At 64.4% G+C, this 57,671-nt stretch carries 53 protein-coding genes (1 of these 53 running past the window's edge); 31 read left to right on the top strand and 22 right to left on the bottom strand.

The features are described from left to right. Positions 1–135, bottom strand: the beginning of a protein-coding gene (locus tag H7A19_14865; protein MCP5476111.1) for a YbhB/YbcL family Raf kinase inhibitor-like protein. Its footprint begins 477 nt before the window's first position; 135 of the gene's 612 nt are visible here — the first part of the coding sequence; the start codon lies at positions 133–135; its stop codon lies beyond the left edge, outside the window. Between the two features lie 192 nt (positions 136–327). Here H7A19_14865 and H7A19_14860 point away from each other — a divergent pair, with 192 nt between their 5' ends. Both H7A19_14860 and H7A19_14855 read left to right on the top strand, forming a co-directional pair. After that, a complete protein-coding gene (locus tag H7A19_14860; GenBank protein MCP5476110.1) occupies positions 328–1,902 on the top strand; it encodes a phospholipase D family protein in 1,575 nt (524 codons plus the stop codon). Between the two features lie 120 nt (positions 1,903–2,022). Continuing rightward, positions 2,023–3,987, top strand: a complete 1,965-nt coding sequence (locus tag H7A19_14855) for a PhoX family phosphatase (protein ID MCP5476109.1) — start codon at positions 2,023–2,025, stop codon at positions 3,985–3,987. Positions 3,988–4,095: 108 nt separating this feature from the next. Here the strand turns inward: H7A19_14855 and H7A19_14850 are convergent, their stop codons facing one another. Beyond that, the gene (locus H7A19_14850) at positions 4,096–5,082 is read right to left on the bottom strand and encodes a fumarylacetoacetate hydrolase family protein (GenBank protein ID MCP5476108.1); all 987 of its coding nucleotides are present in this window, start codon (positions 5,080–5,082) and stop codon (positions 4,096–4,098) included. Between the two features lie 311 nt (positions 5,083–5,393). On the opposite strand from H7A19_14850, the gene H7A19_14845 reads away from it, so the two are divergent. The 7 genes from H7A19_14845 to H7A19_14815 all read left to right on the top strand — a co-directional run bounded on the left by H7A19_14845 (position 5,394) and on the right by H7A19_14815 (position 14,033). Next, positions 5,394–6,059: a TetR/AcrR family transcriptional regulator gene (locus tag H7A19_14845; protein MCP5476107.1), complete on the top strand. Its 666-nt coding sequence runs from the start codon at positions 5,394–5,396 to the stop codon at positions 6,057–6,059. A 119-nt stretch (positions 6,060–6,178) separates the two neighbouring features. After that, a complete protein-coding gene (locus H7A19_14840) occupies positions 6,179–7,600 on the top strand; it encodes a TolC family protein (protein ID MCP5476106.1) in 1,422 nt (473 codons plus the stop codon). Further along, on the top strand, positions 7,593–8,723 hold the full coding sequence (locus H7A19_14835) for an efflux RND transporter periplasmic adaptor subunit (GenBank protein MCP5476105.1): 1,131 nt from the start codon (positions 7,593–7,595) through the stop codon (positions 8,721–8,723). Before H7A19_14840 ends, H7A19_14835 begins: the two co-directional genes overlap by 8 nt. A 305-nt stretch (positions 8,724–9,028) precedes the next feature. Beyond that, positions 9,029–12,112, top strand: coding sequence for an efflux RND transporter permease subunit (locus H7A19_14830; protein ID MCP5476104.1), 3,084 nt, complete (start codon positions 9,029–9,031; stop codon positions 12,110–12,112). A gap of 557 nt (positions 12,113–12,669) precedes the next feature. Further along, a complete protein-coding gene (locus tag H7A19_14825; GenBank protein ID MCP5476103.1) occupies positions 12,670–13,122 on the top strand; it encodes a hypothetical protein in 453 nt (150 codons plus the stop codon). After that, positions 13,119–13,502, top strand: a complete 384-nt coding sequence (locus H7A19_14820) for a cupin domain-containing protein (GenBank protein ID MCP5476102.1) — start codon at positions 13,119–13,121, stop codon at positions 13,500–13,502. The genes H7A19_14825 and H7A19_14820 overlap by 4 nt, the downstream gene beginning before the upstream one ends. Before the next feature lie 84 nt (positions 13,503–13,586). Next, positions 13,587–14,033, top strand: coding sequence for a ribosomal protein L7/L12 (locus H7A19_14815; GenBank protein ID MCP5476101.1), 447 nt, complete (start codon positions 13,587–13,589; stop codon positions 14,031–14,033). 673 nt (positions 14,034–14,706) lie between these two features. Here the strand turns inward: H7A19_14815 and H7A19_14810 are convergent. After that, positions 14,707–15,111 carry a GFA family protein gene (locus H7A19_14810; GenBank protein MCP5476100.1) on the bottom strand — a complete coding sequence of 135 codons (405 nt, stop codon included), beginning with the start codon at positions 15,109–15,111 and terminating at the stop codon, positions 14,707–14,709. Between the two features lie 296 nt (positions 15,112–15,407). On the opposite strand from H7A19_14810, the gene H7A19_14805 reads away from it, so the two are divergent. Continuing rightward, a complete protein-coding gene (locus H7A19_14805) occupies positions 15,408–15,992 on the top strand; it encodes a hypothetical protein (GenBank protein MCP5476099.1) in 585 nt (194 codons plus the stop codon). Positions 15,993–16,245: 253 nt separating this feature from the next. Here the strand turns inward: H7A19_14805 and H7A19_14800 are convergent, their stop codons facing one another. After that, positions 16,246–16,782 carry a sulfoxide reductase heme-binding subunit YedZ gene (locus H7A19_14800; GenBank protein MCP5476098.1) on the bottom strand — a complete coding sequence of 179 codons (537 nt, stop codon included), beginning with the start codon at positions 16,780–16,782 and terminating at the stop codon, positions 16,246–16,248. A 95-nt stretch (positions 16,783–16,877) separates the two neighbouring features. Further along, positions 16,878–17,846, bottom strand: coding sequence for a protein-methionine-sulfoxide reductase catalytic subunit MsrP (msrP, locus tag H7A19_14795; protein MCP5476097.1), 969 nt, complete (start codon positions 17,844–17,846; stop codon positions 16,878–16,880). 120 nt (positions 17,847–17,966) lie between these two features. Here msrP and H7A19_14790 point away from each other — a divergent pair, with 120 nt between their 5' ends. The 4 genes from H7A19_14790 to H7A19_14775 are packed head-to-tail and all read left to right on the top strand — an operon-like array spanning position 17,967 to position 20,107. Then, a complete protein-coding gene (locus H7A19_14790) occupies positions 17,967–18,461 on the top strand; it encodes a GFA family protein (GenBank protein ID MCP5476096.1) in 495 nt (164 codons plus the stop codon). 47 nt (positions 18,462–18,508) lie between these two features. Then, positions 18,509–19,027: a nuclear transport factor 2 family protein gene (locus tag H7A19_14785; protein MCP5476095.1), complete on the top strand. Its 519-nt coding sequence runs from the start codon at positions 18,509–18,511 to the stop codon at positions 19,025–19,027. After that, entirely contained in the window at positions 19,024–19,596 is a 573-nt protein-coding gene (locus tag H7A19_14780) for a hypothetical protein (GenBank protein ID MCP5476094.1), read from the top strand. Before H7A19_14785 ends, H7A19_14780 begins: the two co-directional genes overlap by 4 nt. Before the next feature lie 31 nt (positions 19,597–19,627). Next, positions 19,628–20,107 (top strand): hypothetical protein, encoded by a 480-nt coding sequence (locus H7A19_14775; protein ID MCP5476093.1) that lies wholly within the window; start codon positions 19,628–19,630, stop codon positions 20,105–20,107. A gap of 433 nt (positions 20,108–20,540) precedes the next feature. On the opposite strand, the gene H7A19_14770 is transcribed toward H7A19_14775, so the two are convergent. Further along, positions 20,541–21,377: a hypothetical protein gene (locus H7A19_14770; protein MCP5476092.1), complete on the bottom strand. Its 837-nt coding sequence runs from the start codon at positions 21,375–21,377 to the stop codon at positions 20,541–20,543. Between the two features lie 200 nt (positions 21,378–21,577). On the opposite strand from H7A19_14770, the gene H7A19_14765 reads away from it, so the two are divergent. Further along, a complete protein-coding gene (locus tag H7A19_14765) occupies positions 21,578–22,102 on the top strand; it encodes a choice-of-anchor D domain-containing protein (GenBank protein ID MCP5476091.1) in 525 nt (174 codons plus the stop codon). A gap of 119 nt (positions 22,103–22,221) precedes the next feature. Here H7A19_14765 and H7A19_14760 read toward each other — a convergent pair whose 3' ends face one another. Beyond that, positions 22,222–25,119 carry a TonB-dependent receptor gene (locus H7A19_14760; protein ID MCP5476090.1) on the bottom strand — a complete coding sequence of 966 codons (2,898 nt, stop codon included), beginning with the start codon at positions 25,117–25,119 and terminating at the stop codon, positions 22,222–22,224. Between the two features lie 417 nt (positions 25,120–25,536). Then, the gene (locus tag H7A19_14755) at positions 25,537–27,702 is read right to left on the bottom strand and encodes a PD40 domain-containing protein (GenBank protein ID MCP5476089.1); all 2,166 of its coding nucleotides are present in this window, start codon (positions 27,700–27,702) and stop codon (positions 25,537–25,539) included. Positions 27,703–27,938: 236 nt separating this feature from the next. Between H7A19_14755 and H7A19_14750 the strand changes: the two genes are divergently transcribed. Further along, complete coding sequence (locus H7A19_14750) at positions 27,939–28,214, top strand: hypothetical protein (GenBank protein MCP5476088.1); 276 nt, start codon at positions 27,939–27,941, stop codon at positions 28,212–28,214. Between the two features lie 759 nt (positions 28,215–28,973). On the opposite strand, the gene H7A19_14745 is transcribed toward H7A19_14750, so the two are convergent. Further along, positions 28,974–30,905, bottom strand: a complete 1,932-nt coding sequence (locus tag H7A19_14745) for a lytic transglycosylase domain-containing protein (protein ID MCP5476087.1) — start codon at positions 30,903–30,905, stop codon at positions 28,974–28,976. A 132-nt stretch (positions 30,906–31,037) separates the two neighbouring features. On the opposite strand from H7A19_14745, the gene H7A19_14740 reads away from it, so the two are divergent. Further along, a complete protein-coding gene (locus H7A19_14740; protein ID MCP5476086.1) occupies positions 31,038–31,844 on the top strand; it encodes a sulfite exporter TauE/SafE family protein in 807 nt (268 codons plus the stop codon). Positions 31,845–31,862: 18 nt separating this feature from the next. Here H7A19_14740 and H7A19_14735 read toward each other — a convergent pair whose 3' ends face one another. The 6 genes from H7A19_14735 to rpsU form a co-directional block, all read right to left on the bottom strand. Continuing rightward, positions 31,863–32,030, bottom strand: a complete 168-nt coding sequence (locus tag H7A19_14735) for a hypothetical protein (protein MCP5476085.1) — start codon at positions 32,028–32,030, stop codon at positions 31,863–31,865. Next, a complete protein-coding gene (locus H7A19_14730) occupies positions 31,999–32,142 on the bottom strand; it encodes a hypothetical protein (protein ID MCP5476084.1) in 144 nt (47 codons plus the stop codon). Before H7A19_14730 ends, H7A19_14735 begins: the two co-directional genes overlap by 32 nt. Before the next feature lie 535 nt (positions 32,143–32,677). After that, positions 32,678–34,009, bottom strand: a complete 1,332-nt coding sequence (tilS, locus tag H7A19_14725; protein ID MCP5476083.1) for a tRNA lysidine(34) synthetase TilS — start codon at positions 34,007–34,009, stop codon at positions 32,678–32,680. A 33-nt stretch (positions 34,010–34,042) separates the two neighbouring features. After that, the gene (locus H7A19_14720) at positions 34,043–35,002 is read right to left on the bottom strand and encodes an acetyl-CoA carboxylase carboxyltransferase subunit alpha (GenBank protein ID MCP5476082.1); all 960 of its coding nucleotides are present in this window, start codon (positions 35,000–35,002) and stop codon (positions 34,043–34,045) included. Between the two features lie 456 nt (positions 35,003–35,458). Continuing rightward, positions 35,459–35,917 (bottom strand): GatB/YqeY domain-containing protein, encoded by a 459-nt coding sequence (locus tag H7A19_14715; protein ID MCP5476081.1) that lies wholly within the window; start codon positions 35,915–35,917, stop codon positions 35,459–35,461. 318 nt (positions 35,918–36,235) lie between these two features. Beyond that, on the bottom strand, positions 36,236–36,451 hold the full coding sequence (gene rpsU, locus H7A19_14710) for a 30S ribosomal protein S21 (GenBank protein MCP5476080.1): 216 nt from the start codon (positions 36,449–36,451) through the stop codon (positions 36,236–36,238). An 83-nt stretch (positions 36,452–36,534) separates the two neighbouring features. Here rpsU and tsaD point away from each other — a divergent pair, with 83 nt between their 5' ends. From tsaD to H7A19_14645, 13 genes are all read left to right on the top strand, one after another. Continuing rightward, a complete protein-coding gene (gene tsaD, locus H7A19_14705; protein MCP5476079.1) occupies positions 36,535–37,554 on the top strand; it encodes a tRNA (adenosine(37)-N6)-threonylcarbamoyltransferase complex transferase subunit TsaD in 1,020 nt (339 codons plus the stop codon). Next, on the top strand, positions 37,551–37,952 hold the full coding sequence (folB, locus tag H7A19_14700) for a dihydroneopterin aldolase (GenBank protein MCP5476078.1): 402 nt from the start codon (positions 37,551–37,553) through the stop codon (positions 37,950–37,952). Before tsaD ends, folB begins: the two co-directional genes overlap by 4 nt. Then, on the top strand, positions 37,930–38,355 hold the full coding sequence (locus H7A19_14695; GenBank protein MCP5476077.1) for a 2-amino-4-hydroxy-6-hydroxymethyldihydropteridine diphosphokinase: 426 nt from the start codon (positions 37,930–37,932) through the stop codon (positions 38,353–38,355). The genes folB and H7A19_14695 overlap by 23 nt, the downstream gene beginning before the upstream one ends. Positions 38,356–38,589: 234 nt before the next feature. After that, on the top strand, positions 38,590–39,663 hold the full coding sequence (locus H7A19_14690; GenBank protein ID MCP5476076.1) for a hypothetical protein: 1,074 nt from the start codon (positions 38,590–38,592) through the stop codon (positions 39,661–39,663). 551 nt (positions 39,664–40,214) lie between these two features. Further along, positions 40,215–41,288: a hypothetical protein gene (locus H7A19_14685; protein MCP5476075.1), complete on the top strand. Its 1,074-nt coding sequence runs from the start codon at positions 40,215–40,217 to the stop codon at positions 41,286–41,288. Between the two features lie 424 nt (positions 41,289–41,712). Continuing rightward, positions 41,713–43,377, top strand: a complete 1,665-nt coding sequence (ettA, locus tag H7A19_14680) for an energy-dependent translational throttle protein EttA (GenBank protein ID MCP5476074.1) — start codon at positions 41,713–41,715, stop codon at positions 43,375–43,377. A 226-nt stretch (positions 43,378–43,603) separates the two neighbouring features. Further along, complete coding sequence (locus tag H7A19_14675) at positions 43,604–44,077, top strand: tryptophan-rich sensory protein (protein ID MCP5476073.1); 474 nt, start codon at positions 43,604–43,606, stop codon at positions 44,075–44,077. Positions 44,078–44,950: 873 nt separating this feature from the next. Continuing rightward, complete coding sequence (locus H7A19_14670; GenBank protein MCP5476072.1) at positions 44,951–45,163, top strand: hypothetical protein; 213 nt, start codon at positions 44,951–44,953, stop codon at positions 45,161–45,163. 19 nt (positions 45,164–45,182) lie between these two features. Further along, positions 45,183–45,563, top strand: a complete 381-nt coding sequence (locus tag H7A19_14665) for a YbjQ family protein (protein ID MCP5476071.1) — start codon at positions 45,183–45,185, stop codon at positions 45,561–45,563. A 114-nt stretch (positions 45,564–45,677) separates the two neighbouring features. Beyond that, the gene (locus H7A19_14660) at positions 45,678–46,430 is read left to right on the top strand and encodes a hypothetical protein (GenBank protein ID MCP5476070.1); all 753 of its coding nucleotides are present in this window, start codon (positions 45,678–45,680) and stop codon (positions 46,428–46,430) included. Positions 46,431–46,435: 5 nt separating this feature from the next. Next, positions 46,436–47,155, top strand: coding sequence for a TonB family protein (locus tag H7A19_14655; protein MCP5476069.1), 720 nt, complete (start codon positions 46,436–46,438; stop codon positions 47,153–47,155). Positions 47,156–47,253: 98 nt separating this feature from the next. Continuing rightward, a complete protein-coding gene (locus tag H7A19_14650) occupies positions 47,254–48,345 on the top strand; it encodes a DUF898 domain-containing protein (protein ID MCP5476068.1) in 1,092 nt (363 codons plus the stop codon). Positions 48,346–48,481: 136 nt separating this feature from the next. Continuing rightward, positions 48,482–49,372, top strand: a complete 891-nt coding sequence (locus H7A19_14645) for a M48 family metallopeptidase (GenBank protein MCP5476067.1) — start codon at positions 48,482–48,484, stop codon at positions 49,370–49,372. 374 nt (positions 49,373–49,746) lie between these two features. On the opposite strand, the gene H7A19_14640 is transcribed toward H7A19_14645, so the two are convergent. From H7A19_14640 to H7A19_14610, 7 genes are all read right to left on the bottom strand, one after another. Next, positions 49,747–51,009, bottom strand: a complete 1,263-nt coding sequence (locus H7A19_14640; protein MCP5476066.1) for a HAMP domain-containing histidine kinase — start codon at positions 51,007–51,009, stop codon at positions 49,747–49,749. A gap of 16 nt (positions 51,010–51,025) precedes the next feature. Further along, on the bottom strand, positions 51,026–51,709 hold the full coding sequence (locus H7A19_14635) for a response regulator transcription factor (protein MCP5476065.1): 684 nt from the start codon (positions 51,707–51,709) through the stop codon (positions 51,026–51,028). Positions 51,710–52,413: 704 nt separating this feature from the next. After that, positions 52,414–53,304 (bottom strand): class D beta-lactamase, encoded by an 891-nt coding sequence (locus H7A19_14630; protein MCP5476064.1) that lies wholly within the window; start codon positions 53,302–53,304, stop codon positions 52,414–52,416. Positions 53,305–53,769: 465 nt separating this feature from the next. Next, positions 53,770–54,753 (bottom strand): isoaspartyl peptidase/L-asparaginase, encoded by a 984-nt coding sequence (locus H7A19_14625; protein ID MCP5476063.1) that lies wholly within the window; start codon positions 54,751–54,753, stop codon positions 53,770–53,772. Positions 54,754–54,955: 202 nt separating this feature from the next. After that, positions 54,956–55,666 carry a pseudouridylate synthase gene (locus H7A19_14620; protein ID MCP5476062.1) on the bottom strand — a complete coding sequence of 237 codons (711 nt, stop codon included), beginning with the start codon at positions 55,664–55,666 and terminating at the stop codon, positions 54,956–54,958. Between the two features lie 19 nt (positions 55,667–55,685). Next, positions 55,686–56,573, bottom strand: a complete 888-nt coding sequence (rimK, locus tag H7A19_14615; protein ID MCP5476061.1) for a 30S ribosomal protein S6--L-glutamate ligase — start codon at positions 56,571–56,573, stop codon at positions 55,686–55,688. Beyond that, the gene (locus tag H7A19_14610) at positions 56,570–57,043 is read right to left on the bottom strand and encodes an ATP-dependent zinc protease (protein ID MCP5476060.1); all 474 of its coding nucleotides are present in this window, start codon (positions 57,041–57,043) and stop codon (positions 56,570–56,572) included. The genes rimK and H7A19_14610 overlap by 4 nt, the downstream gene beginning before the upstream one ends. 187 nt (positions 57,044–57,230) lie before the next feature. Between H7A19_14610 and mscL the strand changes: the two genes are divergently transcribed. Then, on the top strand, positions 57,231–57,644 hold the full coding sequence (gene mscL / locus H7A19_14605) for a large-conductance mechanosensitive channel protein MscL (protein MCP5476059.1): 414 nt from the start codon (positions 57,231–57,233) through the stop codon (positions 57,642–57,644). The last annotated feature ends 27 nt before the right edge of the window (positions 57,645–57,671 follow it).

The raw sequence follows: 57,671 nt of genomic DNA, 5'->3' as shown, positions 1-57,671 counted from the left end.
CGGCACCTCGTCCCAGGCCAGCTGTGGATTGCGGTTGGCACCGAAGCCCATGGGCTCGCCCTGGCCCGGGACACCGAATGCGAATTCGCCGGGTATCCGCTGCTGTTCGGAAAAACTCTGACTGCTGAGACGCATGACGGTCGCTCCTGATGACGATAGAGCCCGAGCATACGACGGTGATCGTGGGCTCGATGTGCGGATCGATCGTCCGCCTATTCCTGAGCGCCACTGAACCTTGCAGCCGAACCGCGAGCCGGGACCGGAAACAACTTCGGCGGCAAGGCCTAGAATTCAATCCCAGTCCGCAGCGGAGATCCAGCGCCACGCATGATCAGTCAGCCCATCCAGCCCGTTCCGCCATGCCGGCAGCGCTTGCGGCGGGTGGCGACGGCCCTGCTGCTGGCCTGTCTGTGCGCCTGCGCCCCACTGCTGCCGCGCGAACCACATCAGTCCGAGGCGGCCTTGCCGGCTGCCCGCAGCGGCTCCATCGCTGATGGCGTTGCACAACTGCAGCTGCAAGCCGGGCAGAGCAGCTACCGTCTGGTTCACTCCAATCAGGATGCACTCGCTCTGCAACTGCAGACAGCGCGGCTGAGCTCGACCAGTCTGGATCTGCTCTATTACATGTGGCTCAACGATCGCAGCGGTCGCTTGCTGGCCAGCGAGCTGCTGCGGGCTGCCGATCGCGGCGTGCGCGTACGCATGCTGATCGACGACAACTATGTGCGGCACCTCGATCACGACCTGGCGGCGCTCGACCAGCACGCCAATATCGAATTGCGGGTCTACAACCCCTACCGCACACGTCGATCAAGCCTGGGCAATGTCTTCGAGTTCGTGTTCAGCGGCTTCAGACTCAATCACCGCATGCACAACAAGGCCTGGATTGCCGATGGCCAGGTCGCGATCGTTGGTGGCCGCAATGTCGGTGATGAGTACTACGGCGTCGGTACTGCCTTCGCCTTCCGCGATCTCGGGGTCTTGCTGATCGGAGCGGCGGCGCATCAGGCCAGTGTCGGATTCGACGACTACTGGAACTCGACCATCGTCATTCCCCTGGAGCAGCTTCCGGACCAGCGCCCTGTTCCGAATCTGGATTCGGCACGGCAGGCGCTGGAGGCCGATCGAGCTGTCACGCTCGATCAGGACGCGTTCCAGTCAGCGTTGAATGCAGACACACTGCGTGCTGACGCCGTGTCGGGCGCAAGGCGCTTCATTGGCGAGCGTGTTTCGGTGCTGATCGACCCTCCCGACAAATGGAAGCAGCGCGATGACCATCTGATCGGCGTGGCTGCCGACCTGCGCAGCATGATCGATCAGGCCCGGCAGGAGGTGATCCTGATCTCGCCCTATTTCGTTCCCGGCGGCAAGGGGCTGCGCTGGCTCAAGGCCCTGCGCGCCCGGGGCGTGCGCATCCGGGTATTGACCAACTCGCTGAACGCCACCGATGTGGCCGCCGTGCATGGCGGCTATGCGCGCTATCGCCGGGCGCTGTTGCGCGCAGGTGTGGAAATCCACGAACTGAAACGCTTCACCGTGGGCCGACTGGAATCGCCCTTTCGCGGCTCTTCGCGCGCCAGCCTGCACACCAAGGCTGTCGTCGTCGATGGCCGCAGCGCCTTCGTCGGTTCCTTCAATCTGACGCCACGCTCGACCTGGATCAATACCGAGATGGGCGTGCGTATCGACGATGCAGACTTCGCCGCCGGCGTGCGCAGCCATTTCGAGCAGAATCTGCTGCCGCAATACAGCTATCGACTGTCGCTGGAACGGAATCGCCTGGTCTGGACCGATGTCCAGAACGGCAAGCCCCGACGCCAGTTCCGCGAACCGACGTCGAGCTGGAGTCGCCGCATCATCGCCTTCCTGGCGCGGGTGTTGCCGGTGGAGCGGCACTTGTAAAGCCCTGTTAACACGTCTGCAATCCGGCACGCATCGCGCTGTCATCGGCGCTGCCTAGCGTCGCCTCTCCCGGATCCGTGCTGCCACGGATCGCAAACGATGCAGACGAGGCCCGCGCCGATGACCACTTTCCATGACGATGGCATTTCCAATTTTTCCGGCAATTTGCAGTTTGATGAGGTACTGGCCGCCAGCCAGCGCCGCCGCGAGTTCCTGAAAGGCACACTGGCAGCCGCCACCGCCACAGTGGTCGGACTGCCGCTGCTGTCGGCACGCTCCTACGCGCAGACGCCCGCCTACAGCGTGACGCCCCGCGTCGGATTCGAGCCGATCCCGGCATCCGAGGCGGACAGCCTGATCGTGCCCGAGGGCTATCGCGCCGAAGTGCTGATGGCCTGGGGCGATCCGCTCTCTGATGTCAGCCGCTATTTCCGCTATGACGCCAGCAACAGTGCCGAGGATCAGGAACAGCAGTGGGGCATGCACAACGACGGCATGCACTTCTTTCCCTTCGAGGAATCCGCGCGCTTCAACATCGGCGGACGGGCCACGCCCTCGTCCAGGCGCGGCCTGCTGGTCTGCAACCATGAATACACCGACGACGGGTTGTTGCACCCTGATGGCCAGCGCACCTGGACGGCGGAGAAAGTGCGCAAGTCGCAGGCGGCCCATGGCGTATCGGTGATCGAACTGCTCTACGACGGTTCCAACTGGCGGGTGCAGCGACCCTCGCGCTATGCCCGGCGGATCACGGCCTACACACCGATGGCGGTGTCGGGCCCGGCCGCCGGCCATCCCTTGCTGCGCACCGAAGCGGATCCCGCTGGCCGGCGCATCCTCGGCACCTTCAACAACTGCGCCAACGGCTATACACCCTGGGGCACCTATCTGACCTGCGAAGAAAACTTCAACGGCTACTTCGTCAACAGCGGCAGCATTCCTGCCGAACAGCGTCGCTATGGCATCAGCGCCGGTGGCGCCGGCTACCGCTGGGATGAGCATGACCCGCGCTTTGATGCAGGCCTGCACCCGAATGAGCCGAATCGCTTCGGCTGGGTGGTCGAGATCGATCCCTTCGATCCGGCCGCGGCGCCGATCAAGCGCACCGCGCTTGGTCGCATCAAGCATGAAGGCGCCTGGGTGACGCTGGGCAGCGACCGGCGCGTGGTGGTCTACATGGGCGATGACGAACGCTTCGAGTACATCTACAAGTACGTCTCGCGCCGGCCTTACGTCGAGGGCGATGTCGCCAACAATCGCGAACTGCTGGACGACGGCACGCTGTACGTGGCCCGCTTCAATGATGACCAGAGCGGCGAATGGCTGCCGCTGGTGTGGGGCAACAACGGTCTGACGCCTGAGAACGGCTTTGCCGATCAGGGCGAGGTGCTGATCAAGACCCGCCAGGCGGCCGATCGCCTGGGTGCCACCAAGATGGATCGGCCCGAGTGGATCGCAGTCAATCCACGCACCCGTGATGTCTATTGCACGTTGACCAATAACAGCCGCCGCGGCGCCAACGGCCAGCCGGGCACCGATGCTGCCAATCCGCGCGCGAACAACATCTTTGGACACATCATCCGCTGGGCCGAGCAGGATCAGAACAACAGCGCGCGCCGATTCACCTGGGAGATCTTCGTCCAGTGCGGTGATCCCATGGCCAATGATCAGGCCCTGCGCGGCAACATCGAGGGCGATGCCTTTGGCAGTCCGGACGGTTTGTGGTTCGACGACCGCGGCATTCTCTGGGTGCAGACCGATGTCTCGACCTCGATCGTGTCGCTGCCGGCGGCGCAGCGTGGCGACTATCGCAACCTCGGCAACAACCAGATGCTGGCCTACGATCCTATCAGCGGCGAGTTCAAACGCTTCCTGGCTGGCCCGCGCGGCTGCGAGATCACTGGCGTGACCTCGACCCCGGACATGCGCACCTTGTTCATCAACGTCCAGCACCCGGGCGAGCCGTCCAGTGAACGCAGCGACCCGGACAATCCGACCGCGATCTCGGCCTGGCCTTTCGGCCAGCGGCCACGCTCGTCCACGGTGGTGATCCGCAAGATCGACGGCGGGATCATCGGGACCTGAGGGCCTTCGACCCGCAACCGGGGGCGCATTCTGTGCGCGAATGCTGCGGCCCGGGATCAGAACCTGATCGCGGGCAGAGCCCGCTCCCACAGGTCAGGATCGCAGATCTCAGCGCTGGTAAGCCACGATCTCCTGCTCGATGGCACCAAACAGGCTGTTTCCTTCTTCGTCGAACATCTCGATGCGCACGCGCTGACCGTAGCGCAGGAAAGGCGTGCTTGGCTTGCCGTCGCGGATGATTTCGAGCATGCGTTTTTCCGCCAGACACGAGGCGCCGACCGCTTCGTCCTGGTTGGCGACGGTGCCGGAACCGACCACGGTGCCGGCGCCGAGATTGCGGGTCTTGGCCGCATGTGCCACCAGCTGGGCGAAGTTGAACTGCATGTCGGTACCGGCGTCAGGTTGACCAAAGAGCTGCTCGTCGATGTGTGTGATCAGCTTGCGATGCAACACCGAGTCCTTCCAGTAACCCTCCAGTTCGTCGGGCGTGACCAGCACCGGTGACAGCGCCGAGCGCGGCTTGCTCTGCAGGAAGCCGAAACCCTTGGCCAGTTCGGCCGGAATCAGATTGCGCAAGGACACATCGTTGACCAGACCAATCAGCTGGATATGCTCGGCGGCCTGTTCGGGCGTCACCGCCATGGGCACATCGTCGGTGACCACGATGACCTCGGCCTCCAGATCGATGCCGTAGTCCTCGCTGACCACCTGCACCGGATCATGCGGCCCCAGGAACTGGGCGCTGGTGGCCTGATACATCAACGGATCCACGTAGAAGGATTCCGGCACCTCGGCATTGCGCGCCCGGCGCACGCGCTCGACGTGCGGCAGGTAGGCACTGCCATCGACGAACTCATAGGCGCGCGGCAGCGGCGCCGCCAGATCGGCCAGATCCAGTTCGAACACCCCGTGAGCCTTGCCCGCCTCCAGCGCCTCGGCCACCGCATTCAGGCGCGGCGCGATATCCGACCAGCCATCCAGCGCCTGCTGCAAGGTGCGCGCAATCGGCGCCACTTCCACCGCGCGCTTGAGATCACGCGAGACCACAACCAGCGTGCCATCACGGCCGCCGCGTTTGAGCGATGCGAGTTTCATGGGGAGACTCCGTGAAAAAGGGTGTGTGCAGTCTTGGGGGCAAGCGCGCCCGGCGCAAGGGTTGGAGGCGGTTGTTGGTTGTTGGTTGAGGGAGTGGGTGGGGGCGTTCAGCCACGGACCTCTGAGGACAAGGCTCCTGTGGGAGCGGCTTCAGCCGCGATCCAGCCACCCCAAAATCAACCACCACAGCGATCGCGGACAGAGTCCGCTCCCACAGGGTTCAATGGCGCGCCCCAAGCCACCCTTTCACCTCCACCTGTCACACCGACACCCATTGACACAGTGTCAGCCATTAGCCCATTATCCACACCATGAACTACATCGCCGAACGTCGTCTGGAAGAAAAGGAAGCCCGCCGCAAGCAGATCGTGGATGCGGCGGAAGAGGTCTATGCCGATACCGGCTGGGATGAACTGACCATCGATCAGGTGGCGCGCAAGGCGCGGCTGTCGCGGGCGCTGGTCTACGTCTACTTCAAGGACAAGTTCGATCTGCATTGCGCCATCTGCGAGCGCGCGCTGTTGCTGCTGGGGGATCGTTTCGAGCAGGCGGCGACCCGGCACTCGCGCGGTCGCGATCAGGTCGAGGCGCTGGGGCGGGCCTATGTGGCGTTTTCCCAGGAAGTTCCGCATTACTTTCAGGCACTGGCGCGCTTCGAGGCGCATTCGCCGACGCACGTGGACGAAGAGAGCAATGAGGCCGCATGCATGGTGGCCGGCGACCGGGTGCATTCGATCATGGTGGCTTGCATCGAGAAAGGCATGAAGGATGGCTCGGTCCGGCCTGATCTGGGCAACCCCTACCTGACCTCGGTCACGCTCTGGGGCTTCATGCACGGAATCATCCAGATCGCCGCCACCAAGGCGCAGATGCTGGCCAAGGACGGCATCAGCACGCAGCAGATGATTGATCATGCGCTGCAGATGGTGGGATTTGGCTTGGCGGCAAAGGATGAAGCGGTAAAACGTGAAACGTAAAACGTCAACTCGAAGCCCGGGGCTCCGCGCTTCTGAGTTGACGTTTCACGTTTGACGTTTCACCGCTTTTTTTGACCCGAATTTGACACGTGTCTAACCACTGAACGAGTTACGAACCCATGACCGCGCGACAATGGATGCTGGTGATGCTGCTGGGGGCACTGATGCCGCCGGCTTTGGCTCAGAACGAATACAGCGCTCAGGTCGCGCAGCTGATCGAGGCTGGTCGCAGCTCGAATCTGGCGCTGCAGGCGGCTGGCTCCGATGTGCGCCGGGCCCAGGCGCAGCTGGACGAGGCGCGGGCCCGCTATCGGCCCACCGTGGCCCTGTCGGCGCGCTACAGCCGCGCCGACGGCGGGCGCACGCAGTCGCTGCCGGTCGGTGATCTGGTCAATCCGGCCTATCAGACCCTCAACGAGCTGCTGCAGGCGCAAGGCCAGCCACCGCGATTCGGCGCCATTGCCAATCAGGAGATTCGCTTCCTGCGTGAGCGCGAGCAGGACACGCGACTCAGTCTGACCCAGCCGCTGTACGCGCCGGCCATCGCCGCGGGCATCGACGCCGCCGCGGCCACGGTGGCTGCCAGTGATGCCGCGCGCGCCGCCTACGAACGTTCCCTGGAGCGTGATATTGAAGTCGCCTATCTGGACTTCCTGCGCGCCGGGGAGGCCGTCAAGATTGTGGAATCCAGCCGCGATCTGCTGGTCGAGAATCTGCGGGTCAATCGGGTGCTCTTCGACAACGGCAAGATCACCCGTGATCAGGTGCTGCGCGCCGAGGCTGAGAAGCTGGCGGTGGAGCAGCAACTGCTGGACGCCGGCAACCGCCAGACTTTGGCCCGCAACTATCTGAATTTTCTGTTGAACCGGCCATTGGATGCGGACGTGGCCAGCACCGCCGCACCGGAGCCGCTGGCTCATGTGCGCCAGCAACTGGCAACACTCGGCGCCGAGGCCGTGGATGATGATGGACGCCTGGAAGCGCAGGCCCGGGGGGCGCGCTTCGAATTGCAGCAGCTGCAGGCGCAGTCGCGTGCGGCCGAGGCGGCCGTCGAGGCCGAGCGGGCCAGTTATCTGCCGACTGTCGCCTTTGCGCTGGACGCCGGCATCCAGGGTGAGGACTACGGCTTCGGCAGCGGCCGCAACTTCGCGATGGCCTCGCTGGTGCTGGACTGGCGCATCGCCGATTTCGGCCAGCGCCGCAGTCGCGTATCGGCAGCGCGAGCCAGCCGCGAACGGGTCGAGATTGCGCAAGCCGAAGTCGCCCAGCAGATCAGCCTGGAAGTGCGGCAGGCAGCCGATCGCTTGCGTACCGCGCAAGCTTCGCTCGACACGGCCCAGGCGCGCCAGAACGCCGCCACCGAGGCCTTCCGCATCGCCGCCCGCAAGCGCGATGCCGGCTCGATCGCCCAGGTCGAGTTCATCGATGCCCGCAGCGCCCAGACCAGTGCAGAACTCAATCTCAACCTGACCCGTTTCGACGTGCTGGTCAGCCTCGCCCAATTACGCGCCGCTCTGGCGCTGGAGAACCGCCGTGGATAAACCGCTCTGCGCCGAGGCCAGCGAGTCCGGCCAATTCCGCACCGACCCAAACACCGCCCCTTCCACCGGAGGCCGCATGATTCGCCCCTTCCTTGTCGTCGCGCTGAGCCTCAGCATCGCTGCCTGTGCCGACGGCGACAGCGCCGTGAACACCCAGAGCGAGCGCGTCATTCCCGTGGCCGTGGCCGCCGCCAGGGTCGGCCCGGCGGCCCCGGTGATCCGTTCCAGTGCAGTGCTGGCACACAAGGACGAGATGCGGCTGGCCTTCAAGATAGGCGGGGTCATCGCCGACATCGCCGTTGACGAAGGCACCACGGTCAAGGCCGGGCAGGTGCTGGCGCAGCTGGAGCTGGCCGAGATCGGCAGCCAGGTCGAACAGACCCGGCAACTGCTCGGCAAGGCCGAGCGTGACCTGGCCCGCGGCGAGCGTCTGTATCAGGAGCAGGTGATCCCGCTGGAGTCGCTGCAGGATCTGCGCACCCAGCGCGATATTGCCGCGCAGACGCTGAAAGCGACGCGCTTCAATCGCGAGTACGCGGTCATAACCGCGCCTTCCGACGGGATCGTGCTGCGCAAGCTGGCGCAGGCCCGCGAAACCGTCGCCCCCGGCACCCCGGTACTGGTGCTGGGCAGTGCCACCAAGGGCTATGTGCTGAAGGCCAGTCTGGCCGATCGCGACGTGGTCCAGCTGGCGCTGGGCGATCGCGCCAGCGTTCAGTTCGACGCCCTGCCCGGCGAAACGCTGCAGGCCGACGTCACGCAACTGCCCGCCGCGGCAGATCCGCGCAGCGGCATGTTCGACATCGAGCTCGCACTCAGCGCGACCGACCCGCGCCTGCGCAGTGGACTGGTAGCCCGCGTGACGCTGACCCCGGCCAGCGCCGGCAGTGCCGAACTGGTGCATATCCCGATGGCTGCCATTCTCGAAGGCCAGAACGACAAGGCCACGGTCTTTGTGTACGACGCCGCCACCCAGACCGTCGCCCGACGTGCGGTCACGGTGGCCTTCATCGATGGCGCCGATGTGGCCCTGAGCAGCGGCATCAGCGCCGGCGCCCAGGTGGTCACCGATGGCGCGGCCTACGTGGTCGACGGCAGGCGCGTGCGCTTGACGGAGGGGTGAGAAGAGGGGCACGGGGCAGGGGAAGAGCTGGCGCTGTTGTGGGTCCAGACTTGTCTGGACGCTCTTGGCTTGAGTCGAACAGCGTCCAGACAAGTCTGGACCCACAACAAGAACGCCGCTCTGCCCGTGCCCCGAAAATAACGCCGACTTGCCCCGTTACCTGGCCCGCTGCGCGGCCAACATGACTTGCGCCTGCGCTCAGATTGACGTTTCACGTTTCACGTTTTACCCGGCCCCGCCATCACCGGGCCCGCCAGCCAGCCGCACCAGTTTGAACACCGCATCGACTTTCCGAGCCCACCGCCATGACCTTCCTCGAATTCCCCATCAAGCGTTACCCGTTCACGCTGGTCGCCTTTCTCGGCTTGATCGCGCTCGGCGTGTACGCCTTCAACAGCATTGCGCGCTCGGAGGATCCGTACTTTCCGATTCCGGCCTTCGTGATCTCGGCGGTGCTTCCCGGCGGCGATCCGGTGGAGATGGAGCGGCTGATCAGCAAGCCGATCGAGGATCGCCTGGCCGAACTCGACGACATCAAGCGCATCGATTCGACCAGTTCCGACGGGCTGGCGGTGATCGTCCCCGAGTTCATTGCCGGCGTCGATGTCGAGCGCAAGTACGAGGAAATCGTGCGCGAGATCAATGCCCTGCGCCCGGATCTGCCGGCCGAGATCGTCAAGCTGGAGATCCGCAAGGTCAATCCCGGGCTGGTCAACATCGTGCAGATGGCGCTGGTCAGCGAGGATGCCCCCTATGCTGAACTGGAAGACCTGGCGCGCACGCTGAAGGACTCGCTGAAGACCCTGCCGGGCATCCGCACCGCCGAATCCTGGGCCTATCCCGATCGCGAGCTGCGCGTGGCGGTGGATCTGAAGCGGCTGGCGGAGCTGGGCCTGACGCCGGGTCAGGTGGTGCAGGCGGTGCAGAGCGACAACGCGAACATTCCGGCCGGCAGCATCGATGTCGGCGCCCGCAGCTTCTCGCTGAAGACGTCCGGGGCCTACACCTCACTCGATCAGGTGCGCGCCACCGTGATCAGCGCCAGCGACGCGCGCACCGTGCGCGTGCGCGATGTCGCCGAGGTCAGCTGGGATACCGCCGAGCAACGCTACCTCGGACGCTACTCCGGCAAGCGCGCGGTATTCGTCACGGCCAATCAGAAGGACGGGGTCAACATCTTCGACATGCAAGCGCGCATCGATGCGGCGCTGGATCGTTTCGAGGAAGGCCTGCCAGCGCGGGTGACTCTGGAACGCGGCTTCAAGCAGAGCACCAATGTCGGCCATCGGCTTGATCGTCTCGGCATCGACTTCGCCATCGCCATTGGCCTGGTGACCATCACCCTGCTGCCGCTGGGCCTGCGCGCCGCCAGCCTGGTGATGATCTCGATCCCGCTGTCGCTGGCCATGGGCCTGGCCGGGCTGTACGCAATCGGCTATTCGCTGAATCAGCTGTCGATTGCCGGCTTCGTGGTCGCGCTCGGTCTGCTGGTGGACGATTCCATCGTGGTGGTCGAGAACATCGCCCGCTTCCTGCGCGAGGGCCACAGCCGCGAGGAAGCCGCGGTGAAGGCCACGCAGCAGATCTTCGTGGCCATCCTCGGTTGCACCGGCACCCTGCTGTTTGCCTTCCTGCCACTGCTGGCGCTGCCCGGCACCGCCGGCCAGTTCATCCGCGTGTTGCCGATGGCCGTGGTGTTCACCGTGATCGCCTCGCTGATCGTGGCCATCACCATCATTCCCTTCCTCGCCAGTCGCATCCTGCCGCGCCACGAACCGGCTGAAGGCAACCGCATCCTGCAGGCGGTCATGTCCGGCATTCATCGTTTCTACCGGCCGCTGCTGCACGTGGCGCTGGCGCGCCCGAAAACCACGGTTCTCGCCTCGCTGGGATTGTTCGTCGCCTCGCTGGCGCTGGTGCCGGTGGTCGGCTTCAGCCTGTTTCCCAAGGCCGACACGCCGCAGTTCCTGATCACCATCACCGCCCCGCATGGCGCCAGCATCAGCGAGACCGATCGCGCCCTGCGCTTTGTCGAGGAGCGGCTTGCCAGCCACGACGAGATCGAGTTCTGGTTCAGCAACCTCGGCAAGGGCAATCCCAAGATCTACTACAACATCATCCCGGCCGAGCAGTCCTCGAACCTGGCTGAAGTCTATGTGCAGGTGAAGAAATACGATCCGGACCTGACCCCGGCCTTCATCGACCGTCTGCGCGGCGAGCTGCGCGAGTACGCCAATGCGCACATCGTCATCAAGGAGTTCGAGAATGGGCCGCCGATCGACGCGCCCATCGCCATCCGCGTGCTCGGCAGTGAACTGGGCCCGCTCAAGGCATTGGCGGCCGAGGTCGAAGGCATCATTTCGTCCGTACCGGGCACTCGTGACGTCGACAATCCACTGCGGCTGGATCGCACCGATCTCAAGCTCAACCTGGACTCGGAAAAGGCGGCGCTGCTGGGCGTGCCGAGCGTGGAATTCGATCGCGCCGTGCGCCTCGCGGTCAGCGGCGTCGATGCCGGCGACTATCGCGATGAGTCCGGCGAGAGCTATGACATCGTTGTGCGCAGCGCCATCGACGGTCGACCGACGCTGGAGCAGCTCGACCAGGTGCGCGTGCCCTCCCTGAGCGGCGCGCTGCTGCCGGCCTCGCAACTGGCCCGGCTGGAATTCGAGCGCTCGCCGCCGCAGATTCAGCGCTACAACCGCGAGCGCACGGTCATCATCAGCGCTTTCACCGAAACCGGCTACAACACCGGCAAGGTCACGGCCGAGGTCATCGAGCGACTGGAAGCCATGAACTGGCCGCGCGGCTACCGCTTCGAAGCCGCCGGCGAAGTCGAGAGCAGGGCCGAGAGCTTTGCCGGCCTCGGCGCTGCCATGCTGGTGGCGCTGTTCGGCATCCTCGCCGTGCTGGTGCTGGAGTTCGGCAGCTTCCGTTCAACCCTGATCGTGGCCACGGTCATACCGCTCGGCGTGCTGGGCGGTCTGGTGGCGCTGTTCCTGACCGGCTACAGCCTGTCCTTCACCGCCATGATCGGCTTCATCGCCCTGGTCGGCATCGAGATCAAGAACTCCATCCTGCTGGTCGATTTCACCAACCAGCTGCGCGAAGACGGATTGAGCATCGACGAAGCGGTCGAGCGTGCCGGCGAAGTGCGTTTCCTGCCGATTCTGTTGACCAGTGCCACCGCCATCGGCGGCCTGCTGCCGCTGGCCGTACAGCAGGTCGGCATGTACTCGCCGATGGCCTGGGTGATCATCGGTGGCCTGATCTCCTCGACCTTGTTGGCCCGATTGGTGACCCCGGTGATGTACAAGCTGCTGCCGCCGACCCTGGACGCCAGCTGCGCCCGTGCACCAGAGGCGCCGATGAAGCCGGCGCTGGCCTGAAGCGGGGCACGGGGCACGGGGCACGGGGCACGGGGCACGGGAAAGGCTAGCCCGCATTTCTCACACCTGTTGCGGAAGATCGCGCAGGGCTTTGCGACTAGCGCAAGGCGCGACGACGAGGAATGGTGATTCCATTGCGAGGAGGAGCAACGCAGCGATAGTCGCAAAGAACCAGCGAGGGCCGCAAAGCGGGCAGATGCAGCCAAACTCTCTGTGACTGGTGCGTGCCTCGGAATCGCCTTGTGCCACTAGAAGATTGGGGGCATCTGCTCGCGCAGGTGTGAGAAATGCGGGCTAGACGGCTCCTACCCCGGACCTGAGGGATCTGTAGATCCAGACTTGTCTGTATCTACGAGAGCCTGGCACCGGCAACCAGTAGCAGCCGGGCTCGGGCTCTGACTGTGGGAGCGGGCTCTGCCCGCGATGGTTGGGTCCGAGCCACATCGATCGCGGGCAGAGCCCGCTCCCACAGTCAGGACCTCCTGCAGCTTGCCGGTGCTGTGATACATACCCATGCCGGCTAAGATGGGCCGGTCAACGTTGCCACAGGGATTTCCATGGTTCTGTTTCCACGATTCCGCGCGCTCGCCGGGCTGCTCTGCCTGCTGACGCTGCTGAGCACGCCAGCTCTCGCCGCAGGGGACGCCTGTGGCTATGTCAGCGCCCCGGCCAAGCCGCCGCAGTCAGAGGATCTCTACCCCGCCGACATCCGCCGTATCGATGGCGAGGATCTGCCCAGGCGCGTACAGAACCGCTACCGCCTGCCGGTGGGCAAGCACGCCATCGCCATCCAGGAGCGGGTCGCCGATACCCCGCGCGGCTATACCAAGCTGCGCAAACTCGGCAACAAGGCGGTGCCGCTGGTCTACAAGATCATCGAAATCGAAGTGCAGGCCAACACCAACCATCAGATCAGCGCCCGCCTGTATCCGGACAGGATCAGCGCCAGGGCGCCCAATGACTTCTGGGAGCCAGTGATCTGGCGCAGCGTGGAGGAGAGCTGCTCATGAACCGTGACCCCAGCCAGGTGCTGGCTCCAAAGCTGATCGCGGCGGCACTGGACGAGCTGTGGTCGCCGCGGGTGGTGGCCGAACTTGACGACAATTACGTCAAGGTGGCGAAGGTGCAAGGTACGCTGGGTTGGCACGCGCACGCCGATGAAGATGAACTCTTCTACGTGCTTGCGGGCCAGTTCCGGATCGAGATGGAAGCACACACCGTCGACCTCGGCCCGGGGCAGATGTACGTGGTGCCCAAGGGCGTGCGCCACAATCCGATAGCGCACGAGGAGTGCCTGATCATGCTGATCGAGCGCAAGTCGACGCGACACACCGGTGAAGAGCAGACCGAGTTCACGCGAACGCTGGAGCAGCAGTTGCGTCCGCTTTGAAGGGCAGTTGCCGGCGGATGCACTTCACGGGATCGCGAGCGCGGTGCAGGATTGCGCGTCTGCATTGCACAAGGACGGTTGGCCATGTCGATCACACCCGAGAATCTGCCCGCGGATGTGCGTGAAGCCCTGGCGCGCGGCGAGACCATCGAGGCCATCAAGCGGTTGCGCGAGCATGGCCAGTTCAGTCTGAAGGAGGCCAAGGATCTCATCGATCAGCACCGGCTCTTAGCGCTTGCCCCGCGTCAGACCGGTTCCCCCGACAGCGGCTTGCCGGACGACGTGCGCGCGGCGCTGGCCCGCGGGGAAAAGATCGAGGCGATCAAACTGCTGCGCGGGCACACGGGCCTCGGTCTCAAGGAGGCGAAAGATTGGGTCGAGGCGCTCGATCCGCCGGCGACGAGCAGTTCGACCACAGCACCCACTGTCGCCCGCGCCAGTTCCAGCTGGTGGTGGTTGATCGCCGTCATCCTGGCCGCGGTCGCCGCCTTTGCGCTGCTGCGTGGTCCGGGTGCAGAAGCGCCGCTGTGAGTGGCGCCGGCGGGGCGTCTGGAAACGCACGGCATGCCAGTTGGCCTGCGCCATGGGCCGCGGACCATGAGCGACTTTGCTGGTTGCAGTCGCTTTGAGGAGGGCCGCGCGCCTGCGCGGCCGCTCTTGATTTCCCGTCAACGAAAAGCGGCGCCGCAGCGCGGCGCCTTCCAAAGGCGAACGCAGTGGCAATACGACCCGGCGCTCTTGAAAGCGTGCGTCTGGATTGCTTCGCTACGCTCTCCATGAACCCAGATCGTAGGTTGTTGATTTGCTGTTGTAGGTCACGTTGCTCGCGTAGCGAGCTACGTGACGCAACTCGATGTCACGTAGTCCGCTGACGCGGACAACATGACCTACGACGGCGGGTTCATGGCCGGTGGGCAGCATCGGGCCGATACAGGTGGCTCTCCATGAACCCATATCGTAAGCCGTTGATTTGCTTTGTTCACCTGTAGGAGCGCCCTTGCGGCACGACCGCTGCTTCGGACGTGCGGCTTGCCGGTCGCGACGCGAGGTCGCTCCTACAGGCAGCTTGTGGTTCATGGCCCGTGGACAGTTTCACGCCGGAACAGGTGGCTCGCAATGACACCGAGGGTTCATGACCAGTGGCCACGATCGGACCGAAACCCTTGCCTCTGGACGAACCCATGTCTCACGCGGTCGATCCTGGCTAGCCCTTCCGAAAGGCCTCCGGATGCTGCTTCCCGGCATCGCCGATCTGGTCCCAGACCGCTCTGGAATCAACCCAGATGTGGTGCGCCACGCGCAGTTTCTCACCGCCTTCGGTGATGGATCCCGCCGGCACAAACACGGTGCCGGGGTTGTTGTCGCCGGGCACTGGCGAGCCGCAGATCCGACAGAACCAGGTCTGCCAGTCGGCACCCGGTTTGATCCAGCTGCTGATCAGATCCTGGCCTCGAATCCAGCGCAGACGCTCGGTGGGAACCACCACCACGGCAATGCCATTGCTGCCGGTGGAACGCCGGCAGATCGAGCAGTGGCAGACATAGACCTCGCTCAGATCCTGGTCGATCTCGAATTCGATCCCGCCACAGTTGCACTGGCCTTTGGCCATGGCAATGCCTCCGTCGTTTCCGTACGCACGATTATCACGCTGCAGGCGATGCGTGGCGCGGCCCCGGCGCGCGCGGATCTACCGTCGAGCGAAGCGCAGATTCACGCTGACGGCCGCGACGGGCCCTGCCGGGCGCCGCGCGCTCGGTGACCCTCCGGCTCAGACGGACCCTGCCGGAGCGCGGACCCGGCCTACAAGGGAAGATCTGGGCCACGTAGACCGCTTTACGACCAACGTGACCTGCATTCATGGCGGCCTACAATGGTGGACCGTGATTGACGAAGGAGAATCAGGTCATGAGCAAGAAGCTGCTGCTGGTGGACTACGAGAACGTCCAGCAGGTGGACCTGAGCCGATTGGACGACAGCTACGAGGTCATCATCTTCGTCGGCGCCACCCAGAAGAGCGTGCCGATCGAGCTGGTGACGCAGGCACAGAAGCTGGGACAGCGGGTGGACTGGCATCGGGTCGACGCGGTCGGCAGCAATGCGCTGGACTTCCACATCGCCTGCCACCTGGGCCGGGTCATCGAGCGCTCGCCACAGCAGCAATGCCTGGTGCTGAGCAAGGACAAGGGCTTCGATCCGCTGTTGCGCCATCTGAACAAGGAAGGCCTGAAGTGCCGGCGGCTCAACAGTCTGCTGGAGCTGGATCCGAAGACCGCGCCGCCGACCGAAGACGCCAACACCAAGCGCGTGATCGAACTGCTCGGCAAGACCGACAAGAAGGGCCGCCCGCGCAAATTGAAGACCCTGACGCAGACCGTAGCCGCCTTCTTCCAGAAGAAGATTCCGCCCGAGGAAGTCAGCCGCATCATCGACACGCTGTTTGCCAACAAGCTGATCTCCGAGACCAACGGCAACGTCAGCTACGATTTTTGAGCGGGGCACGAGGCACGAGGCACGGGGCACGGGGCACGGGGCACGGGGCACGGGGCACGGGGCACGGGGCACGGGGCACGGGGCACGGGGCACGGGGCACGGGAAAAGGCTACGGGCTTCGGGCTCTGGTAGGTCCAGACTTGTCTGGACGCTCTTGGCAACGTGCTGGGGAAGCGCAACAGCCACTTCGACGCGGGCTCTTGATTCTACGTGCCCTCTTGCCCTCGTGCCCTCAGCCCTGACACCGAACCGCTCACCCCGTCCCACGTCTCCGGGCCGCGGGCCACCAGCGCAACACCATCAACACGGCAAAGACCGCGGCAAAAATGATCGGCCAGGTCAGGTCAGCCTTGACCAACCAGGCGTAATGCAGCAGCACCAGCACACCGATCAGGTAGACCGCGCGATGCAGCTGGCCCCAGCGGCGACCGAGGCGGCGCATCATGCCGCGGGTGGACGTGATTGCCAGCGGCAGCAGCAGCAGCCAGGCGGAAAATCCGACGGTGATGTAGGGGCGTTTGACGATGTCGGCCCACAGATGCGAGAGGTCAAAACCCAGATCCAGCGCCGCATAAACGCCAAGGTGCAGACTGGCATAGAAGAAGGCAAACAGTCCCAGCAGCCGGCGCAGGCGTATCCACGGCGCCCAGCCGCTGAGCCGCCGCAGCGGCGTCATGGCCAGGGAGGCGCCCAGACAATACGCAGCCCAGTCACCGGTCTGATGGGTGAGATAGGCGATGGGATCGGCGCCGAGCGCATTCGGCTCACGACCGCTCTGCACCAGGAACATCAGCCAGACCAAGCGCAGCGCCGGGGCCAGCAGCAGCGGCCACAGCGCGCATTTGATCCAGACCACCCGATCGATAGCCTTGAAGGGCGTCGCGTTCAATACAGCGTCTTCGGATCCATGCCCTGATACAGGTGCGCCACCTGCTCGGCATAGCCATTGAAGGGCAAGGTCGGAATCCGCGCATTGAACAGCGAGCGGCCTTCAGCCAGACGACGCTCGCTGGCCTGACTCCAGCGCGGATGGTCGACCTCGGGATTGACGTTGGCATAGAAGCCGTACTCGTCGGGCGCCAGCGATTTCCAGGTGGTCAACGGCTCGCTCTCGAGGAAGCGGATGGCAACAATGGCCTTGATGCCCTTGAAGCCGTACTTCCACGGCACCACCAGCCGCAGCGGCGCACCGTTGGCATTCGGCAGCTCGCGTCCATACATCCCGGTGACCAGCAGCGGCAAGGGATTGAGCGCCTCGTCCAGACGCAAGCCTTCCCGATAGGGCCAGTTGAGCACCGCCTGCCGTTGCCCGGGCATGCGTGCCGGGTCGTACAGGGTCTCGAAAGCCACGTAGCGTGCGGCGCTGGTGGGCTTGAGCGCCTCGATGACCTTGGCCAGAGGCACGCCCAGCCAGGGAATCACCATCGACCAGGCTTCCACGCAGCGCATGCGGTAGACGCGCTCCTCCCGAAAAGCCGGCTTGACCAGATCATCCAGATCGAATGTGCCGGTGCGCTCGGCCAGACCCGAAACCTCGACCGTCCACGGACGTGGCTTGAAGTTCTTCGCGTTCTTCGCCGGATCGGACTTGTCGGTGCCGAACTCGTAGTAGTTGTTGTAGGTGGAAGCCTGCTCGAAGCTGGTCTGCGCTTCGTTGGTATCGAAGGGGCCCAGCGGCGCCTTGGGCGTCGCATCCGCGGCGGCCGTCGTTGCGCCGGAATCCGCCGAACCACAGCCGGCCAACAGCCCAAGGCTGCCCATGCCGAGGAGTCCCAGCAATTCGCGACGCCGGCGGTATACGCCTTCAGGCGTGATTTCCGAAGCGGCCATGGGTGGTGGTCTGCGGATGAGCATGGGGTGACCTTGTGCGGCAGTGATCGTCTGGACTGGACCGGACCGGACGCAGGCTTGCGATCTTACGCGCGCCACGGGAACATGCGCTGTGCGGCTGGCTGCTGCCATCGGAGACCTGACATGACTGCAAGCCCCCATGTCCCACTGAGCGGCGGCTGTGGCTGCCGCTTTCTGCGGTATCAGCTCGAATCCCCACCCTTGATCGTGCACTGCTGTCATTGCCGCTGGTGCCAGCGCGAGAGCGGTAGCGCCTTTGCCTTGAATGCCGTCATCGAGACCACCCGGATCACCCTGCTCCGCGCCGCACCCGAATGGGTCGATACGCCGTCGGCCAGCGGCAGGGGCCAGCGCATCGCCCGCTGCCCGCAGTGCCGCATCGCGGTCTGGAGTCATTATGCAGGTGCCGGCGACGCACTCAGTTTCGTGCGCGTTGGCACCCTGGACGATCCTGATCAGGCGCCTCCGGATGTGCACATCTACACCGAGTCAAAACAGCCCTGGGTGCTGCTGGCGGAGGGTGTACCGACCTTCGCCCAATACTATCAAGCCCGCGAAGTCTGGCCAGAACAGAGTCTGCGGCGTCGGGAAGATGCCGTGGCCCCGGCCTCCAAGTGAAGGCGCGGGCTTGCCAAGAACACCATCCACCATCAGGAGTTCGGGTCATGCATGGCAATACGCGGTCGGCGGCGCTCTGGTTGGGAATCGTGTCACTTGTCTGCAGCGCTGCGGCGGGAGCGCAAGCCGCAGACCACTGTGCCTTCGAATGCACGCTCAAACGCCATCTGGATGCCATCCAGGCGCGTGATTTCCAGGCCTTCGAGGCTACGCTGACACGCGGCCCGCGACTGAGCTTCATTCTGCCCAACGGCAAGTATTTCGACGATGCGGGCGCCTATCGCGAGATGCTCAAGGCCTGGTTCGACGAGACCGGCTGGACATTCAATTACCGCACCGTGGCCATCGAGCAGACCGCAGACATGGGCCATGCCCTGTTGCTGGTCAGCTACGACGAGGCCGATCGCGGCGGCCAGCCCTACCATGCCGATCACTACCTGTCCCTGCTGTTCAGGCGTGAAGGCGACGGCTGGTTTCTGGTCCATGATCAGAACACCGGCACGGAGCTCGAATCAGGCAAGGCTGCGCCAGCCGAAACAACCAGCGCCAAGGAGCAAGCGCCATGAACCGACTGCTGATCCTGCTCGTCGCGCTGTTGCTGCCGCTGTGCCTGACTGCCGAAGAACCGAAACTGGATCCTGCTGCGCTGCAGCATTCGGTGGCACAACTGCGCAATGCCATCGGCCGCTGGGAGGTGCAGACCGAATTCCTCAATGAAGACGGCAGCGTGGCCAAGGCTGTTGATGGCAGCTACGAATTCGAATGGGTGGTGCCCGACCGTGTGGTTCGCGGCCGCAACGAAATTCCCGAGATGAAGCAGGCCTCGGGTATCCTTTTCTACATCAACGAGGCTGCCGCCATCATCGAGATGGCGGCGGTGGGACGTGACGGCAAGCTCTGGGTGATGACCGGGCCGCTGGGCAGCGAAGAGCGACTGTCGCAGGTGTACGCCACTGCCGACGGTGGCATGGGCCAGCTGCGCTTCACCCGCTTCAACATCGAGGATGACCGCTTCGAATCGCGCATGGAATACACCGACGATGGCGGCAAGAGCTGGAAGCCCGGCAACCACCAGGTGTTCAAGCGGGCTGCTAATGTAGCGTCATCGAAACCACGAGATCCGGACCTTGATTGATCCAGCCGCAGAGCAGGCCAACGAGTCGGCCATCGACGACACACCGCCCCGCATCCAGGAAGACCGACTCTGGGCCGACAAGGGTTGGACCGCCAAGGTCCTCAAGAACGAGGATGACGAAGGCTGGGCCGTCGCCATGACCCCCGACGGCGAGTCCGAGCCGGCTCTGGTGGGCCCCTGGACCATGGGTCGCGACAAGAAGAATCCCAAACCGCTGGATGCCAACGCCTTCGCCACGCTGGTCAAGACCGCCTCGGAAGTGATCATGCGCCACGAGCAACAGGCGCACGCGGCGCTGCACAAGAGCACCAAGGTCGCCGTCAAGAACGGGCGCGTCAAGGTGCTGCTGGATATCGTGCCCGACGAGGACGAACCCTACGCCGAACTGAGCGCCGTCGATGATGACGGCGAGGAACTGGCGCGACAGCGCGTCGCCGCCAGTTTCCGCTTCAACCACGACGTCGCCAGCGCCTGGGTGGCGGCTGGATACCCGAAGCTGGAGCAGTCGTAGGCGCGCCCCTTAGGTTACCTGTCGGTGCGCCCATCTGAGCTCAGCTGGGCTTCACGGCACACCTGAGGGAGGCCCGGTCGCCCCAGTCGGTGCGCTTATTCGCGCATCAAACTGACGGCGATCCCGGGGGTCCATTTTTTGTCCGCAAAGGACGCAAAGGACGCGAAGATTTCAAAGCTTGGCCGGCTAGGCGCGATCTCTGGCGACACCGCCAGCCGACATCTTGGAACCGCTCTACTTTGCGTCCTTTGCGTCCTTTGCGGAAAATGTTTTGATTCAGCTACTTGCGGAATTTTTGGTGAGAGAGCCGATTCATCCGCGATCCTTGGCCGGATTGGCGGAGCTTATCGCGGGCAAAGCCCGCTCCCACAGGTGAGGCCCGCGACTGGTACGCGGATCGGCGGTCGCGACGCAAGGTCGCTCCACAGCTCGTTCACCGAAACCCGGCCGCCTTGCCTACGTCGTTGACGTGATCGATCAACTCATAGCAGAGCACGATGGCGCGCTCATCAGAGCTCCAGAAGGCGTTGGCCTTGCCGCAGTCCTGAGCCACGAGACGCACCACCGGCTTGCCTTGAGGGTATTTGAACTGGCGCAGCAGGCCCTGCAACTGCTCCAGCAACTTCAGCTCGCGAGCGCGGGCCGCGGCGCTGATGGTGCGCACCGACTCGGGCTGCAGATAGTTCACTGGCGCCAGAAAGCCATCGAATTGCTGCGCCTGGGTCACCGCCTGCGCGCGCAGATAGGCCGACCAGGACGCAGCGTTGCTGTCCGCCTCGGCTATGCACTTCTCGCGCCGTTCCGGCGGCAAGCCGACGCGCGCCGCCAGCGGTTCCATGATCTGCGGATCGGCGCCGTACAGCAGGCACGCAATCTGGAAGCCACGCTGCTCATCCATGCCGTGCTCATCCCACCACGGCAGCTGTTCGCGCTTGAGACCACTCTGCTGGCCTGAGGCCATCCACCATTCGACGGCGGCGACGGCGTCGGTCCCGTTCTCGGCGCCATCGGGCGACATCCACCAGGTCGCAAATCGGTCAGCGGCATCCTCTTCGCGGCCCAGCACCGGAATCTGGTACAGATCGACCAGCCCGTGCCCCAGTTCATGCAGCATGACAAAGCGCAGCGTGCCACTGACAAACTGATTCAGTGTGGTGCTCTGTTTGAACATCGCTTGCGGCGGCGCCAGGCGTATCGACTCGGCTGCCGAATGCAGCGGAAGGGTCGCCAGCAGCCCGAACAGGTACAGGCGCAGTCGAGTGGACATCATTGCTGGAGGCTCCGTGCTCGCCATCGGAATGAGGGCCGTTCGCGGAAGTCTGCGGTATTCAGTGACTCAGGAGAACCCGCAGCCGCGCCCCGCCGTCCCGGCACCTGCCATGTTCATGGCATTCGCCTGCCCACCCAGATGTCTAGGCTGATCTGACCCGGCCACCTGGGTCGTACCCGCCCTGACGAGATCTGGAAGACATGCACCCCACTCGAACATACATTGCGCACCTCCTGGCGCTGGCTCTGACCGGGCTGGCATCGACCGCGGCATTCGCCGACACCGATGGCGTGCCCTCACTCCAGCTCACACCGACAACCCTCAACTTTGGCGATGTCACGGTGGGCAACAGCAGTGCCGCGGCCACCCTGACCGTCCAGGGCAATCCGGGCAACCGCGGCTTTGATCAACTGGCCAATGTCAGCATCACCCTGCCCTCGGGCTGGCTGCGCAGCGGTGGCACCTGCCCCAGCGCCGGCGCGGCGCCCAATCCGTGCACCATCGGCGTGGTGTTCTCACCGCAGCTTGTGGGGGTGCAGAACGGCAATGCTCAGGTCAGTGCCTCGGTTTACGGCAGCAATCCAATCACGAGTACCGCTGCGCTGACGGGTACCGGCCTGCCCTCGGCCGCCGTGCCGGCGCCGAGTCTGGACCGCCTTGGATTGCTCACCCTGATTGGCTTGACGCTGGCCATCGGCATGGCCGTGGTACGGCGCCCGCATTGATTGACCCTTTGACGCAGCAGCCCGGCCCGCGCCTTGCGGGTCGGTTTTTTTTGCCCAATCAGACACAAGAAAAGGGCCCGACCCGCCTTGCGCGGATCGGGCCCTTCTTCATCACAGCATCAGAACTTGACGGCAGCCTTGGCGTACCAGAAGCGACCCGGCAGGTCGTAGTTGGAAGCGTCGTAGCCGTTCAACGAGCAGGTCAGACAGGTCGGCGCGTCCTTGTCGAAGACGTTGTTGACACCGGCCGTCAGGGTGGCCGCCAGGAAGTCCTCCGGCAGACGCCAGCTCAGCTGCAGATCGTTGTAGGTGGTGCCGCCGAGGCGATTGATCGACAGGCTGTCGTCGTTCGCATTCGGGTCTGAACACAATCCCAGGCTGGTGAAGCTGTTGGGCGTACCATCGAGGAAGTCGCTGCAGCTTTCTTCCAGCTTGGACGTGTAGCGCATGGTCCAGGCTGCACTGACCGAACCCAGCGTCCAGCCCAGCTGCAGATTGCTGCTCCAGCGCGGAATGCCGCTGTCGTTGAGTTCACGCCCCACTTCGCGCGGCTCGACCAGTCCACCTGCGCCCACGGCCTCGTAGTCGTTGACGATGGTGTTGCGCCAGGCCACGGTGAAATCACCCATGTCCGATTCCGGCAGCGTCCAGTAGAAGTTGACATCGACGCCATCGGTGTCGATGCGACCGAGGTTGGTCAGACGGTTCTGGAAACCGGCGATGTTGCCGGTCTGGTTGCGGACGATGCCGTTGCAATAGGTGTCGTCCAGCGTGCCCACGCACAGATCCAGCTGGGTCTGCGCATCCAGGGCCTGGATCGCGCCCTTGAGCTTGTGCTTGTACCAGGTCAGTTCCACATCAAAGCGCCGTGACCAGCCGGTGTTCTCGGCCCAGGCTGGGCTGTAGACGAAGCCCAGCGTGGTGCTGTCGGCGGTTTCCGGCTCCAGCTCATCATTGCCACCGGTGACCACCGAGATCTGCGGGTTGGGCTGCTGATAGTTGGCCGGAACACCCAATGCCTGACAGTTGGCGACGATGTTGGCCGGAACGCCGCTGTTGCTGCCATAACCCGAGCAGGGATCGTTCAGCACTGCATCGAAACGCGAGGCCGAGCCGAACAACTCGCCGATGGACGGCGCCCGGAAACCTTCGGCAAAGCTGCCACGGATGGTGAAGTCGTCATTGACCTGCCAGCGCATGCCGAGCTTGCCGGTGCTCTCGCCGCCAAAGGTGGAGTAGTCGGAGTAGCGGCCTGCCAGGCTGAAATCCAGGGCCTTGGCGAAGGCCGTGTCGGACAGTACCGGGATCGCCAATTCGGCGTAGTACTCGTTGACATCGTACTTGCCGCTGGTCGGCAGCGAGGGCACGCCATTGCTTTCGCCCGACACGGTCACGGCATCGGGCTGGAAGAAGCCGTCCTGCTCGCGGTGTTCGTAGCCTGCCGCAAAAGCCAGCGCGCCGGCTGGCAGATCGAACAGATCGCCGGAGATATTGGCCGAGATCATCTCCAGGTTGTTGGCGCTGCGATCCACGCCCACGTACTGGATGTAGCTCAGCATTTCCGGGGTGATGGTGCCGGGACCGCCGAAGAAGTCCAGCGGCACGCAGGGCGCGGTGCACTGCGATACCGGCCCCAGCGCACGGGCGATTCGGGCGATGTTGTAGCTGCCGTAGAAGACCTGTTCGGCTTTGTTCTCGCTGTTGACGTAGTTCAGGTCCCAGAACAGACCATTGCCCACATCCAGACTGCCTTCCAGACCGGTCGAGATGTACCAGGTATCGACATCCTGCTGGTAGATGCGCGGACCGCCTTCGATCGGGCGGCGACCGATGAAGATGAAGTTGCTGTTGGCGTCGAGGGTGAAGCCGAAAGGATTGAAGGGATTGGTGCGATCGATCGAAATGGTGTCGGCCAGCCCACCAGTACCGGCACCCGGGCCGACGAAGATCGGTTCCGGTGCAGCCTGGTTGGTCGACTCACGTGTGTTGTACAGGGTCTTCAGATACCAGGTGGTGTTGTCGGTGAGTTCCACCCGCACCTGACCGAACAGACCGGTGCGCTTGCTCGGCGTCAGCAGCAGGTTGAACTGCGAGAAGTTGAAGCGATCGGCACCCGTGAAATCCTGGAAGCCGCCAGAGGCCGGGTTGGCCGGATTGTAGACCGGACGACCGCTGAGCCCGTTGGTCAGGGTCAGATCGAGCTCGTTGTTGGTGTTCGGATCAACAAAGATGAAGCGGCCGCGCGGCGTGGCCGAGCTGCCGCGGGTGACGCCGGTACCCGGCACCGGAAAGCTCGATTGCTCGCGGTCACGCGACAGGATCTCTTTCTGGTCGTAGCGGCTCGCGGAGATGAAGAAACTGGCGCGGTCGGTGCTGCCGCCGTAGGAGACATCGCCGCTGGCAGTTTCGCCATCACCTTCGTCCCACTGGCCGTAGTAGAGGTTGACCAGTCCACCTTCCAGGTCGCGGCGGGTGATCACGTTGACCACACCGGCAATGGCGTCCGAGCCATAGATCGACGAGGCGCCGTCTTCCAGCACTTCGATACGCTCGACGATGCTGAGCGGAATGGTGTTCAGATCGACCGCCGGACTGACGCCCGAGGCCGAAGACTCGTTGACCCAGCGGATGCCATCGACCAGTACCAGCACGCGCTTGGCGCCGAGGTGACGCAGATCGACCGTGGTCGAACCCGCACCCACGCCGCTGCCATCGGGCGGATAGCCGAAATTGCCGCTGGAATTGAATTTGGTGTTGAGCGAGGAGCCACTGCCGGACAGCTGCTGCAGCACGTCGCCGATGCTCTGCAAGCCACTGGTTTCGAGCTGTTCGCGGGTAATCACATTCACCGGCGTCGCTTCGGCCACCTCGGCCTTCTTGATGCGTGAACCGGTCACATCGATGCGCTGCATGGTCTGCTCATCCTGAGCCACGGCGGCGGCGCCGAAGCCCATGAGTGCCAATGCCAATGCGCGTACGACGAGCCGCGTGCGCGGCTGGCGAGTCTTGAACGACATATCGCGATCCCTCTTGTTCGAGTTCTGGTGGTGTGGTGTCGCCAGTTCCCCCGACTGGCGCGCGCTGAATCTAACGACAATTTGACACAATTGACACCATTACTTCATGCACGCACGAAGGTCTTGAAGGGCGGGAATTCGGAGCGGCAGGGGAGTGTCGCAGTCGGCGCTGGCAAAGCGCTGATTCGCCCACCAAACAGGGGGCGATCTCGGGGTTTCATTTTCTTGTCCGCAAAGGACGCAAAGGTCGCGAAGAATTCAAATCATGGTGGGCTGCGCGGCAATCTCTGGCTACACCACCGGCTGACAACTTGGAATCGCTCTACTTTGCGTCCTTTGCGTCCTTTGCGGAAGATGTTGTTATTGAGGCACTTGCGGCACATTTGGTCGGGGCCAGCAAGCCCCCGGCCTTGACCGCTACTCCAGACCGTCGGCGAACATCAGCCCGCCCTTGAGCTCGCTCCAGTGCTGCAGCAGCGCAGTCAATGCCTGGGGCGTCGCTGTGGATGCCGGCTGTCCGGCCTGGCCATTGCGATTGATGCCATGGCAGCCGTCACAGGTGCGGATTTCGCCCGGCTGCAGCGTCAGCCAGAAGCGCTCGCGCACCACCGGCGTGCCGTCGGGCGCGGTGGTCTGCCAGCTCAGCGCACGCTGCGTGGGCACGAAGATCGCCGTGGAGCCGTCGGCGAAGATCGGGGAGGAGCCCTCCGGACCCGTGGCATTGGGCAGGTTGTGACTCAAGGCCGCGGCTTCGTGCAAGAAGCGCGGAACCACGCGGCGACCCGGGTTGGGGGTGCTGGTGCCGCCGATGCCGCGCACCTGATCGCCCTGCACCAGCTGGAAGTGGGCGATGTCGTAGAGGGTGCCGGCAGCGCCCACGGTCTGCACGCCACCTGGCACCCTCAGGTTGTAGGGCTGCTGCTGGTCGGCGTCGTCCCGGAAGGTGTTGTTGCGGACCACGATCAGCCCGAGGTTCTGCGCTCGCAGAAACTGTCTGAAGGTCGATTCCGCCACCGCCGCATTGGCAAAAGCCTGCTGCTCGGGGTTGGCCAGTGGTGCCGCCAGAACCGGGCTCGGCGCTGTCTGGGCGCGCACTTCCACCGGGCTCAGTTCCCACAGCTCGCCGCTGTAGCTGACCATCTGATCCGGATTCCACCAGTTGACGTTCTTGTTGATGCCCGAGGTGAGACTGGCTCCCGCGGTCTGGAAACCACCGCTGCCGGTCGTCATCAACTTCAGGCGGAAACGATAGTTCGGGATCGGCGCCGTGGCGGTACCGAGGTTGGCCAGTTCGTTCTGCTCGGTGGTGTGGGCGACCACGATGCTGCCGTCGCTGAGCACGATCGGATTGCGATAGTGCCCGGAGTGATCCGGCGCCGGCGTGGTGCCGAAAGTGCTGCGCGGCGTCAGGTATTCGATGACCACATCGTCCGGATTGACCGATGGCCCGGCCACCAGACGTACCAGCTGGCCCGAAGCATGCGTGGCAAACTCTGGAGCATCGATACCCACGTAACGGCCGGGCTGGGTGGGGTCCTCGGCGATCTGGAACAGGTTCTCGATATCGTTGGGATTGGTGCGTCCTGACACTGCGGAGATGAACTCCGTGAGGTTGGGATCGGTGGCGAAACTGCGATCAAAGTACTCATGCAGCTCATGCCGGCCGAGATGGTTCAGCAGCTCGGCCTGGGTGCCGTCCTGCGCCAGCTGCCAGGGGAAGAAATTGTTGAAACGATGGCCATTGACCGGCGCACCGGGCGGCGCCACCCGCGGCTCGGGAAAGTCCTCGGTGATGCCGACCGCCAGCGGCGCGTTGGCCGCTTCGCTCAGCCAGTCGAAGTTGCCAAAGGGATTGCCGGCCTGATCGGCCTGCTGATCGCGCTGCAGATGATCCCAGCGGGTGAACAGCAAGCGGCCGAAACTGTCGACGATCGGATCGAAGTCGCCCGAGGGCGAATGATCCAGCAGCTTGAGATCGCCGGTCGCCGGATTCAATCGCCACAGGCCGGTCACGGTGGCGGTCGATTCGTACTCGTCATGCTGCGGATACAGGTGCGCAGCGCCGTTGCGCGGCCTGTCCGAGGCGAACACCAGGGTGCCGTCGGACAGATAGGCCGGCATCACGTTGTTGTACTGGCTCGGCTGATTGGGGACCAGCGTGATCGACACCGTCTGGCCCTGGCCGAAACCGGTGATCTCGTACAGCTGCCAGCGATAACTCTGCACCACGAACTGCTGCGGCGGCGAACCGACGACCATCGAGAACACCGCCTTGGTGCCGTTCCAGTGCACGGCCGGATCGCGCACGGCAATGGCATTGGCACCCTGAAAGCCGCTCATGCCGAAACCGGCCACGGCGGTCAGATTGCGCAGGCTGCCGTCACCGTAGCGGATCCACAGATCGCCACCCCGGTAGACCGATGCCGGGCTGGCCAGATGATTGGCAAAGGTCGACCCGACGGTGGCAAAGTCGACGGGCACCGGGACCTGGGTGACAAACAGGATCGGATTCGGGGTGGACTGGGCGCAGGCAGCGTGGGCGGTCCAGATCAGGGTCAGCGGCAACAGCAGCGAAGCGCGCATGGCGGGCACCAGATATCGGCCGGGAAGGCATGCTAGTCCACGCAATCTGGCACGAAACCGGGTCGCGTCCGCGGTTCGGCGAGTTCACAAACTGCACACTTTCCGACAAACGGTAGGTCCGTTGCGCTGTTGTTCTCCGTTCTTGCTGTCCATGAGCGCCCCTGAACCGCTCAGCCGGCGCAGATCAGCCCAAAGGCGGCACGCCGGCCCCTACAACTGCCGATCGGAATTTGTCGATGACCCGCTTGACCCCATTCGCCCTACTGCTGATGAGCCTGACCATGACCGCAAACGCCCAGGATCCCGCCAGCGCCGATAGCTTCGAGCGCGAAGCCTTGAAGGCCCTCAAGGCCGCCCATGCCGCCAAGAAGAGCGTGTATCTGCACGTCGGTGGCCAGACCATCGGCGGCGCCGTGACCGCCATCGGTCCGGACGTGGTGATCCTGCGCAACCGCGAGCACGAAACCATCATCGTCCGCCGCGAGCGCATTGATGCGGTTGAGGCGGATTGATTTCTGATTGAGGGCGAAAACCGGGAAGTGGCGCGGTTCGTAGCGAGAAGCCGGTCGCAAAGGACGCAAAGGAAAAGCAGAGAGAACGCGAAGAAGAGCGATCAGAACGTCGGGCCGCGCTGACAGGTCAGCCGTCGGAGCGAAACCAATATTGGCCGGACACTGCCCGCAAGCAAGAAGTCGGCATCATTGCGAGCCACCTGTATCGCCCCGACACTGCCCACGGGCCATGAACCCTGGCAGGTACGACGCGGCTTTGAGGAGGGACGCGCGCCTGCGCGGCCGCTCTTGATCTCCGCTCAGCGCAAAGCGGCGCCGCAGCGCGGCGCCCTCCACAAGAGCGACCCGATATCCCCGGCGCCCGGCGCTGGAATGCGGTTCATGGAGAGCGCAGCGAAGCAATCCAGGAGTGTGCGGCGCTACCCTGGATTGCTTCGTCGCTGCGCTCCTCGCAATGACGCATCAACAACTTACGATATAGGTTCATGGAGAGCCACCTGTAGGAGAGCCGTTGCGGCGCGACCGTTGCTTCGGCGTGCCGCTTGGCGGTCGCGACGCGAGGTCGCTCCTACAGGCAGCTTGTGGTTCCTGGCCCATGGGCAGTGTCGGGCCGAAACAGGTGGCTCGCAATAACGCCGTGTTGTCGTCGGACCGGCCCGGACGCTATCGCCTCGATGTCCGCAAAGCGTCCAGGCAAGTCTGGACCTGCAACAGCACCGAAGCCCCCAGCCTTTCCCGTGCCCCCTGCCCCGTGCCCCGTCAAGGACACTGGATCGGCGCCGGCTCGGCCTTGCCGCCGAGGCCCGGAATCATCGCCGACAGCCGTTGCGGGCTGCCGTCGATGCGCCAGTCGTAGAGCACGCTGAAGGCCAGCACGCGGGCGATGTATTCGCGGGTTTCCTTGTAGGGCACGGTTTCCACCCACAGGTCCCAGGGCGGCAGTGGCTCGCCGATCCAGCGCTTCACGGCGCCGATGCCGGCGTTGTAGGCGCCGGTGGCCAGCACCGCGTTGCCGTCGAGATTACCCATGCGCAGACTGAGATAGGTGGTGCCCAGGCGAATGTTGTGGGCTGGATCGGTCAACGGGGCCGAACGGATGCCCAGTGATTTGGTCACGGCCGCGGCGGTCTGCGGCATCAGCTGCATCAGGCCGCGCGCGCCCACCGGTGATCGGGCATTCGCATTCCACGCGCTTTCGGCACGGATCAGACCGTAGACCCAGGCCGGCGGCAAGCCGGTGCGCCTCGATTCCTGGACCACCGTATCGGTGTACAGCAGCGGAAAGCGGGCCTCGTACTGGCGCATCAGCGTGTCGGTATTCAGCGTGAAGATCGCCCATTCGTTCTGACCTTCGCGGCTGGCGATCAGACCGGCTTCCCGGCGCTGCTGCGGATCCAGCTGCGGCAGCTGCCAGAACCATTCCGAGCGGGCCCTATCGATCTCGCCGAGTGCCGCCCACTCCAGCGCGCGACGCACACCGCCCAGGGCCAGCACCTCCAGCGCCCGGTCGCCGTCGAGCAGACCATCGGCTGGGCAGATGGCGTACGGTGCGCCGATGCGATCGGCTGCCAGGAAAGCGTGGAAATTGGCCTCGGTGGCGGCGGCCTGGAAGTCGGCTTTGGCCTCTTCGGCCCGATCCAGCAACTCGAGTACACGACCCCGGGTGTAGCGCCAGTTCGACTTGGCTGCCAGTGTGGCCGACATGCCGTCCAGGGCCGCCAGCGCCTCGGTCCATTCCAGCCGCCGCAGGTGATAACGCACCTGCCATTCGCGCAGATTGTCATCGAACCCTGCGGCCGGCACCCGTGCCAGCAGGGCCTTGGCCTCCGGCAGGCGCTCGACCGCCGCATAGCGGGCGATCTCGGCCTCGATGCGCAGCTTCTGCGCGGCATCGAAAGGCAGGCTCTTCGCCAGGATCTGGTAACGGGATTGGGCTCCGAGCGCGCTCTTGCGTGCCGACTGTGTCAGCGCCAGCGTGGCGGCCTCGGCGCTGTCGGCATTGGCTGGCCATTTGCCGGCCTGGTTCAGCGCCACCGAGGCTTCGGCCCGGGCCAGGATCCTGCGTTGCGCGCCGGGCTGTTCAGTCTTGGGCAAATCGTTGCTGAGCACCCTTGCCAGACCGGTCTGACCTGCAGCGATGGCCTGCTCTACACGCGCCCGCACGCGCTCGGGCGTCAGCAGCTTCCGGGCGCGCATCCAGGTCAGCATCGGCCGACAGTCAGCCCGATCCTTGTCCAGGGTCGCATACAGGCCAAGCGCTTCGGCCTCGGCATCGCCGGCAGCCTTGGTGGCACGCCTGGCGCTGAAGGCATGGCAGCGCAGATCGACCGAGGCCAGGTCCTCGCGGTAAATCGCCAGAAACTCCTGGTGCCGATTGTTGCGACCATAGTGCTCCAGCATCTGGGCGCGCAGCCGGTGTCCGGGCAAGGTGTCGCCGTAGTCCTTCAGATACTGTTCGATCTCGGCAAAGGTGGCCTTTCCCGGAATCCTGCGCAGACGTTCGTAGGGCAAATAGGGATAAAGCGGATAGTCTTCCAGCCCCGGCACGCGAGCGCTGGCGTCCGAGCCGGTCTGGGCGATGCGCCAGGCCACCTGAAACTGCGCGCGCTGCTCGGCCAGATCTGCCGCAAGCACCCCCTTGGACAACAGCAGCAACAGCAGCAACAGCACGATCGAACAGATACAACGCAAGAGACCACTCCAGAGGGCATGAAGCCGATGGCATGCAGGCCATGCGGCGAGATCGCATCGTAGACCGCTACCAGTCTACAAGCACTTGCAAGCCATTCCTGAGACTTGAGCTGAACAAAGGCGCGCATCACGATGATCGAAACCCTGATCTTGATGGCGATTGGCGCAGTGGCCGGCGTGATGGCCGGTCTGCTCGGCATCGGCGGCGGCCTGATCGTGGTGCCGGCATTGGCCTTCTGGCTGCCAGCGACCGGGATTCCGGCCGACGTGGCTCTGCATGCGGCCATCGCCACCTCGCTGGCCAGCATCAGTGTTACCGCCGCTGCCAGCGCCTGGGCGCACCATCGGCGCGGCGGCGTCGACGCCCGGGCACTGGCCTGGCTGACACCGGGGCTGATCCTCGGCAGCGGCGGCGGCGCGCTGGTGGTTGCCGGCATCTCGCGCAGCTCACTGACGGTGTTTGTCGCCAGTTTCTGTCTGCTGGCCGCCTGGCAGATCGCGCGGCCGCGAGCCGAACAGCTGGCAACCCTGCCCGAGCGGCCGATGCCCAGCGCCTGGCTTGCGCCGGGCGGGCTGGTGATCGGCGCAGTATCGGCCGCAGTGGGCATCGGCGGCGGCTCGCTGACGGTGCCGCTGCTCTACCGCCTGGGAGCGCCGCTGCGCAAGGCCATCGGCACTTCGGCAGCCGCCGGTTTTCCGATCGCGCTGGCCGGCACCGTCGGCTACTGCTTTGCCGACACCCCGGCGGCGCTGTCACGCTGGGCCATCGGTCTGGTCGACCTGAAGCTGGCGCTGGCGATCGCTTCGCTCAGCATCCTGACCGCCCCGCTCGGCGCCGCGCTGGCCCACCGGCTGCCGGTGGCACGCCTCAAGCAGATCTTCGCACTCTGGCTGCTGGTGGTCGCCGGCCTGCTCGTCTATCGATTGAGTCGGGGCTGAGATCCCGGGGCTGGCCGATCAGAACTGCGCCAGCGCCGCCTTGCACAAGGCCCCGTCGCGATTGTCCTTGCAGGCCGCCCGCATGGCCTCACAGCCTGCCGTGCCCATGGCCTTGCCGACGCCCTTGACGGCATCAGCCATGGCCTTTTCCAGATCACTGCTGCCGCCAGAGGCCGATTTGTCCATCTCGGCGCTGACCTGCCGCAGACACTTCTGGATAGGCCACCTCCACCGGGTCGCGGGTGAACCACCACACGGCAACCGCGACGGCGATGATGACGACGATCCACTTGCCCATTGCGAAGATCTCCAAGGTTCGATGGTCGCAATTGCTTGTGAAGATCTCCGCTGCTCTCGCTGGGCTTGCGTTCTGGGGATGCAGTCCCGCAAGCTCGGTAACAGCCTCGTACACCGCAGCTCTCGTAGAGCGGAGCTTGCTCCGCTGCTTCTGCTTTGCTTGTGCTTCTTGCCCTTGATCCAAAGAGCCGCAACCCCTGCCGAGCAAGCTCGGCACTACAACAGCCTCGTACACCGCAGCTCTGGTAGACCGGAGCTTGCTCCGCTGCTTCTGCTTTGCTTGTGCCTTCTGCTCTTGATCCAGAGACCCGCACACCCTGCCGAGCAAGCTCGGCACTACAACAGCCTCGTACACCGCAGCTCTGGTAGAGCGGAGCTTGCTCCGCTGCTTCTGCTTTGCTTGTGCTTCTTGCCCTTGATCCAAAGAGCCGCACACCCTGCCGGGCAGGCTCGGCACTACAACGGCCGCGGACGCGGCAGGTTGCCGAGAAAGCGTCCAGACAAGTCCGGACCTACAAAGACCGCACGCGGCCGCGTCACTGCTCCCAGCGTACCCGCAGTCCGGGCCACAACGCGGCCAGTCTGGCGCTTTCGACCAGTCCGACGGCCGCCAGCAGCTCCTTGCCTTCGAACAGCAAGGGCACGCGCTCGCGCTGCCAGGGCGGTACCCCGAGTTCCTGGAACAGCAGTCGCAGATCGCGGCGGTGTGGCTTGCCAGCCGGGCGCAGGCGCTCGCCGCCGCGACGCCAGCGCACCTGTGCGGCGGTCGGTGCCGCTGCCTCGCGATCCTGCGGATCCAGCAGCAACAGCCTGCCGAGGTCGGCGGGCAAATCCAGACGGCTGGCACCGACGGACCATTCCAGTTCGACGGCAGGCGCGGCGAGCGTGTCCGATTGCCGCAGCAAGTAGAGGTCATCGCGGAAGCGGCGGAACTCATGGCCCTGCCAGCGCAGGATCGGGCTCGCGTCGATCTGAGCCAGCAGCACCTCCTGGCGCAGGCGCTGCAACTCGTGGAATCCGGGCGGCGCCACCTGCAGCTGCCGGGCGAAACGGCGCAGCGTGGCCCCGAACAGTGCCTCGCCCAGATCCAGCAGCGGGCTGATGCGCAGCCGTCGTTCGCTCCATTCGGCGTGCGATTCAAGCACCGCCTCAGCGCTGGCCTCAAGCTCGTCGCTGGCCGAGGCCGCATGCCGAGCCAATCGAGTCAGCCGCTCGGCCAGCGCCGGAAAGCGGCCGTCCAGCAGCGGCCAGACACTCTGCCGCAGGAAGGATCGGTCGTGGCGCAGATCGTGGTTGGCCGGATCTTCGATCCAGCGCAGACCCAACGCTTCGGCGGCAAGCTGCAACTGCTGACGGGCGTGGGTCAGCCACGGTCGCGCCAGCCAGCCATGACCGCAGGCCCGCAGCGCACGCATGGCCCCCAGGCCATCGACGGAGGTGCCGCGCAGCATGCGCAGCAGCAGGGTTTCAGCCTGATCCTCGCGGTGGTGCGCCAGCAGCAAGACAGCATCGGCGCTCAACACCTGTGCAAAGACCGCATGACGCGCTTCCCGGGCCGCGGCCTCCAGACCCTGTCCGCGCGGATCGACTTGCACACGGTGGACCTCGCAGGGCACTTCCAAGGCGAGCGCCTGCTCCTGTACCTGATCAGCCCAAAGATCGGCGTCGGGATGCAGACCGTGATGGACGTGCACGGCGCTCAAGCCGCGCGCCCGCGCCAGTGCGCTTCGCGCAGCGCAGGCCAGCAGCGTCGAGGAATCCATGCCGCCACTCAGGGCAATCCAGACCGGCGCCTTCGGCAAGGGCAGCAGTGACTGCTCGATGGCATGGATCAATGCCGCAACGGTATCCGTGCCAGTGGCGGTCAAGGCACGGCGCCTGGACGGCGAGAACGACGGAGACTATTCGGCGCGCTGCGAGCCATAGCCGCGCAAACGCCGGTAGCGGGCTTCCACCAGGCTGCCGGCCTCGATGCGCTCCAGGCCGTCGAGTTGGCGCAACAGATGATCCTTCAATGTTGCTGCCATCGCCGCCGTGTCGCGGTGGGCGCCGCCCAGCGGCTCGTCGATCACCTGATCGACCAGTCCCAGTTGCAGCAGACGCGTGGAAGTGATGCCCAGGGCGTCAGCCGCTTCGCGGGCGCGATCGGAACTCTTCCACAGGATCGAGGCGCAACCTTCGGGCGAGATCACCGAGTAGATGGCGTACTCCAGCATCAGCGTGCGATCGCCCACGCCAATGGCCAGCGCGCCGCCGGAACCGCCTTCGCCGATGACCGTGCAGATGATCGGCACCCGCAGATCCGACATGATCTCCAGGCTCTTGGCGATGGCCTCGGACTGGCCACGTTCCTCGGCGCCGACGCCGGGATAGGCGCCCATGGTGTCGATGAAGGTCAGCACCGGCAGGCCGAAGCGCTCGGCCATCTGCAGCAGGCGCTGGGCCTTGCGATAGCCTTCAGGCCGAGGCATACCGAAGTTGCGGCGCACCTTTTCCTTGGTGTCGCGGCCCTTTTCCTGGCCGATGAACATCACCGGCCGGCCACCGATACGGGCCAGACCACCAATGATGGCCGGGTCATCGGCGTAGTGCCGGTCACCCTTGAGCTCGTGGAACTCGTCGAAGACCAGCGGCAGATAGTCGAGCGTGTGCGGACGCAGCGGATGACGCGCCAGCTGCGCGATCTGCCAGGGCGAGAGATTGGCAAAGATGGCCTGGGTCTTGGCCCGGCACTTGTCCTTGAGCTTGCCGATCTCCTCCTCGATGTTCATTGCGTTGCCCTGACTGGCGTAACGCAATTCCTGGATCTTGGCTTCCAGTTCGGCGATCGGCTGTTCGAAGTCGAGGAAGGCTGGATTCATCGGCAGGAGGGCTTCAGTGAGCTGGACAGGATAACACCGAGGCACGCCGGGGCGTCTGGACGGGGGCGTACGGTGGGTTCGGGACTCGGGACTCGGGACTCGGGACTCGGGACTCGGGACTCGGGAAAGGCTAAGGGCTTCGAGCTCTTGTAGGTCCAGACTTGTCTGGACCTACAAGAGCCAGGAGCGGGTATCGCTGCGAGCAAGCGGTATCGGCCAAATACAGCCCCCAGGCCCATGAACCTGTCTGACTCCGACATAGGCCGAGGGTGCCGCGCAGCGGACCCCCGGCGCTCTTGGGAAATGCGGGTGCCGGCAAGCCGTCGCGGACAGAGTCCGCTCCCACAGTTGGCACGCAGCCTTGCAGCACGTCGGAGCTACGGCTCTTTCCGACACCAACACCAAGCACCGACACCAGCTTTCTGACGACCAGCAACCAGCAACCAGCAACGATTGTCAGCCCAGCAAGGCCTTGACCCGCGCGCTGACCAGCTGCATGTCGGCGCGGCCGGCGGCCTTGGCCTTCATCGCCGCCATGACCTTGCCCATGTCGCGGGCCGTGGTGGCGCCGGTTTCGGTCATCGCTTCGCGGATCAGGGCGTCGAGATCGGCGTCGGACAGCCGCGCCGGCATGTATTCGTCGATGACGACGACCTCCGCCTTCTCCTTGTCGGCCAGATCCTGGCGCCCGGCGGCCTCGAACTGCTGGATCGAATCGCGGCGCTGCTTCAGCATCTTCTCGAGCACGGCCAGCACCTCGGCATCACCCAGTTCCAGACGCTCGCCTTCGGCACGGCTGTCGATCTCGACCTGCTTGATCGCCGAAGTGATCAGTCGCAGCGTCGCCAGACGCTCCTTGTCGCCGCCCTTCATCGCGGCCTTGACGTCATCCATCAATCGGGCTTTGAGGCTCATGTCGGTTCTCTCTCCTAGCAGTCAGTCATTTATGTGTCGCCGATTGAATATCCTTGATGCGTCGTTGCGAGCCACCTGTTTCGGCCCGACACTGCCCACGGGCCGTGAACCACAAGTTGCCCGTAGGAGCGACCTCGCGTCGCGACCGGCAAGGCGCAGGTCCGCAGCGGTGGTCGCGCCGCAAGGGCGCTCCTACAGGTGGACGAAGCCGGCGCTTCTCGACCCACCACAAACGCAAAAAGCCACCGACGGGCATCCCGTCGGCGGCATTCGGAGTATCCTGATTCGCGGCAGGCGATGGGCGCCTGCCAGCAGACATCAATACATCCGCTGACGCTTCGTCACATCGCGCGAGACGCGACGCAGGTTACGCTTGACCGCGGCGGCGAGCTTGCGCTTGCGCTCCTGGGTCGGCTTTTCGTAGAACTCGCGGCGGCGGACTTCACTCAACACACCGGCCTTCTCGCACGAGCGCTTGAAGCGGCGCAGGGCAAACTCAAAGGGTTCGTTTTCGCGGACTTTAACGTTGGGCATGGACACTCCGTAGTGGTACTGGCTGGCGCTCGGCGCCTAGCGAGCCCACAATCATAACCCGAACTTGGCTGAACGATCAAAGCATGCGTGTATTGGGGATAGAAACCAGCTGTGACGAGACCGGCATTGCGGTCTACGACACCAACCATGGCTTGCTGGCGCACGCACTGCACACGCAGGCCGCGCTGCATCAGGACTACGGCGGCGTGGTTCCCGAACTGGCATCCCGTGATCACATCCTGCGACTGCTGCCGCTGATCGACCAGGTGCTGACGGAAGCGAAACTGACACGGCGCGATCTCGACGGCATCGCCTACACCGAAGGCCCCGGCCTGATCGGCGCGCTACTCACCGGCGCCACCCTGGCCAAGACGCTGGCCTGGACACTCGATATCCCGGCGCTGGGCGTGCATCACCTGGAAGGGCATCTGCTGGCGCCGCTGCTGGAGGAGCCGGCACCGGCCTTTCCCTTCGTCGCGCTGATCGTCTCGGGCGGGCACAGCCTGCTGATGGATGTCGCCGGCGTCGGCCAGTATCGACAGTTGGGCGATACCCTGGACGACGCTGCCGGCGAGGCCTTCGACAAGACCGCCAAGCTGCTGGGCCTCGGATATCCGGGCGGCCCGGCGTTGGCCAGGCTGGCCGAGGACGGCGATCCCAAAGCTTTCAGGTTCGCACGACCCTTGACCGATCGACCGACACTGGATTTCAGCTTCAGCGGCCTGAAGACCCAGGTCATGTTGGCCGCCAAGCGCAGCGAGCCAGAGCAATACGCCGATATCGCCCGAGGCTTTGAAGAGGCCGTGGTCGATACCCTGATCTGGAAATGCCTGCGGGCGCTGGATGAGACCGGGCGTGATCGACTGGTGGTCGCCGGTGGCGTTGGCGCCAATCAGCGACTGCGCCAGCGACTTCAGGCCGAGCTCGGCGAGCGCGGCGCCAGCGTGCATTTTCCGCGGCCGCTGTTCTGCACCGACAACGGCGCCATGATCGCGCTCGCCGGTGCACTGCGCCTGGTCGCGGGCGAACGCGAGGACGCCTGCATCCGCGCCACACCCAGGCGCGACCTCTCCACCCTGTCACCGCCTGTAGCTAACTCATGAGCCTGACCACGATATTGATCAAGAATCTGCGCGTGGACACCGTGATCGGCGTCTATGAGCACGAAAAACAGGCGCCGCAGGCGCTGAAGCTGGATCTGGAACTGCGGCTGGACGGGCGTCGGGCGGCACGCAGCGATGCCCTGGTCGATACCGTCGACTACGACGAGGTCTGCGCCCAGGTACGCGATTTTGGCCGTCGTCATCAGCACGAACTGCTGGAGCGCTTCACCCACGAACTCGGCGGGCATCTGATGCGGCGATTTCCGCTGCGCAGCGTCAGCCTGACCGCCTGGAAATCGATTGCCGGGCTGCTGCCCGCGGAGATCGCGGTGCGCGTCGACATGGATCGCGACGCCCTGGAGCAGGCCCAGGCAGATGAAGACCGATACAACGACTAGCCTGAGCGAGATGTCGCCACGGGTCCTGCTGATGCTGGGCAGCAATGTTGACGCCGAACAGCAGCTGGATGCAGCGATGCGCCTGCTCGATGGCCAGTTTGGCGTCATCCAGCGCTCAGGCCGCCACTGGACGCCCGCTGCCGGCAGCACCGATGCGCCCGCCTATCTGAATCAGGCGGTGGTGATTCGCAGCAAACTGGATCGGGTGCGCCTGCGCGAACGGCTGCGGGCGGTCGAATCCCAGCTGGGACGCCGCCGCCCGAGCCCCGAGCCTGGACTGTGCCCCATCGACATCGATGCCGTGGGTCGCTGGCTACCGGAGTTTGAAGTCTGGGACACGAAAAGTTACACAGCTCAATATGCCCAGCTGCCGCTGCGCGATATTGCGCCAGAGGGCATTTGAGGGGCGCACCGCGCCGCTTGCTTTTTTGCCGATGGCGTTCTGATGCGGAGCGCCGAGAAATGGTCACCGTGGCAACCAATTTTAGCGCTCGGAAAATCGATTCTGCAGTAACCATTGGCGCTCGTTGACTTCGCCAAGCCTTGGCTGAAAATGCCCATCGCCACGGCGCATGGGGATGCCCGCGGCGCGGATCGTCCGTCCGGACGACCGCCAACTTTTTCCGGGGATCTATCGATGAATAGCAGTCTGCGGGTAATCGTGGGTGCGTTGCTCTTGTGCGGCCTGGGCAGTGTTTCGGCCGCAGGTATACCGCTGAGTGTCGAATTGAAGGCGCAGACTTCCAAGTCGTCGCCGGGAGAATCCATTACCTGGCAGATTACCAATCAATCGTCCGAATCCGTGTATGTGCTGCGCTGGGAAACGCCGCTGGATGGCCTCTCGCGCTCGCTCTTCGACGTGAGCTACAAGGGCCAGCCGGTGCGCTACATGGACAAGCTGGTGCATTGGGGTCATCCGGAATCCAAGGACTTCGTGAAGATCGCCCCGGGCCAGACCCTGAGCGCCGAGGTCAACCTGGCCGCCTCCTACGAGATGATCAACGCCGGCGATTACACCATCAGCTTTGACGGCCAGCTGAGCTACATGGTTGCTGCCGACGAGAAGTCCGGCCATGTGGAAGACCTCGGTGCCACCCGGGTGGATGCCGATGCCGTGCAGCTCTATTCGATGGGCCGCTCGCCCGGCTACTACCAGGCACTTGGCGCCCCCAGCGGCCCGTTGGAATTCACCAAGGCAGCCGCCTACGCCAGCTGCTCGAGTTCCCGTCAGACCATACTGGCCAGCGCACACAGCCAGGCCAAGACCTACTCGGCCAATTCAGTCTCCTATCTGAATGCCGGCTCGACTGGGGCTCGCTACACCACCTGGTTCGGCAGCTACACCTCCAGCCGCTACTCGACGGTCAAGAGCCACTTCAGCAAGATCAACACGGCGCTGATCGGCTCGACCATCACCTACGACTGTTATTGCACGCCGTCATCGGCCAGCGCCTACGCCTACGTGTACCCGAGCCAGCCGTACCGGATCCATCTGTGCAATGCCTTCTGGTCGGCGCCAACCGCCGGCACTGATTCACGCGGCGGCACGATCATTCACGAGATGAGCCACTTCACCGTCAATGGCGGCACTGGTGACTACGCCTATGGCCAAAGCTCGGCCAAGAGCCTGGCGAAGAGCAACCCGAGTACCGCGGTGCAGAACGCCGACAACCACGAGTACTTTGCCGAGAACACGCCCTACCAGAACTGAGGCCATCCGCTGAAAACGGGGAGGCAGGCGACGCCTGTCTCCCTCTCGGAAAGGCATGGAGTTCGAGTGGCGGCTGTGGTGGATGGTCCGGATGAGACAGCAGGCACAACCGGCTTGCGGCCGATGCAGCGCCTGGCCCAGGCGAAACGCCATCAAGCAATCCGCCCACCATCCTCCGCGCGGCGGAGTCGAGAACAAGCTTCGCCGAGCGGAATCGCTCCGGGAAGGCCAGATTCCCGCCCACGAGACACAACGTTACAGAGCAGTCGACGCGTCGAAAGACACTTTCCCGCAGCTTGCGAGGGCCTGCGCGGGCAAGCCGGCACATGAGCAATTTCTGATATTCCCGAATCCAATGGCCGTTCACGCTATTTGTACGGACATGATTCCGTCGCGCACCGCCGCAAGATTCGATTCACCAGAAACCAATTCCCTTCATTGACTTCCCTGAACCTTCGCTGAAAATGCAGCCTCGCCAAAGCGCATGGGGATGCGCCGGCGACAGAATCCGTTCCATCGAACGGGGGCCAACTTTTCTTGGGGAATTGACGATGAAGAGCAGTCTGCGGGTGATCGTGGGAGCGTTGTTGCTGTGCGGTCTGGGCAGCGCCTCAGCGGCGGGGATTCCGCTGAGCGTCGAGCTGAAGGCACAAACGAGCAAGTCCTCGCCGGGCGAGTCGGTGCTCTGGCAGATCACCAACCAGTCCAGCGAAGCGGTCTACGTGTTGCGTTGGGAAACGCCGCTGGACGGCATGTCGCGCGAGATGTTCACGGTCAGCTACCAGGGCCAGCCGGTGCGCTACATGGACAAGATCGTGCATTGGGGGCATCCGCAGGCCAGTGACTTCGTCAAGATCGCGCCGGGGCAGACGCTGAGCGCCGAGGTCAATCTCGCCGCCAGCTACGAGATGGTCAACGCCGGCAGCTACAGCGTCAGCTTCGACGGCCAACTGAGCTACATGATGGCCACCGACGAGAAGTCCGGCCATGTGGAAGATCTTGGTGCCGCGACCGTGGATGCGGACTCCATCGAGCTGTATTCGATGGGCCGCTCGCCGAGCTATTACGAGGGCATCGGCGGCGTCCGGCAGAACCTCGCCTTCACCAAGGCCGCCACCTACGCCAATTGCTCCAGTTCACAGCAGTCCGCCCTGCCCAGCGCCCACACCCAGGCCAAGACCTACTCGGCCAACTCCGCTGCATACATGAATGCCGGCACCCGCGGCAGCCGCTACACCACCTGGTTCGGCAGCTACACCTCCAGCCGCTACAACACGGTCAAGAGCCACTTCAACCTGATCAACAATGCCCTGATCAGTGCGACCATCACCTACGACTGCTACTGCACGCCGTCGGCCGCCAGCGCCTTTGCCTACGTGTACCCGAGCCAGCCGTACATCATCCACCTGTGCAATGCCTTCTGGTCGGCCCCGACCGCAGGCACCGACTCGCGCGGCGGCACCATCATCCACGAGATGAGCCACTTCACGGTCAATGGCGGCACCAAGGACAACGCCTACGGCCAGACCGCCGCCAAGAACCTGGCCAAGCGCACGCCGAGCAAGGCCGTGGCCAATGCCGACAACCATGAGTACTTTGCCGAGAACAATCCGGCGTTGAATTGAGGGTTGGCGGTTTGACTGCAAACAAGCCGGGGAGAGATCCCCGGCTTGTTTGCGTTTGAGGCATCCGGCGTGTTGCGGCAAACAGTCAAACGTAAAACGTAAGACGTCAATTGGGAGTTCGCAGCTTGGAGACTGTGGGAGCGGACTCTGTCCGCGATCAGGGCTGCGGCGGGCGACAGTCTGCGATCGCGGGCGCAGCCCGCTCCCACAGGACCCCACACGCGAGGGCCAATTGACGTTTTACGTTTGACGTTTGACTTCTCCACGCGCAGTTGTGTCGCGCCAGCCCGGAAAAGCCCGACCGCCGGGAGCGCTGGCCCCCAGAACCATTTGCCCCCTCCACGCGCGACTGGCAGCATACGCGGCTACCTGATCAGGTCCATTGGCGGGCGCTTGTTGCGCCTCGCCCGCAAGGAGCGCATCCGTGAACTACATCTACACCATGAGCGGCGTCAGCAAGGTGGTGCCGCCGCGCCGTGAAATCATCAAGGACATCTCGCTGTCCTTCTTTCCCGGCGCCAAGATCGGCCTGCTGGGCCTGAATGGTTCGGGCAAATCCACCGTGCTGCGCATCATGGCGGGCGTGGACAAGGACTTCGTCGGCGAGGCGCGACCCCAGCCTGGCATCAAGGTCGGCTACCTTGAGCAGGAGCCGCGCCTGGATCCGGAGAAGACCGTACGCGAGAGCGTCGAGGAGGGCCTGGGCGAAATCTTCACCGCGCAGGCCGAGCTGGACAAGGTCTATGAGGCCTATGCCGATCCGGACGCTGATTTCGAAGCCTTGGCCGAGAAGCAGGCACGCCTGGAAGCCATCCTCGCTGCTGGCGACGCCCACACCATGGAACAGCAGCTGGAGCAGGCGGCTGACGCCCTGCGCCTGCCGCCCTGGGAGGCCAAGACGGCCACCCTGTCGGGCGGTGAGAAGCGCCGCGTTGCGCTGTGCCGGCTGCTGCTGCAGCGCCCGGACATGCTGCTGCTCGACGAGCCCACCAACCATCTGGACGCCGAGTCGGTGGAATGGCTGGAGCTGTTCCTGGCGCGCTTCCCGGGCACCGTGGTGGCTGTCACCCATGACCGCTATTTTCTGGACAATGCCGCCGAGTGGATTCTCGAGCTGGACCGCGGTCGCGGCATACCCTGGAAGGGCAACTATTCTTCCTGGCTGAGCCAGAAAGAGGAGCGTCTGCGCCAGGAGGCCCAGAGCGAAAAGGCCCGCCAGAAGGCACTGGCGCGCGAGCTTGAGTGGGTGCGGCAGAACGCCAAGGGTCGGCAGGCCAAGAGCAAGTCGCGTCTGGCCAAGTTCGAGGAACTGAACTCGGTCGAATACCAGCAGCGCAATGAGACCAACGAAATCTACATCCCACCCGGCGAGCGCCTGGGTGATCTGGTCGTTGAATTCCGGAACGTATCCAAGGCCTTTGGCGACCGTCTGCTGATCGACAATCTGTCCTTCCGCATGCCGCCGGGCTCCATCGTCGGCATCATCGGCCCCAACGGCGCCGGCAAGTCGACGCTTTTCAAGATGATCACCGGCGAGCAGAAGCCGGATTCCGGCGAGGTCGTGATCGGCCCCACCGTCAAGCTGGCCTATGTCGACCAGTCGCGCGATTCGCTGGATGCCGACAAGAACGTCTGGCAGGCCATCTCCGGGGGCAGCGACATCCTCACCATCGGCAAGATCGAAATCCAGTCGCGCGCCTACATCGGCCGATTCAACTTCCGCGGCCAGGATCAGCAGAAGCTGGTCGGCTCGCTGTCCGGCGGTGAACGTGGGCGCCTGCATCTGGCGGCCACTCTGCTGCAGGGCGGCAATCTGCTGCTGCTCGACGAACCGTCCAACGATCTGGACATCGAGACCCTGCGTGCGCTGGAAGACGCCATCCTCGAGTTCCCGGGCTGCGTCATGGTCATTTCCCATGATCGCTGGTTCCTCGACCGCATCGCCACCCACATCCTGTCCTTCGAGGGCAACTCGCACGTCGAGTTCTTCCCCGGCAACTACACCGAGTACGAAGCCGACAAGAAACGCCGACTCGGCGAGGAAGGCGCCAAGCCGCATCGGTTGAAGTACAAGCCGCTGACGCGCTGAGCGGCTGGAAAAAGGAAAGGAAAAAGGAAAAGGGGAGAGCGGGCCCGCGGGTGGCCGGTCCTCTCCGCTCTTGTAGGTCACGTTGGCCCGCAGGGCCTACGTGACGGCCAAGACGGTACGGCAAGACCTTCGCTGCGAGCGAAGACGCCCAAGCCGGCCTGGCTAACGACTGGCGCTACACACCGCTGCGAGTAGCGTCCGCGCCACTGTCACTGCCGGTTTACCCATGTCTGCCCTGCACCGCTCCCGTTGGTTCCTGCTGCCTTGGGCCCTGCTGCCCTTTCTTGCCGCGCTGGGTGGTGCCGCCTTTCCACCGGATGCCTGGTTCGCGGCCTTGATCAAGCCGGTCTGGCAACCGCCCAACTGGCTGTTCGGGCCGGTGTGGACGGCGCTCTATCTGATGATGGGTATCGCCGCCGGGCTGGTCTGGCTGCGCGGGCCATCCCCACTGGTGCGAGCAGCGCTGGTCGCATTCGGCGTGCAACTGCTGCTCAATGCGCTGTGGACACCCGCCTTCTTCGGCGCCCATGCGCTCGGCGGCGCGCTGATCGTGATTCTGGCGCTGTGGCTGGCCATCTTCACCACCATCGTCCGCTTCGCCCGCGTCAGCCGCTGGGCGGCGGCGCTGCTGCTGCCGTACCTGGCTTGGGTGAGCTTTGCGACCGCGCTGAATGCCGAGTTGCTGCGGCTCAATAGCTGAGTTCTAGGGGCAAGCGGGGCACGGGGCACGGGGCACGGGGCACGGGGCACGGGGCACGGGGCACGGGAAAGGCTACGGGCTCTTGAGCCTTTGTGGGTCCAGGCTTGTCTGGACGCTTCTCCAGCAACAAGCAAAGAGCGTCCAGACAAGTCTGGACCCACGGGCGGCGGCATCCGCGTCGTAGCGATCCACCGGTTTCAGCCCGACACTGCACACCGACCATGAACCCGCGTGGTGCGCGTAGCGGGAAATACGCCTGGCGGCTTTGGAGGGCGCAGCGCCGCTTTGCGTTTGCCCAGAGATCAAGAGCAGCCGCGCAGGCGCGCGTCCCTCCTCAACGCCGCATCGATGGACGGCCGGGAATCCCGCGCAACCCGGTCAGTGCGCTTGCACATCTGTACGCGCTCGAAAGCGCGAGCGGTGGAATACCAGGAAATACGACGGCCTCTGTTCGGATTCAGCAGCCAAATCAGGAACTAAGCCCCACACAGATGGAAGAAGCCCGGCGCAGATCACAGGCCATCTTCAACCAGTGCTGCAATTGGGACAAGCAATCCAGAAGCTAGCGACCCTGCCTGTGAATTGCTTCGCCAAGCTCTGCACGAACCCCTATCGCAAGTTGTTGATGCGTCATTGCGAGGAACGAAGCGACGAAGCAATCCAGTGCTTCTAAGGCCGTGCATCTGGATTGCTGCCCGCGGATCAAGTCCGGGGACGCAATGACGCCAGACCCAGGCTGTTGCAGTTCCAGACAAGTCTGGACCTACAGCAGCGCTACACCGGCTTTCGCGTACCCCGTGCCCCGTGCCCCGTGCTCCGTGCCCCGTCCACAATCGCCTACAATCTGCGCCACTGTGGCAAGGAGAGACGGCAATGGATGGCTTCGAGAAGGTCGGCTACGCCTGTCTGGGCCTGTTGGCGCTGCTGTACCTCGGCGCCTTGGTGGTCGGGGTCTTTGCAGCTTTCCCCTTCGGCCTGCTGGGACTGATCGGTCTCGTCGGCATCGGCGCGCTGTTCATCAAGGTGCTGGGCGAGCGCTTGCGCAACAAGGAAGACGATTACTATTCGGACAACGTCGACCAATGACTGCTGCAGGAGCTGGCGCATGAAGATCACCACCCAGGACGAGTTTGCCGAGCACCAGATCGTCGCCACGCTCGGCATGGTCACCGGCAACACCATCCGCTCGCGTCATATCGGCAAGGACATCCTGGCCGGGCTGCGCACCCTGGTCGGTGGCGAGATCACCGAATACACCAAGATGATGGCCGAGGCCCGCGAGCAGGCACTGGATCGCATGAAGATGCATGCCAAACGGCTGCAGGCCGACGGCATCGTCTGCGTGCGCTTCACCACCTCGCCGATCATGGCCGGCGCCGCGGAATTGCTGGCCTACGGCACGGCAGTCAAGCTGGCGCCGCGTGGCAGCCAGCCGCCACCGATGAAGCCGGCGGAGCCAGGTCAAGGTGCCCGCTGCTTCCGGTGAGTCCGGGAATTTCATGCTGGAACGGGGCTGACCAGGTAACCAAACGCAACATTGTGCGTAAGCGTAACTTTGGCTAGTCTAGTCAAGGTCATCCCAAACTGGATTCGCAAGCCAATGCGCGCACGTTTCGCCTTCACCCTGTTGCTGTCGATGCTGTGGGCGCCACTGACTGCCGCAACGCTGCCGGAGAATCTGCGCAGCTATGTGTCGGCGCGGGTCAAGGTGGATAGGGAGGGTCGGGTACAGGAACTTGGGCCGATATCGCCGGCGCTTGATCCAGCGCTGGAGGCTGTGCTTCGCGAACGGATGTTGTCGACGGCCTTTGAGCCAGCCCGGGTAAACGGCCAGACGGCCGCGGTAGAGGCGCAGATGCGCATGGCACTGACGCTGCGGGCGACCGAAGATGGCCTGAAACTCGCGGTGGCGGAAATCGCCACCGGGCCGAAGTTCTCCAAGATCCGCAAGCCGCAGATACCGCGCAGCCTGCTGGCTCGCGGACAGAACGTCAGGATCGTGACTCGGGTCGAGTATGACGCCAGCGGCAAGGTGGTCGATGTCCTGGTTGAACGCGCAACGGTGCCCTTGGCCCGCATTGAATCGATGGCGAAGAAAGTGGCCATGGCTTGGGAATTCGAGCCTGAACGAGTCGACGGCCAACCGGTGCCGGGATGGGCCATTGTTCCGATCTCGCTGCTCATGCAGGGCAGCTTCCCGGAATACACGGTCAAGTTCACCGGCGGCGGTTCGCTCAAGTTTCAACCGGAACCGCAACCTGACGAGCGCGAGGGCTATGCCACGGCGCTGCAGGCGATCATCGAACCCGACAACCTGGACCTGGCGCTGCCCAGCGCCACCATCGAGAGCTGACCACCATGCAGATCCTGCGCGCAATCCTGATTATCGCCGTGGCGCTGGTCTCCAGCCGGGGCATCGCCGCAAATCCGTCTACGGAACGCTGGCTGGCCTATCAACTGGCAAGCGTCACCGTGGCTGCCGACGGCAGCGTGCAACAGGCGACTCTGCCGGGTTCGACCCTGTCGCCGGCGATGCAGGAACAGGTGCTGCGCCGGGTGCGCGCTTTCGAGTTCGAGCCCGCCACCCGCGATGGCGTGGCCGGCGTCACCGAGACGACCGTGTGGGTCAAGCTGGCGCTGGAGCCTGATCAGGACCAGTTGCTGCTGAAGGTCATCGGTGGCGACATCACCGTCGGCATGGACCGGCTCAAGGCACCGCGCTATCCCGCCCTGCAACTACGCCGGATGCAAGGCGCAGAAGTCGAACTGCGCGTGGCCTACGATGCCCAGGGCGTAGTCACCGACGTCAGCGTGACCCGGGCCGAGCCAGATCTGAAGGCCTTCAAGGTGGCCGCCATCAAGGCCGCGCGCCAGTGGCAGGTGCGCCCCGAGCGCATCGATGGCGTGGGCGTGGCTGGCACCGTAGTGGTGCCCGTGCGTTTCGAGGTCGCTGGTCAGAACAACGATTCGGGCAAGATCAATTTCCCGGACGGCGGCAGCTTGCAGGTCTCGCGCGAGCTGGAGCAACCCGACCAGCTGCTGAGCTCGACCTTGCGCCTGCGCGCCACCGAAGGCTGAACTCACGCTCGCCGCGGTGGTACGAAGAACCTCGGACCCTGCCGCGCTGACCTTGGCAGAGCCGAGCACCTCCATCCCTCCTTGCGGCCGCGCCGACCATGTCCATTCCCTTTGATAGGCCCGAGCAGGCGCTGCCCAACGACGCCGCCTACTACAGCGAGGATGCGCGCGCCCTGCCCTTCCGCTTCACAGGCCGCAGTGACGAATACTTCCGCATCTGGATCGTCAATCTGGCGCTGACCATCCTGACGCTGGGCGTGTACTCGGCCTGGGCCAAGGTGCGCAGCGAGCGTTACTTCTACGGCAACACCTCGGTGGGTGGCACGCCCTTCGAGTATCTGGCCGATCCGGTGGCCATCCTCAAGGGTCGTGGGCTCGCGGCCCTGCTGCTGTTGGCCTATGTGGGCTCGGCGCAGATTTCGCCCTTTCTGAATCTGGGCCTGACCTTCCTGTTGATGTTCCTGTTTCCCTGGATGCTGACGCGCTCACTGGCCTTCCGAGCGCGCTACTCGGCCTGGCGCAGCATCCGTTTCGGCTTTGATGGCAGCTACGGCCAGGCCTTCAAGTACTACATCCTGTTTCCGTTCGCGAGTGTGTTCTCGCTCTATCTGGCCTTCCCGCTGGTCGCCCGTCTGCAGACCGAATGGTTGGCCAGTCAGCATCGTTATGGTGGAACGCGGCTGCGATTCCACAGCGAGGCCTCGCAGTTCTATGCCATCTACCTGCTGGCCTTTGTGGGCATGATCGGCGCCGTGGTGGCAATGGTCTTGCTGTCCGGCGTCCTCGGCTCAATATTCGGCAATCCGGGTGGCCAACGCGGTGATTTCGTGCTCGTGGCCTATCTGACATTGGGGACCGTCTACCTGATGATGTTCGCCGTCGGGGTCTACGTGCGCGCCGCCACCGCCAACTTGATGTTCAACGGCATCGAAGTAGGCGATTGCCGCTTCCAGAGCAGCATCTCCGGCTGGGACATGGCCTGGATCTTCCTGACCAATACCCTGGCGATCATCTGCAGCCTGGGCTTGCTGTATCCATGGGCGCGGATCAGGGTGGCGAAGTACCGCGCCGATCACCTGCAGTTCCTGCCCAGTGGCGATCCGGATCAGTTCTTTGCCGATGCCGCCAGCAGTGCGCCGGCCTTTGGCGCTGAGGCAGCCGATCTGTTCGACCTGGACATCAGTTGGTGAACTGGGCGCAGGGCTATCTGTACGACGGTATCAGTTCGGCGCAACTGCCGGTGCGTTTCGGCGTGGATGCACCCGGGCGGCTGTTGATCGAACACGCCGAGGGCGTCGAGATCATCGACGATGCCCGATTCAGCGCGTGGGCTCGCGCGTGGCCAACACCCGCCGCACCATCTGGCTGCTTGATGGCCGCCAGATCCAGAGCGATGACAACGACGCCATCGATGCCATGTTTGCCAGTCGCGCCGGCTTCGAGGCGCTGGTCCACCTGCTGGAAAACAATTGGCGCATCGCCCTGGCCAGCGTCGCGGCATCGCTGTTCGCCGCGGTCATGCTGATTTGGTATGGCCTGCCCTGGGCCGCCGATCAGGCCGCCTTTGCGGTGCCGATGAGCTGGGAACGCGAGGCCGGCCGGCAAACCCTGACCTCGCTCGGCGGCCTGGGTTTCTCGAAGTCCAGGCTCCCGGAATCGAGGCAGGAGGAATTGCGCGCCCAGTTCGAGCGCTTTGTCGCCGATCTGCCCGAGGCCCGCGACTACCGGCTGGAGTTCCGCGACTGGATCGGTCCCAACGCCTTCGCCCTGCCCGGCGGCACCGTGGTGTTCACCGACCAGATCATCGAACTGTTCGACAACGACGACGAGTTCCTGGCGGTGCTGGCACATGAAGTCGGCCATCTGGAACACCGCCACGTGCTGCGCACGGTCATGCGTGGTGCCTCGGTAGCAGTGCTGACGGCGGTGATGTTCGGCGATGTCGGCAGCGCCAGCTCGGTCATCATCGCGGTGCCGACCACACTGGTCTACAGCGCCTATTCACGCGAGTTCGAGCGCGATGCCGACGCCTATGCCTTCGCCGAGCTGAAGCGCCGCGGCAAGAGCCCCAGAGCCTTCGCCGAAGCCCTGCGCAAGCTGGATGCAGCCACCAGCGAAGGCGACGGCGCCGATGAGCCCGACAGGTCCGGCTGGTCTTATTTGTCCTCGCACCCGGACACGGCCGAGCGCATCAAGGCCGCGGAGCGGGCACTGTAGAAGCGACCTCGGGTCGCGACCGGCGCCCCAGCCGCCGCCGCGAGGATCGGGAAGAGCGGCGAGCTGTGGTCAGCAGCGAAACGCAGAGAACGCAAAGGGCCGCAGAGAACGCGGAGAAGAGCGATTGCAGATCAACCTTGCTTCTCTCTGCGTTCTCTGCGCCCCTCGGCGTTCTCCGCGTTGATCAAGCTCTCCCCTCACGCTGCGAATCCGATGGATGCGACTCATCGCAGCACGCGTCCCCGGTCGCGCCGCAAGGGCGCTCCTACGGTCGATTGGGCAAGGTTCGAACCTGTGGGAGCGGCTTCAGCCGCGATCGCTCTGGCGGTTTTGGTATCACCCTGATCGCGGATGAATCCGCTCCCACAGTGCGCTCAGCTGAAGCGCAGCGAGGCGCGGGCGCCGCCTTCGGGGCGGGGTTCCAGTTCGGCAGTCCAGCCGTAGAGCGCGCACAGGCGCTTGACGATGGCCAGTCCCAGGCCGGCGCCGCTGGTGCTGCCGGCGCTGCTGCCGCGGACGTGGCGATCGAACAGGGTTTCGGCTTCCTGTGCGGTGATACCGGCGCCGCTGTCTTCGACGATAACGCCCTCGCGACTGACGACGACACGGATCTCGCCTTCCTTGGTGTACTTCACGGCGTTGCCGACGAGGTTGTTCAAGACCACCGCAATCACCGAATCGGGGGCCGCCACCTCGGGGTGGGCGCTGATCTCCAGGGTAAGTTCGATGGGGCGACCGCCGATCTGCGGGCGGTGTGATTCGATCACTTCCGCCGCCACCTTGGCCACATCGCAGCTCTCACCATCCTGCGGGCCCTGGCGCTCGCTGCGCGACAGCAGCAGCAGCGCGGCGATCAGCTCGGTCGACTGCTTGGAAGCGCGCTCGATACGTGCCAGCCGCTCGCGCATCTTCGGCGACAGCTCGGGGCTGCCCATGACCAGTTCGGTGGTGGTCTGGATCACCGCCAGCGGCGTGCGCAGCTCGTGGCTGACATCGGAGTTGAACTCCCGATCGCGCTCGACCAGGGCCGTGAGCTGGCCGGCGTAGTCGTCCAGCGCGCTCGCCAGCTGACCGACCTCGTCGTCGGCGAAATGTGGGGCCAGGGGTTCATGGCGGCCACGGCGGCTGATGGCTTCCAGGCGTCTGGCCAGATCCGCCACCGGCGCCATCACCCGCGAGGACGACCAGAAGCCGATGGCCAAGGCCAGAATCGAGAAGAAGGCCACGGTTGCGATCAACAAGCCGATCAGGAGAGTCCGTCCACGCTCCTCTTCGGTGATGTCATAGGTCAGAAAGAACCAGACATTCGGATCCTTCCGAACCGCGAGTTTGTACGTCACCTGTCCGGTTGACCGCTGTTCCGTGACCCGATGAACACCGTTTGGCAATCGTTGCCACTCAAATGGCTGCAGGTTGAAACGATTCGGGCCTACGGTTCTGCCATCGATCTTGGAGAACCGGAACAGCTCGGGTTTGCCGGTCGCCTGTTCTCGATACCACGCCTCCGAGTAGGCCTTCAGCTCTCGCTCCAGCGTGTCACCGATCAGCCCCTCTTCCAGATACCCGCGCAGAAAGATCGCCGAAGCCGCAAACAGCGCCGTCAGCGCTGTTCCGAACAGCGCAAACGAGATGATGATGCGGCTGCGTAGGCGCTTACGATGCCGCTTCGGGGTCGACGAGGCGATAGCCAATGCCGTGACGGGTCTGGATCAACGGTTTGTCGAAGGGCTTGTCGATGGCTGCGCGCAGGGTGTGAATGTGCACGCGCAAGGAATCGCTGTCGGGCAGTTCCTCGCCCCACACGCGCATCTCCAGCTCTTGCCGGGTAACGACCGAGGGACTGGCCTCCATCAGGCATTGCAGAATCTTCAGCGCGATCGGGTTGAGCTGGATGCTCTTGCCCTGTCGCACCACCACCAGGGTGTCGAGGTTGTAGCTGAGATCGGCCACTTGCAACACGCGTGCCTGCTGCGGCTTGCTGCGGCGGACCAGCACCAGGATCCGGGCTTCCAGTTCCTGCAGCGCAAAGGGCTTGACCATGTAGTCGTCAGCACCGGTCTCGAAGCCCGCCAGCTTCTGCGGCAGCGCGTCGCGCGCGGTCAGCATCAGCACCGGCGTGTGCTTGCGCGCTTCCTGGCGCAGCTTGCGGCAGACCTCCAGGCCATCCATGCCGGGCAGCATCAGATCGAGGACGATGACTTCGTAGTCATTGACCACGGCCAGGTGCAGGCCGGTGATACCGTCTGCGGCAAAATCGACCACATTGCCGTGATCGGTCAGGTAGTCGCCGATGTTGCTGGCGATGTCCGGATTGTCTTCGATGACGAGTATGCGCATGGGCTGACTCTACACTGGCGGAGAAGGGCTCGCCTGTCTGTTCATAGATTGGGGCAAAGCGGCCAAGTTCCAGCCGTTGGACACCCATTGAATCGACCGTGCTGACCGGGCGCCACAATTCTGCAGGCAAAAAGAAAGCCCGGGTGGCGTTTCATGGGGGAATCCGCCGGCCCGGGCCTCAAGTACTGCCCCGATTACCGCATTACGACGACGCCCTGCGTGTCGGAGTACGATGGTGCAGACGCTAGCGAAGAGCGCGTTAGATCGCAGTTAAGCCGACATTTGCGGATCGTTAAGGTCAGGGCGGTCCTTCCCGTAGGAGCGCCCTTGCGGCGCGACCGAACAACATCAACCTTGTCGCTCGCCTGCGGGGAATGCGCTTGAACGCAGAGAACGCGGAGGGGCGCGGAGAACGCAGAGAGAAGTAAGTAGGTCACGTTGACCCGGAGGGACTACGTGACAGCTCCGCTGAAGCAGGACATTGACCTTCTCGCTCGCTTGCGGGCAAGAGCTTCCAGGCGGAGAACGCGGCGCGTAGAAAGCGAATTCCCAGACGCTCTTCTCTGCGTTCTCTGCGCCCCTCTGCGTTCTCCGCGTTCCGCTTCTGGCAGCAGTTCGCCGCGGTTCCCGATACTCGCCGTAGCGGCACTGCACGACGGTCGCGCCGCGAGGGCGCTCCTACCAGAACGCGCAACCACCAGACCTCAGGGATACTCCGAGGCCGGGGCCACGCCGGAGGTCGCGGGCTCGGCAAGCGGAGTGACCGCCGGATCCGCCGGCGGCGGCTCGACTGGCGGTGGGGCGGGGATGAATCCGAGCTCCTGCATCGAACCGCGGACGATGCCCAGCCGGACGACAGCGAAATCAGCCAGTGACTGACCATCCAGATTAAGCGCGAAGTACCAGACCTTGCCCGGGCGCTCCAGGTAACCGACCAGCCAGCCCACATAGGTGCCATCGTCCATCGGGCAGGAGCCGTACTTGCCGTAGATGGTGTAGTCCACGGTGCGCTCGATGACCATCGCGTCCTGCAAAGCCTTGGTGACGCGCGGATTGAAGCCGAGCTTGCCGTCGCGGAAGGCTTTCAGGAAATCGATCTGTTCGAAGGAGGTGATGCGCAGGCTGCTCGACATCCAGAACTTGTCGAGGCCGCCACTGATATCGGCATTGCCGTACTTGAGCCGCTTCAGGTTCTGCTCCAGCCGGGCAGTCCCCAGACGCGCAGACACTTCCTGCGCATACCACTGCACCGAGTTCTTCAAGGCCGTATCGAAGGTCTGGTCACGCTGCCAGGACTGCGGCCAGAAACTCGATTCCGGATGCTTGGCCGGGTCAAAGGCGATCAGGCTGTCGGTGTCCTTGATCACGCCCGTGCCCAGAGCGATGGCCAGATGCGGCAGCAGGTAGGTAGAACAGGGCGGCAGACGCTCGGACAATCGCGGTGTGTTCACCCGAAACGAAAGTTTGCTCTGGGCATCGTAGATCTCGAGCGCGCCGTAGCGGCGGCCAAACTGGCTGGCGAGCATGGCCGCAGGCGCGGTCATCGGCAACAACAGGACCACCAGGGCAAAGGCAACAGAAACGGCGCGACGCATGGGCACTTCTACGACAGGCAGGGAAGGCGCGCATTGTATAGAAGGGCGCGAAGGTGGGGGTGAATGGGTCGGGACTCGGGACTCGGGACTCGGGACTCGGGACTCGGGACTCGGGACTCGGGACTCGGGACTCGGGAAAGGCTACAGGGTCCGGGCTCTTGTGGGTCCAGATAGGCGCAGCTGGCACGATGAGGTCAACCAAGTCTGGAGCGGCTTCTGCTCCTGGCACGATGCGAAAAGCGTCCAGACAAGTCTGGACCTACAAAATCGCCGTGCCCCGTGCCCCGTGCCCCGTTTCCCCTGTCCCGCTCCTGGCACGATGCAGGAAAAGCGTCCAGACAAGTCTGGACCTACAAAATCGCCGCGCCCCGTGCCCCGTGCCCCGCTCCTGGCACGATGCAGGAAAAGCGTCCAGACAAGTCTGGACCTACGAAATCGCCGTGCCCCGTGCCCCGTTTCCCGCCCCTACGGCTCGCGGTAGATCGCCACCACGCGCTTGCCTTCACCATCAATGGCCGCGCGGTACATGCCGCTGGTGTTGAAGGGCATGCGCACCTTGCCCTGGCGGTCGAGAACGATGACGCCGCCGTTGCCGCCAAGTTTGGGCACCTGCTGCAGGATCACGGTATCGGCGGCCTCGGCCAGGCTGGCCTTGCCATAGCGCACGCGGGCGCAGATGTCGTGGGCCACATTGAGGCGGATGAAGTACTCGCCCCAGCCGGTGGCCGATACTGCACAGCCCTCGTCGGCCCAGGTGCCGGCGCCAATGATCGGGGCATCGCCGACCCGGCCGTAGCGCTTCAGGGTCATGCCGCCGGTCGAGGTTCCAGCCGCCAGATGGCCCTTGCGATCCAGCGCCACCGCACCGACCGTGCCGATGTAATGCCAGGCCGGCACGGCCGCCACGGGCTTGCCGGCGGCCTCTGCCTTGGCCTTCAGATACTGCTGCCAGCGCGCCTCGGTGCGGAAGTACTCCGGCTTGACACGCTCCATGCCCACTTCTGTGGCGAAGGTTTCGGCCCCGGCACCCACCATCATCACGTGCACCGAGCGTTCCATGACGGCGCGCGCCAGCAGGATCGGGTTCTTCACCGTGGTCAGCCCGGCCACGGCACCGGCATTCATCGTGGCGCCGTCCATGATCGAGGCATCCAGCTCATTGGTTCCGGCATCAGTGAAGACCGCGCCCTTGCCGGCATTGAAATGCGGTGAGTCTTCCAGCCGCGTGATCACGGCGACGACCGCATCCAGGGATTCCCCGCCCTGCTCCAGTACCGCATAGCCGGCGTCCAGCGCCGCTTCCAGGTCAGCACGAATTTCGGCCTCCTGTTCGTCGGTCATCGAACCGCGGTCGATGGTGCCGGCGCCGCCATGGATGGCCAGAGCCATCGGTTGCTCCGCCGCGAAGGCACCGGAACAGAACAGACACAGTGCCAGCCATGCGCGCATCGGAAATCCTTGAGGCTTGAGGGTGATCAAGCCTAGCGCAAAGCGCGCAGTCGGTAGGTCATGTCGAGCGCGCGTCGGTCCCCTTCCCGCGTGGCTGTTGTAGGTCACGTTGAGCGCGCAGCGATCTACGTGACACGGTGACGCCCCACAGTCCACCGTCGAGCAATCGTCACCTGGCCACTGCGCAGCCAACCCAGGCGAGCTACACCGCAGTCTCGCCAAACAGCGCCAGGGCGCGCGCAAACGCGCCGTCGAAGGGCGCTTCCACCGTCACCATGCTGCCGTCCTGGGGATCGGCAAACTGCAGTCGACGTGCGTGCAACAGCAAACGATGCACGCCATAGTGCTGCCGGAACAGGCGGTTGTGCTCGCCCTTGCCGTATTTGACATCGCCGACGATGGGATGGGCGGCGTGCTTCAGATGGCGCCGGATCTGGTGGTAGCGACCAGTTTCCGGCAGCGCCTCGACCAGGGCGTAACGGGCCTCGGGATGGCGTGCCAGCGGAATCGCCAGGCGCAGACGTCCGAGGGTGCGGAAGTCGGTCAATGCCGGCTTGCCCTGACCACGCCCGGAGGCACCGGACAGAGGGTGGTCGACCTGAAACTGCTCGGCTGGCTCGCCACGGACCACGGCGATGTAGGTCTTGATCACCGCCCGCGACTGGAACTGCGCCGACAGCTCCGCCGCCGTGCGCGCATCCAGCGACAGCAGCAGCACGCCACTGGTGGCGTGATCCAGTCGATGGATCGCGTGAATGCGATCGACACCCAGCTGGCGCCGCAGCAGCCCCAGCAGCGTGGCTTCGCGCGGGCCGGTGTAGGTGGATTCGTAAACGCTCAGGCCAGCCGGCTTGTTCACCGCCAGCCAGTGATCGGCGCGTGCGAGGATCTCGATCGACTCAATCTCGCTCATGAGCACAGCACCAGCGCGCTCATCGACTGCGGCGACGCACCGAGCGCTCGATGTAGTCGATGACCACACCGGCCACATCGATGCCCGATGCGCCCTCGATGCCCTCCAGACCGGGCGAGGAATTGACTTCCAGCACCAGCGGACCGCGGTCCGAGCGCAGCAGATCGACACCGGCAATGCCCAGGCCCATGGTCGCGGCGGCACGGATTGCGGTGGCTCGCTCTTCGCGGGTGAGCTTGACCCGAAGCGCGCTGCCGCCACGATGCAGATTGGAGCGGAACTCGCCTTCGCGGGCCTGGCGCATCATCGTCGCCACCACCTTGCCGCCGACGACGAAGGCACGCAGATCCGAGCCCTTGGCCTCGCGCACGAATTCCTGCATCAGGAAGTGCGCCTTGACCCCTCTGAAGGCCTCGGCCAGGCTGATCGACGCAGCCAGATTCTCGGCCAGGACCACACCCTGCCCCTGCGTGCCCTCGACCAGCTTCAGCACATGCGGCGGATCGCCGAGCATGGCCACCAGATCGTCGGTGTCATCGGGGCTGTGGGCGCAGACGGTGGTCGGCAGACCGATGCCCTGCTGTGACAGCAACTGCATCGAGCGCAGCTTGTCGCGGGCGCGACCGATACCATCGGCACTGTTGACGGTGTACACGCCCATGGTTTCGAACTGGCGCACCACGGCCGTGCCGTAGAAGGTGATCGAAGCGCCGATGCGGGGAATGATGGCGTCGAAGCCCTCCAGCACCTTGCCCTTGTAGTGAATCTCGGCCAGCCCCGGGCTGATGCGCATGTAGCAACGCAAGGGATCGACCACCTGCACCGTGTGGCCGCGTTGCTGCGCGGCTTCAACCAGCCTGCGGGTCGAATACAGCTTGCGGTTTCGCGACAGGATTCCCAATCTCACGACCCGAGCTCCCCGGTTCTGCCAAAGACAAAGGAACGCGCCGGGTCGACCAGCAGACGCCCGTTCATGGCCGTACGCCCAAGCAACATCGGAAACAGCATGCGACGGCGATCGGTCAGATTGACTTCTATCGGCCACTGCTCGTCACCAATCCGCACCAGCGTGCGGATAAAGGGGCGCTTGCTGACATGACCTCCGGAATCGGTCACGTTGCGCTCGTCCAGCACTTCAGCCTCGGCTTCCACGCCAGCGGAACCGCTGCCATCCGCCTCCAGCAAGAAGCGCACCCAGGGCGCACCCTCACGGTGAAAGCGCTCCTGCCAAACCACATGCAGGGCCGATGTGCGTGCGCCAGTGTCAATCTTCGCCTTGATCTCGGCGATACCGAGCTCGGGCAGAGACAGCCATTCGCGCCAGCCGATGATGCGCGGCGGCGGTGCGAGCACCAGGGGGGTTTCGATCAGATCCATGGGTGCGCACGCTAGCAGACTCCGTGGTCGGCGGGATGCAGGACCTCATCAAAAAGAGTGCTCGTCCCGGCTCCTGCCAAACGCACAGGAAAAGGTGTCGGTCACGACTCGCTTACCGCCCTCGAATGCCGCTAGAGTCGCGGGGCCGTCACGCGGTGGCGAGCGTACTGATCAGCGAGGAGCAACCATGAGTTTCATGAGTGAGTTTCGCGATTTCGCGATGCGGGGCAATGTGGTCGATCTGGCCGTGGGTGTGGTGATCGGCGGAGCCTTCGGCAAGATCGTCGGCGCACTGGTCGACAAGGTCATGATGCCGCCGCTGGGTCTGGCCATGGGCGGCATCGATTTTGCCGACAAGAAATGGGTGATCCAGCAGGCGGTGATGGATGCCGACAAGGTGGTCACTCCGGAAGTGGCCGTCGGCTACGGCGCCTTCATCAACGCCCTGATCCAGTTCCTGATCGTGGCCTGGGCGCTGTTCCTCGTGATCAAGGCCATGAACCGGCTGAAGAAGAAGGAAGAAGCAGCGCCAGCCGCCCCGCCGCCGACCCCGGAAGACGTGGCATTGCTGCGCGAGATCCGGGATCTGCTGAAGAAATAGCGGTCGCTGCGCCTGCTGGCGGGAGCT

The sequence above is a fragment of the Rhodanobacteraceae bacterium genome (genome assembly GCA_024234055.1).
Taxonomy (GTDB): domain Bacteria; phylum Pseudomonadota; class Gammaproteobacteria; order Xanthomonadales; family SZUA-5; genus JADKFD01.
Note: the sequence above shows the minus strand (reverse complement) of the source record. Positions and strands in the feature narration are given on the sequence as shown.

Bases quoted from the DNA above. Each gene is read 5' to 3' on its own strand.
- H7A19_14860 (MCP5476110.1), top strand. From the start codon at position 328: ATGATCAGTCAGCCCATCCAGCCCGTTCCGCCATGCCGGCAGCGCTTG.
- H7A19_14855 (MCP5476109.1), top strand. From the start codon at position 2,023: ATGACCACTTTCCATGACGATGGCATTTCCAATTTTTCCGGCAATTTG.
- H7A19_14850 (MCP5476108.1), bottom strand. From the start codon at position 5,082: ATGAAACTCGCATCGCTCAAACGCGGCGGCCGTGATGGCACGCTGGTT.
- H7A19_14845 (MCP5476107.1), top strand. From the start codon at position 5,394: ATGAACTACATCGCCGAACGTCGTCTGGAAGAAAAGGAAGCCCGCCGC.
- H7A19_14840 (MCP5476106.1), top strand. From the start codon at position 6,179: ATGACCGCGCGACAATGGATGCTGGTGATGCTGCTGGGGGCACTGATG.
- H7A19_14830 (MCP5476104.1), top strand. From the start codon at position 9,029: ATGACCTTCCTCGAATTCCCCATCAAGCGTTACCCGTTCACGCTGGTC.
- H7A19_14825 (MCP5476103.1), top strand. From the start codon at position 12,670: ATGGTTCTGTTTCCACGATTCCGCGCGCTCGCCGGGCTGCTCTGCCTG.
- H7A19_14820 (MCP5476102.1), top strand. From the start codon at position 13,119: ATGAACCGTGACCCCAGCCAGGTGCTGGCTCCAAAGCTGATCGCGGCG.
- H7A19_14815 (MCP5476101.1), top strand. From the start codon at position 13,587: ATGTCGATCACACCCGAGAATCTGCCCGCGGATGTGCGTGAAGCCCTG.
- H7A19_14810 (MCP5476100.1), bottom strand. From the start codon at position 15,111: ATGGCCAAAGGCCAGTGCAACTGTGGCGGGATCGAATTCGAGATCGAC.
- H7A19_14805 (MCP5476099.1), top strand. From the start codon at position 15,408: ATGAGCAAGAAGCTGCTGCTGGTGGACTACGAGAACGTCCAGCAGGTG.
- H7A19_14800 (MCP5476098.1), bottom strand. From the start codon at position 16,782: ATGTTCCTGGTGCAGAGCGGTCGTGAGCCGAATGCGCTCGGCGCCGAT.
- msrP (MCP5476097.1), bottom strand. From the start codon at position 17,846: ATGCTCATCCGCAGACCACCACCCATGGCCGCTTCGGAAATCACGCCT.
- H7A19_14790 (MCP5476096.1), top strand. From the start codon at position 17,967: ATGACTGCAAGCCCCCATGTCCCACTGAGCGGCGGCTGTGGCTGCCGC.
- H7A19_14785 (MCP5476095.1), top strand. From the start codon at position 18,509: ATGCATGGCAATACGCGGTCGGCGGCGCTCTGGTTGGGAATCGTGTCA.
- H7A19_14780 (MCP5476094.1), top strand. From the start codon at position 19,024: ATGAACCGACTGCTGATCCTGCTCGTCGCGCTGTTGCTGCCGCTGTGC.
- H7A19_14770 (MCP5476092.1), bottom strand. From the start codon at position 21,377: ATGATGTCCACTCGACTGCGCCTGTACCTGTTCGGGCTGCTGGCGACC.
- H7A19_14765 (MCP5476091.1), top strand. From the start codon at position 21,578: ATGCACCCCACTCGAACATACATTGCGCACCTCCTGGCGCTGGCTCTG.
- H7A19_14760 (MCP5476090.1), bottom strand. From the start codon at position 25,119: ATGTCGTTCAAGACTCGCCAGCCGCGCACGCGGCTCGTCGTACGCGCA.
- H7A19_14755 (MCP5476089.1), bottom strand. From the start codon at position 27,702: ATGCGCGCTTCGCTGCTGTTGCCGCTGACCCTGATCTGGACCGCCCAC.
- H7A19_14750 (MCP5476088.1), top strand. From the start codon at position 27,939: ATGACCCGCTTGACCCCATTCGCCCTACTGCTGATGAGCCTGACCATG.
- H7A19_14740 (MCP5476086.1), top strand. From the start codon at position 31,038: ATGATCGAAACCCTGATCTTGATGGCGATTGGCGCAGTGGCCGGCGTG.
- H7A19_14735 (MCP5476085.1), bottom strand. From the start codon at position 32,030: ATGGACAAATCGGCCTCTGGCGGCAGCAGTGATCTGGAAAAGGCCATG.
- H7A19_14730 (MCP5476084.1), bottom strand. From the start codon at position 32,142: ATGGGCAAGTGGATCGTCGTCATCATCGCCGTCGCGGTTGCCGTGTGG.
- H7A19_14720 (MCP5476082.1), bottom strand. From the start codon at position 35,002: ATGAATCCAGCCTTCCTCGACTTCGAACAGCCGATCGCCGAACTGGAA.
- H7A19_14715 (MCP5476081.1), bottom strand. From the start codon at position 35,917: ATGAGCCTCAAAGCCCGATTGATGGATGACGTCAAGGCCGCGATGAAG.
- rpsU (MCP5476080.1), bottom strand. From the start codon at position 36,451: ATGCCCAACGTTAAAGTCCGCGAAAACGAACCCTTTGAGTTTGCCCTG.
- tsaD (MCP5476079.1), top strand. From the start codon at position 36,535: ATGCGTGTATTGGGGATAGAAACCAGCTGTGACGAGACCGGCATTGCG.
- folB (MCP5476078.1), top strand. From the start codon at position 37,551: ATGAGCCTGACCACGATATTGATCAAGAATCTGCGCGTGGACACCGTG.
- H7A19_14695 (MCP5476077.1), top strand. From the start codon at position 37,930: ATGAAGACCGATACAACGACTAGCCTGAGCGAGATGTCGCCACGGGTC.
- H7A19_14690 (MCP5476076.1), top strand. From the start codon at position 38,590: ATGAATAGCAGTCTGCGGGTAATCGTGGGTGCGTTGCTCTTGTGCGGC.
- H7A19_14685 (MCP5476075.1), top strand. From the start codon at position 40,215: ATGAAGAGCAGTCTGCGGGTGATCGTGGGAGCGTTGTTGCTGTGCGGT.
- H7A19_14675 (MCP5476073.1), top strand. From the start codon at position 43,604: ATGTCTGCCCTGCACCGCTCCCGTTGGTTCCTGCTGCCTTGGGCCCTG.
- H7A19_14670 (MCP5476072.1), top strand. From the start codon at position 44,951: ATGGATGGCTTCGAGAAGGTCGGCTACGCCTGTCTGGGCCTGTTGGCG.
- H7A19_14665 (MCP5476071.1), top strand. From the start codon at position 45,183: ATGAAGATCACCACCCAGGACGAGTTTGCCGAGCACCAGATCGTCGCC.
- H7A19_14660 (MCP5476070.1), top strand. From the start codon at position 45,678: ATGCGCGCACGTTTCGCCTTCACCCTGTTGCTGTCGATGCTGTGGGCG.
- H7A19_14655 (MCP5476069.1), top strand. From the start codon at position 46,436: ATGCAGATCCTGCGCGCAATCCTGATTATCGCCGTGGCGCTGGTCTCC.
- H7A19_14650 (MCP5476068.1), top strand. From the start codon at position 47,254: ATGTCCATTCCCTTTGATAGGCCCGAGCAGGCGCTGCCCAACGACGCC.
- H7A19_14635 (MCP5476065.1), bottom strand. From the start codon at position 51,709: ATGCGCATACTCGTCATCGAAGACAATCCGGACATCGCCAGCAACATC.
- H7A19_14630 (MCP5476064.1), bottom strand. From the start codon at position 53,304: ATGCGTCGCGCCGTTTCTGTTGCCTTTGCCCTGGTGGTCCTGTTGTTG.
- H7A19_14625 (MCP5476063.1), bottom strand. From the start codon at position 54,753: ATGCGCGCATGGCTGGCACTGTGTCTGTTCTGTTCCGGTGCCTTCGCG.
- H7A19_14620 (MCP5476062.1), bottom strand. From the start codon at position 55,666: ATGAGCGAGATTGAGTCGATCGAGATCCTCGCACGCGCCGATCACTGG.
- H7A19_14610 (MCP5476060.1), bottom strand. From the start codon at position 57,043: ATGGATCTGATCGAAACCCCCCTGGTGCTCGCACCGCCGCCGCGCATC.
- mscL (MCP5476059.1), top strand. From the start codon at position 57,231: ATGAGTTTCATGAGTGAGTTTCGCGATTTCGCGATGCGGGGCAATGTG.